We start from the raw sequence: 57,671 nt of genomic DNA, 5'->3' as shown, positions 1-57,671 counted from the left end.
TCTTTTTGTGCGAGGGCGGACTGTATACGAAATCCGCAAGCTGCGTACGGCGCGGCATCCCGGCCAGGTCCCCCGAACATGCTCCTGCGGTGCAGCTTGCGGCCGTAGCGGTAACCGGGGCGAGATCCCCGTCATGCGTGCCGGGATGGGTGCGGTCGTGATGAAGGCGATAGTCGTCCTCGTCCATGTCATTGCCGACCCTGATCCTGCTCCAGCCGTGCTTGACGGCGTCCATGAAATTTTCCCAGGCCGTGGGTTGGCCCGGATGCCTGCATCCCGGCGCGCTCCCCGGTGCGGGACAGGCCAGGTCCGAACCGGGACCGCGCGATGCGCCGGCGTCCTGTGCGTTGTTGGCGTAACGCGTCCTCCAGTGACTCCGGCGATAGCTGTCGTCGTCGATCTCCGGATGCGTGCTGTCCCAGCCGAGGCGGACCGCCGGCGCGGCCAGGTCCCATCCGTGGCTATCCGGATCGCGCGCTTCCCACAGCACCTTCAGGTCGGCGTGCGCCTCATGCCATGAACGGTTGCGGTAGCGCGCGTTCTCGTGCAGGTCATGGCCGAAACGGTAGGCCGCACGCGCCGCTTGGTCGATGTCCGTCCGCCCACCGAATGGGCGCGTGCCGACCTCCTCGCCGCCAGTGCGCATGAAACCGGCAATCAGGCCGGCGGCACGCGTGGCATCGTGCGTCGAATCGGTCCACAGGGTAAGGACATGGCTGTCCACCTTGCCCGTCGCAGGCGCCGTCGCCGGGCGGCTGCCTGCATGGCCGAGCAAGCGGGAAAGCAGGCGCGCGCTCGAGGCGCCGGGGCGCTCGCGCCACTTCGGGGGAGGTGCGTCGCCCGTGGGCGCGGAACGCGCGCCGGCGATGCTTGCCAGGCCGGTATCGGCGCGCGCGTATCCGGAGGCCAGCAAAACGTCCAGCGCCTGCTGGGCCTGGGTGCGGTCGTCGAAGACCGCCTTGAGCTTGTGTCGCATGATGCCCTCCTGCTGCCATGAATGAAAAAAGCATGCTTGCCGGCGGTATGGGAATGCCCGGGATGCGCGCATGGACGATGCCGGTGGAATCGCGGTGCGTGGTACGGCCCGCAGCGTGCGGGCTGATGTGGGTTGCCTGCGGCAGTGCTCGCGGCTTGCAGCGAATGGTCGGCGACCGGAAGGGCAGCGCCGCCACAAAGCTGCGGCGGCGATGTCACAGTGTACTCCCATCCGGAGGCGCGTGCGGGAGATCCGCGCATGCCCGGGGCGCGAACCAGGCGATGCGCGCGACGGCGCTCGCGCGCCATGCTAGCATGTCTTGTATTGACGGCTTGGGCCGGCGGATCTGGAAGGTATTCACTCAAGCAGTATGGCAAACCGCATCCTGATCATTTCCCCCGATCCCGGCGACGTCGCTAGCTTGCGCCGCGCGCTGGGCGATGCATCCGACGGCCCCTTCGTCGTGGAAGACGCCGCGACCCTGGCAGGCGGCCTGCACCGCATTGCGCAGGGCGGGATCGATGCGATCCTGCTGGACATGTACCTGCCGGACAGTAGCGGCCTGGAAAGTTTCGGCCGGGTCTACGCGGCGGCGCGCCATACGCCGATCATGGCGTTGTGCGCGCTCGCGCAAGAGCATGAGGCCAGGGAGGCGGTCCAGCGCGGCGCGCAGGGCTGGTTGTCGAAGGGCTACTTTGACAATTACCTGGTGCCGCAATCCTTGCGCAATGTAATCGAGCGCATGCGGGTCGAGCAGAAGCTGGACGCAGTCCAGGCGCGCGCGCAGATCACGCTGAACTCGATCGGCGACGCCGTCGTCTCGGTCGACATGCACGGGCGGGTCGACTACCTGAACATCGCGGCCGAACTGATGACCGGGTGGAAACGCGATGAAGCCAGGGGGCGGCCCATCGCGGAAGTCCTTGTCATGGTCGAAGGCGATGCCGGCGATGCGGTCATCAATCCCGTGGAAGCCGTGCTGCAGGCCGGCCGGGCCGAGAGCTTGAGTGGGGAAGTCGTCCTCGTGGATCGACATGGCCAGCGCAGGAGGATCGAGGATTCGGCCGCGCCCATCTTCGATTGGAACGGACAGCTTGTGGGTGCTGTCATGATCTTCAGGGACATTTCCGAGGCTGTCGCACTGAGCGCGAAGATGAAGCACCTCGCCCAGCACGATTTCCTGACCAAGCTGCCCAACCGTGTCCTCCTGAACGACCGCATCACCCAGGCCATCGCATTGGCCAGGCGCAGCAATACCTGTCCGGCCCTGCTTTTCCTCGACCTCGACAAGTTCAAGCACATCAACGACTCCCTCGGCCACGCCGTCGGCGACCACTTGCTGCAAGCCGTCGCCGCGCGCCTGCTCGAGTGCGTGCGCACGTCCGATACGGTCAGCCGCCACGGCGGCGACGAGTTCGTGGTCCTGCTGGCGGCCGAGCGGCGCCCGGAGGATGCGGCGCTGGCGGCCGAGAAGATCCTGCTCGCGATGTCGAGCCCTTTCGCGGTCGATGGACATCAACTGCATACCTCCACGAGCATCGGCATCAGCGTCTTTCCGTTCGACGGCCTGGATGCCGCCGCCCTGATCAAGAATGCCGATACCGCGATGTACCACGCCAAGGAGCGCGGCCGTAACGGCTACCAGTTCTTTCGCCACGACATGAATGCGCGCGCCGTCGAGCGCCAGCTCGTTGAAAGCAACCTGCGCCGGGCGCTCGAACGCGCGGAATTCGCACTGTATTACCAGCCCAAGCTGGACCTGGAAAACCGGACGATCACCGGCGTCGAGGCCCTGCTGCGCTGGGAGCATCCCGAATGGGGACTGGTCCTGCCGGAGCGTTTCATTCACATTGCCGAGGAGTGCGGCCTGGTGATTCCCCTCGGGCGGTGGGTCTTGCGCGAAGCCTGCGCGCAGGCGGTGCGCTGGCGCGACAGCGGAGTGGCGCCGGTATCGATCGCGGTCAATGTGTCCGCCATGGAGTTTCGTCACCGCGACTTTTTCGACCACGCGCTTGCCATCTTCGAGGCCACCGGCGTCGACCCGGCCTGGCTGCAACTGGAACTGACCGAGAGCGTGCTGATGCGCGATGTCGCGGCCAGTGCCCGCCTGCTTGCGAAATTCAAGGGGATGGGCGTGCAGATTGCCGTGGATGACTTCGGCACCGGCTACTCCAGCCTGAGCTACCTGAACGAATTCCCGATCGACGTGCTCAAGATCGACCAGTCCTTCGTGCGGGCGATCGACGGCAACCCGGAGGGCAACGGCGCGATCGTGAGCGCCGTGATCGGCATGGGGAAGAGCTTGCGCCAGCGCGTCATCGCGGAAGGCATCGAGAACGCGGTGCAACTCGATTTCCTCAAGCTGCATGGCTGTGGCGAGGGACAGGGCTATTTTTTCAGCCAGCCCGTCGATGCCGACCGAATGGAGGCAATGCTGCGTAGCAATGCATGAGGCCGTCCCCGTTCATGCGAGCAAACGCAATGTCCACATCGAACGAATACTTACACTTTTTTCTTCCGTACGGGGCGCGGTGGGGCGCATAGTGGTGCTGGGTTCGTCCTGTCGCCGCCGTCAATCCGCGCTGGAACAGCCGGCCCCGTTTCTGCGGCGATCCGGGCCTGCTGCGTCATTCGCACGGATCGCGCGTGATTGCCAGCCCATGTCGACTACGCGGAGCAAGCGATGCATACAGTCCTGGAGTTCCCAACCAAGGTATTTGTCCAGTGGGGAGCGATTGCGCAGGAGATCGTTCCCTATCTGGCCCAGCGCGGCGTCAAACGGGACGAGATCTGCGCCGTCCTCGACCGCCTCAGGACAAGGTGGGAGCAGCTGGATCCGGCTCCACCCGGTAATACGGGCGCTGCCTTGCTCGATGGGGACGATGCTGCGGTAGTATCCAGCCGACTGGAGGAGGGCGAATTGTACGTTTCCCGGCACTGGAAATCGCAGTCTGCCAGGATGCTGATCGAATCCGCCATGACCGATTACCAGCGACATGCCAGCCGCTGACGGGCCATATGGATCACGGCGAACGCTTCAACAGCATCTCCCATGCGGTGGGAACGGTTCTCGCAGCCCTCAGCGGTGTGCTCCTGGTGGCCGTGACTGCGCTCGGCGGCGACCCATGGAAGATCGTCGCCTGCGGCGTGTATGCGCTCACCCTGCTGATCCTGTACCTGACGTCCACCCTCTACCACAGCGTGCACGGCGCCGCCAAGGACGTATTGCGCAAGATGGACCATTGCGCCATCTACCTCCTGATCGCAGGCACGTATACGCCGTTCACGCTCGTCACGCTGCGCGGGACCCTGGGCTGGACGATGTTCGGCGTGGTGTGGGCGCTGGCCCTGTTCGGGGTTGTCCAGGAGCTCTGCCATGCAAGCCGGGCACGTGTCCTGTCGCTCGTCGTCTATCTGGTGATGGGCTGGCTTGCCCTGCTCGCCATTGGTCCCCTGGTCGATGCGCTCGGCCGTGCCGGCTTTGCCTGGCTGGCGGCCGGCGGGCTGCTCTATACGGGCGGCATCGCGTTCTACGCCACCGACCACAAGCTGCGCCATGGCCACGGCATCTGGCATCTGTTCGTCCTCGCCGGCAGTGCCTGCCACTACATCGCCGTTCTGCTCCACGTCGCCTGAAACCAGGGCGCATTCTCCAGGCAATCTCTTGCCGCTTGTTATTCCCCGAAAATAGATTGGCAAACCGTCCGCACAGGCGCGAAAAAGAGCGCATAGTGTGAAGGTCAAACGCGATCCTTGGTGATCGTCCTCTCCCAGACGGCTTCGGCCGTGCTGCCATTTCCGCCTGACATGTCAACGCGCCGCGTCCGGCGCGCGCATGCCCATATCATTCCATTCCCCGAAAGGTACTCCATGTATCCATACCCCCAATCCGTCACTCCCGCCCTGCGTTCGCACATCGAGGCACAGACCGCGTTCCTGAACGAGCTGTCGCAAACCATCTCTCGCTCCTTGCAGCAGGTCTTCCAGCTGAACATGCAGCTGGGCCAGACCCTGCTCGAGGAAACCACCAGCACCGCCCAGCGCATGCTCGCCACCGAGCGCCCCACCGACGCGTTGTCGGCGGCGGCCTCGCGTGCCCAGCCCGCCACCGACAAGCTGCGTTCCTACCAGCAGCAGCTGTCGCAGCTCGCCGCGAGCACCCAGGTCGACCTGACCCGGGTGGCCGAGCAGCATGGCCAGGAAACCTCCCGTACCGCCCGTGCGCTGGCCGACGAGGTGACGCGCGTCTCGGTCGAGGAAACCGAAAAGAGCTTGCGCCAGCAGGAGGAAACCATGAAGACATCGCGCGATGCCTTCAAGCAGGAGGCCGAGCGCGGCGCCAGGATCGGCGCCCAGTTCCTCGGCAACCTGCAAAGCGGCGCCGATGGCGCGGGCGTGAAGCCTGGCGGCCAGGCCGCCCCGCCCAGTGGCACCCGCAACGTGCAAGGCGGCGGCAACAGCCAGGCCGAGAACAAAGTCCCGTCCCCGGCGCGCTGATTTTCACGACTCACCCTGGCCCTCCGGGGCCATCCCTCGCGGCGGCGCTGACCATGCGGTCTCGCCGCCGCTTCCGTCTCGGGAGACCATCCATTACATCAACAAGGAACCCGCACATGTTCAACACCGTTTTCCACGCGTGGTCGTCATTGGTCTTCCCCTGGAACGACATGCCCGTCCAACCCGCGCCCCGCAGCCGGTTCACGTACGGATTTCACGAGGAAGGAGGGCAGGCGCTCCGCTACCGCCTGTTCATTCCCCACGGCGAGCGTGACCAGCCGATGCCGCTGGTCGTCATGCTGCACGGTTGCGGCCAGGACGCCGCCGATTTTGCCGTCGGCACCGGCATGAACGCCCTGGCCGAGGAGCATGCCTGCATGGTCCTGTACCCCGAGCAGCCTTGCAGCGCACACTGGAACAGGTGCTGGAACTGGTACGACCGTACCCATCATCGGCGCGGCGCGGGCGAGCCGGCGCTGCTCGCGGGACTCACCCGGCGCATCATGGCCGAGCATGCGGTGGATCCCGCACGCGTCGCGGTCGCGGGCCTGTCCGCGGGCGGCGCCATGGCGGTCATCCTGGGACGCACGTATCCCGACCTGTTCAGCGCGGTCGGCTGTCATTCCGGACTGGCCCACGGCAGCGCGAGCTGCGACGCCAGCGCGATGCTGGCGATGCGCAATGGTCCCGATCCGTCCGCGCCCGCGCCGCCCCGGACGCATGCCGTCGTGCCGGTGATCGTCTTCCATGGCGATGCCGACGCCACGGTCCATCGAGCGAACGGCAGCGGTGTGGTACGCCAGTCGCTCGACAACCATGCGCTGCACAGGCAGCCTGCGGATGCCGGCGTCGCCACGGTGGCCGAAACCGGTCGTGCCGGCGGGCGTGCGTTCACCCGCCATGTGCATCGCGAAGCCAGGGGTGGCGTGCTGGCCGAGCAATGGACCGTGCACGGCGCCGGCCACGCCTGGTCCGGTGGCGACCTGCGCGGCAGCCATGTCGATGCCCTGGGGCCCAAGGCCAGCGAAGAAATGCTGCGCTTCTTCTTCGGCCTTCCAGCTGCCTGAGCGGCGCCAGGCGGCGGGGACGACACGCACACCGGTGTGCGGTGCGCCCGTCAAGCGGCAATGCGCGTAGGCTCGGGATGCTGGTCGCCACTTCCTAGGAGGGATCATGATCATGCTCGACCCTGCGAACACGTTTCGCGGCCTGCCCCTGAGCCCGGAGCAGGACAGCGAGATCAGGCATTACATTCACACCAGGGAGCGCAATGGCCTGCCCTGGGATACCCCGGAGCTCCAGGCGATGCTCGCCGATATGCTCGACCCACCGGAAGCCGACGAGGAAGATCGCCATTCGCTGTCGGACAGCATGGTCATGGAGCGGGCCGCGGTGGTCCTGGATGGCGGAAAAGACCTGGACAGCGCCGACCCCCGCCCCGATTCCTGACGTCGGAGGAGGAGTTCCAAGCGAAAGTGATGGGTTCTGGCGAGGTAGCAGGGAACTCAGCCAGCGGCCCTTGCCAGCCCTCGATCCGATCACCTCAGGGCAGGTGCGCTCGTATCGTTCGCATCGCCAGCAATGACCTCTTCGAGCATGCGTCCTGCAGCGTCGTCGGCGCCTGGCTCCGCATCCCGTCCCCATTCACGGTACTCGACCAGCGACGGGATGCGCGCCATCGCCCCGAGAGGCTCGATCCCCATGCTGGCCAGTTGCGCGAGCAGCTCGGCCAGCACCGCGTCGCGCTGCAGCGACCAGGTCGAGGCGAAGCAGCGCCAGAAAATCCATCCGGCCCGTTCCAGCACGCGCTGGCGCCCCATGTCGGCCGCCCACCGGTCCGGCCCGTGGAACTCGTCGCCATCGAGTTCGATCGCCAGGCGCCGGTCGTCCGCGCCCTCGACCACCATGTCGATGCGGTAGCCGGCAGCCGGCACCTGCGGAATGACGCGGTAGCCACGCTCGAACAGCTCGGTGTAGACGTCGCGCTCGAAACCCGATTCGCACAGGGCAATCAGGCTGCCGGCTTCGTCATTGCTCTCGACAGGCTTGGCGAAATGTTCGACCAGGGTGCGGCGCAGGTCGGCCGTGGACAGTTCTTCCAGGCGCACCGAGCGCACCAGATACATGCGGTCGCGCGCCCGGGATGCGGCCACGTTGAAGCGCTGGTCGTACTGCAGGCCCGACAGGGCGTGGTGGTTCCTGCTGTCGGCCACCATGCTCAGGAAGACGATATCGCGCTCGCTGCCCTGGAAGATGCGCGCGTCGCCACAGGCGAAGTTGCGGCGCGCCAGCTCCGCCGCCTCGACGCGGGAGCGCACCAGCTTGTCGATCCACTGGGCCTGTTCGGGGCCGAGCAGGGATACCACGCCGAGCGTGCGCTCGCGCATCGCCGGGTCGCGGATGATCGCTTCGATCTCGGCCGCGATGAACTCGGCTTCGGGCGGATTCTGGGACTTGGCGGTGCGGTAGCCGTTGGCGACAAAGACGTCGACCAGCGGCGGGTCGAGGCGCTCGGACGCCTTCGGGATCCGCAGCGGCTGGATGAAGTCCTTGTAGAACACCCGGTTGCTGTAGGCGATGATCGGCTGCACGCAGCGGAAGTGCTCGCGCAGCATGACCCGCGACGCGGCGAATACCGAGGAGGCGATGTCGTACAGCGACATGTCGGCGGTAAGCACCGCTTCGAAGGGCTGGCCGGCCAGGAAGCGCCGGCGCAGGTCGACGATCTTGGCGCTTGATACGAAGCCGGCCTCGGGCGAGACCTGCTTGTCGTCGCCGACCACGAGGATCTGCTTGCCGCGCAGGACCGCCGGCAAGGCCCACAGGTCGGACTGGCTCGCTTCGTCCACGATGACCAGGTCGAAGGCGCCGAGCGTGGCCGGGAGCGACTCCGACACGCGGGCGTGGCTCATGATCCAGCAGGGAACGGCCGCCTGCGCGTCCACCATCGCCTGCTGGGCGTCGCGGCGGTAGCGCCCGGCGTTGACGCCGGTGCCCTTGCCGATCTTGCGCATGGCGATGCGGTAGGTTTCGAGTGCCGTCAGGACGTTCTGGCCGGCCTGGCGCCGGGTTGCCAGCCAGGCCGATTTCGAGACCAGGGTTTCATACAGGCGGGCCAGACCCTTTTCGAGCTCGCGCCGGCGCGCCGCCAGCGTCCGCATCTCGTCGCGGTCGTCGATCGCGTCGAGGTGGGCCTTCAGGCGCGCCCAGGTCCAGGCGTCGCGCCAGCGCACCGGGAACACCGGATCGTCACCGACCGCGTCGACCGGCCTTGACAGCACGCGCGCGGCCAGCCGGGCGGCGCCATGGCGCGCGATCTCGCCGGCCAGTTGGCGCACGGTGGCGAGGACCGGCGCCAGCGCTTCGATCCGCCGAATCTCGGCAAGGATGTCGGCATAGTCGGCCACGACGCCCTCGACGGGCAGGTCTGCGCTGCCCAATGCCTGGTCGACCAGGCCGCGCAGCCGTTCCGAGACGGGACCGGTGCTGCCCGCCAGCTTCTCGCGGAGCGCGGCCATGTCCGTCATTGCCTCTGTCAGTTCGGCGCGCGTGAGGTGGCGGCGCAGCTGTTCGCGGACACGGGCCAGGTCGGCGTGCCGCCCCAGCAGCTCGTCCTGCGGCGCCCGCACGAATACCTGTTCGGCGAGGCCAGGCAGCATGCGGTCGTGCGTCGTCGACAGGGTGTGGGCCCGGCGTGCGGTGAGCGTGACCTGTTCGACCGCGCGCAGCTGGCCGACCTCCGGCTGCAGCAACGGCAGGGAAAGCAGTTCGGCGAAGGCGTTCCAGCGCACCACGAAGGACAGCAGCCGCGTGTGCAGCGCCGCGAAGCGCTGTACGTGCGCCCAGTCCGCGCTCGAGGCGGGCGCAAGGCCGGCAACGCGGACGGCGTTGACGTGCGGCTTGATGTCGCCGACGCCGAAGGCGAGCAAGCCAAAGGGTTTGCCGGATTCCGCGCCGCGCGCGATGGCGTCGAGCGCCTTCGGATGTTCCAGCGCTTCGCGCGGCGCGCTGACCGGCCGTTGCATGAACTCGGCCCTGGCCTGCAGCAGCGCGTCCATCTCCGAGAACAGCGCCTCGAGGGAGCTGCGTTCGGTGGCGAAATCGGCACGCCGGCATTTTTCGCGCAGGGCGAAGACCCAGTCATGTCCGGACTCCTCGAGTTCGCGCACCAGCGCGCCTGCCACATCGATCGATGCGAGCAGCTGGCGGGCATGTCCGAGCACCTCTGGCGTGGCGGCGCGCAGCGGGAGCAGCACGCCGGCCGCCTCGTCGTGCTCGATCTCGCGCAGCGTCTGGAGCAGCTCGTGCAGGCGCCCGAGCTCGGCAGGCGGGGGCAGGATGCTGGAAGGCGGGACCTCGGCATGGCAGTAGACCAGGTCGGCGCCGAGCCGGCGCCTCGCCTCGCGCAGCTCCATGCCGGCCTCTTCGCCGAATGGCGGCGCATGTTCCGTCGCCAGCGACAAGGGATCGTCGAACCAGCCGAACTGTCCCTGGCCGTGGATCACCAGCTCGGCCATCTTCTGGGCCCGCATCGGCACGCCGTCGACCTCGATCTCACCCAGGTGGGCGCGCGCGATCTCGTCGATGCGGGTGTCGATCCGCGCCATCTCTTCATGCGCGCGGTCGAGTGCGGCGCGGCAGGTGGCGATGGCATCGATCTCGGTATGCGGGTTCAGATGGGTGAGAGTGTGGATGATCGCCTCGATCGACGCCTGGAACTGGCGCATGCCCTCCTTGTCGCCGGACAGCAGCGCTACGGTGAGCGGGCGGATCGATGCCGGAATCTTCTCCTGCAATACCTTCAATGCCGGTTCGCCCTTGGAGGTGACCAGGATCCGCTTTCCCGATGCCAGGTAGTGGCTGATGATGTTGGCGATCGTATGGGTCTTGCCGGTCCCGGGCGGGCCCTGGACCGCGACGCCCGGGGAGCGCGCGAGCTGCTGGACGATCGTCTCCTGTTCCCGGTTGTAGGGCAAGGGGAAATACAGCTCGCGCGCTTCCCCGTGAGCAGCCGCGCGGCCGGACAAGCCGCGGAAGGCGATCGTTTCATGCTCGACCACGGCCTGGCCAGGGGGCGTGACGATGCCGAGCGGGCCCTCCGGAATCGCATCGCCGGCGCTGACGCGCTCCTTCAGGCGCGCGATGTCGTCGATCAGGAAATGGCTGGCGCGCGGGCGGGTGAACACGACCCACCCGTTCGTCACCACCAGCTCTTCGCCCGCGCTTGGGGCGCCGGCGGCTTCACGGTCGTAACGGGCCGATGCCGCGAGCTTGCCGGCGACCAGGCTCAGGATCGGTTCGACGGTCGTCGGGTCGAAGGGCGAGACAGCGATGTCCGGGCGGTCGCGCAACAGGGCGCGGGCGGCGCGTTCGACATCGCCGATGCCGGGCACGGCGCAGGCGGCAAAGGCGTCGAACTCCAGGCGCGGCTCGACCTGGCGTGGACGCACGGCGATGGCGTGGCTGGCGTTGTCGATCTCGAGTTCCACCGCCTGGGTGATCAAGGGGTAATGGAAGTCGACAGCCGGCGCGGAAGCAGATTCCTCGGCGCCCGGAATACGCCACGACGACACCCCCATGCCCCAGACCAGCTCCGTCGGGCGCACCGCCTCTTCGGATTCCAGGCGCGTCTTCAGCGCAAACAGGTCGGCGTAAAGGCTCATCACCCGGCGCCGCGGCCGCTCCCGCATGGCCCAGTCGTTCCAGTGCTGCGTGTAGACCTCCAGCAGGCGGCCCACTCGCGCGCGACGCTGCCGGTCGCGCTGCTCGGCCGCTTCTTCACTGAGGACGCCGGCGTCCTCGTTGCGGGCGCTCGCCAGCATCGCTTCCTTCAAGGCCGGCGGACGGGCCGCTGGGTCGTCGCTGATCGTCAGGAAGGGGGCAAGCTCGGGCTCCGGTAGGCTTGGGGCGCGCACCGCTTCGAGGCGGTGCACCCGCAGCCAGACGGGCTCGCCATCGGTGTCGACGTTGAAGTCGATCCAGGGCAGCGCCTCCAGGTCGGCATAGGTCGTCTTGAACTCGGTAGCCTTCGACAATGTAAAAGCTGCTGGATCGATGTCTTTGGCTTGCTCGACCAGGTAGTCGAGCAGCCCGCTCATGAGCTGGGCAGGGGATTGCATGTTTGTTTCGCGGATGGGCGGTGGGTAGGTGGTGGTTTTGCGGTATATTAAACCCTTCTCGACGCATCAGCGGTTCCACTGCAATGCGGATCCGATTGTCTTCGACAGTGGCAAGGCCAGGACCCAGAAACTCAGGCCTCATCCCCGCTCAGCACGACGCAATTACGTCCCGCGTCCTTGGCGCGGTACAAGGCGAAGTCGGCCCGCCGCATCAGCGAGTCCGGGGCGCCGGGGGCCTGTGGTGCCTGGATCGCGACGCCGACGCTGATCGTCACATGTCCCGTGGTGGCGCCGGCATGGGCGATGGCGAGTGCTTCGATTGCGCCGCGCAGCGATTCGCCAATAAGATACGCTTGACCGGCGCCGGTATTGGGCAGCACGATCGAGAACTCCTCGCCGCCGTAACGCGCCGCCAGGTCGCCGCTGCGGCGGGTGCCGGCCGCCAGCGCCTGCGCAACGCGGCTCAGGCATGCGTCGCCGGCCTGGTGCCCATAGCGATCGTTGAACTTCTTGAAGTAATCGACATCGAGCATGATGACGGCAAGCGGCTGGCCGGCGCGGGCGGCACGAGCGGATTCGCTGCGTAGATAGTCGTCGAAACGACGTCGGTTGGCAAGGCCCGTCAGGCCGTCCGTGATTGACAAGGTTGCCAGTTTCCGGTTTGCCTCTTCCAGTTGCGCAGTGCGTTCGGCCACGCGCTGCTCCAGGCAGTCGTGGAGCTTCGCGCTGGCGATCGAGATCATTGCCTGTGCGCCGAGTATGCGCAGGAACTCGACACGCTCGTCGGTGAACGATGCTTCGGCGAGCCGGTTCTCGAAATAGAGAATGCCGTCGATATTGCCCCCATGCCGCACCGGCAGGCACATGACGGAACGCGGCTGCTGTCGCCGCAGGTAGGGATCGGCGGCGAAGCGCGAGCGCTCCGCAATATCGTCTTCGATGACCGCGACGCCGGTACGGATGACGTAGCGCAGCAGCGACAGCGGGAATTGCGGATCGCTTGTGGCGTCCATATCCAGCTGGCGCGACTGCAATACCGTGAGCGCATCGCCGTCGATATCGGCTTCCAGCCGGTAAGCGCCGTCGGTCAGCAGCAGCAGGCGCGCCACCTGGGCCCCGGCGTTTTCTCGCGCGACGGCAACCAGGCGTTGCAGTACCTTGCGCAGGCCTACTTCGTTCGCCACGGCCTGCGTCGCCTTGAGCAGCGATACCAGGTCGAGCGCTGCGCCGCCGCGCGTCAGCGTGCCGGCATGCGACTGCATGCCGCCTTCGTCCACCCTTGCCAGCAAGGCGCTGTAGCGGTCGCGCATTTGCGTCACCTTTCCCTCCGCCCCCCACTGGGCGTAGCAAGCGATGGCGTCCCTGATGAACACTGCCGCCACCCGTGGCATGCCCTGGTCGATCCAGCATTCGCCGCACAGCTCATTTGCCAGCGCCTGGACATTGACGTAAGCAGCCTGGCCTGCGGCGTCGATGGCCCGCTGATACGCCCGCGTCGCCGATGCAAGGTCCTCGCGGTAGCGTGCCATCTCCGCCTGCAGCAACGCGTATCTGGCACCGATATTGTCTGGCCCGAGTTCGGCCCACCTGGCGAGGCTGGATTGCACGGCGTCGATCCGGTCCAGCACCTCTGCCGCGTCGGCGCGCGTGCGATCGCGCCGCAAGGCGCGGATCCATATCATGGCCGCGTAAAAACTCGTCTCGGGCACCTTGGCCTGGCCACGCATCATCCGGGTCACGATGTCGACCTGGTCGGCCAGCGCTTCCGCATTGGCGCTGTCGAACAGATAAGCGTTGCGGATCTTCCCCTGCAGGTAGTACGCGCGAAACAAGTTCGAGCCGCCATACTGCGCAAGAAAGCCGGCCTCGCTGAAGTTCGCGTCGTCGTAGCTGTCGCTGCGAGGGACCAGGCCCATCAGGCACCTGATCGGCTGGGTCGCCGCGCCCATGCAGCAATCGGCCATTGCCTGCTGCCCGTTGGCGCGCATCAGCGCCACGTCGCGGTCGATGGCGTGCATCAGGTCAGGCAGGTAGTCGCCCAGGATGATTCGCTCGGTCGCGCGCACGGCCGCCACCACGCCGACCTGCACGAAGTCGCCGATTTCCAGCGCCCAGCCGAACGCTTCCTCGTACAGCGCGTCGGACATGCGCAGCGGCTGCGTCCAGTGGTTGACCAGCGCCGCGAACATCAAGGCCGTCTGGGTGCGCGCCTGCAGGTTGGCGCGGCTTCTGGCCAGCGCCAGCGCCATCGCGCCGAAGCGGTGGCTGCGCGCGTGGTCGCCGTCCTGGAGCGCCAGGATCGTGGCGTAGGCCACGTACGCTACGGCGCTGAAATCGCTGCTGCCCTGCTGCATGGACAGGCGCGTCATCAACAGCACGATCAGCTGGCACAGCTCCTGTTGGCCGGCGTAGTAAGCGGCCATCCACAGCGCATGCAACATCGGCAGCGCCGCCGCCGCGGCCGGATCATCCATCTCGCTGGCCGTCAGTAGCTCCCCGGCGACCAGCTCAGGCGGACGCGCCCCGTGCAGGCGCGCGATCTCGATCAGGAGCTCGTCGAAGCGCGCCTTCTGTTGCGCGACATCGTGCGGAATCTCGAAGCCCAGCAGCGCCAGTCCGTCACGCAGCACGCCGATGGCTTCCTGCAGGCGGCCCTGCAACTGGTACTGGTGCGCCTGGACGGCGATGCATCGCACCTGCAGCAGCGGAGCCGGGACGCGTGCCCGCAGCAGGGGATAGATCGCCTCGGCGGCATCGAACCGGCCGCACAGGTAGGCCGCCTCGGCCATGCCGAGCTGCAGCTCGTGCCAGAGTCCGGCGTGACTGTGCCACGCATCCGCCGGCAACAGGTCGAGACCGATGCGCATGTGCTCCAGGGTGGCCATGAAGGCGGCCGAACGACGCGCTTTGGCGCCGGCGCGCCGGTTCATCTCTGCCAGCCGAACGCGTTCTCCAGCGTCGACGATGGAGGCGCGGCCGGCGTTGAGCTGCTCGACGATCTCGAACAGCCGCTCGTCCTGCCGTTCCTGCGGCGTGTGCCGGACCAGGAGCCGGCCGATGCGCAGGTGATTCCTTGTACGCGTATCGGCATCCACGATCAGGTACGCGGCTTGCTGCACGCGGTCGTGCAGGAAGCGGTAGCCGACGGCGCTGTCGGGCGCGTCGACGTCGACGTACTTGTAGCTGCCGTCGAGGGGCTGGACCAGTCCCGCGTCGAGCGCCGGCCACAGGACATGCTGCGTGTCCCAGGGGTTGCGTTCGACGGCAAGCGCCAGTATCTCGAGGGAAAACCGGCTGCCGACCGCCGCAGCCAGTTGCAGCAGGCGCTGCGTCGCGGCGGGCAGGCGCTGGATCTTGTCGACCAGCAGCTCGACGACATTTTCGGTGTGATCGGCCTGCTGGATCGCGGCGAGATCCCAATCCCAGCAATCCTCGTCGGCGCGGTAGCGCAGGTGGCCGGCCTCCTGGATCGAGTCCAGGAACTGGTTGAGGAAAAACGGGTTGCCGCCGGTCTTGGCGAAGCATAGCCGGGTCAGCGCGACGCAGTCGGCCGGCGCCACGCGCATGGCGGCCGATACGATCCGCCCGACCTGCGCTTCGGTCAGCGGCCCCAGAGCCAGCGTGGGCAGGCGCAGGCCGCCCGCGAGCAACCTGTCGCGCAGCGCGATCAAGGGATGGAGAGCGTCGACCTCGTTGTCGCGGTAGGCGCCGATGAGCAGCATGTGGCCCTTGTCGCGCGAGGTCATGAACAGCTCGATCATCCGCAGGCTGGCCATATCGGCCCATTGCAGGTCGTCGAGGAACAGCACCAGCGGGCGGCCAGCGGCCGCGAAGACGTCGACGAAACGGGGAAACACACGGTCCAGGCGGAGCTGGGCCTGCGCCGGTGTCATCGCGGGCGCTGCCTCGGTCGGGCCGACGATGAGCGCCAGCTCGGGAATCAGGTCGACCATCGCGCCCAGTCCGCTCCCCAGGGCGGTGCGCAGTTGCGCCGCCCATTGCCGCACCGAGGTCTCGGGCTCGCAAAGAAGCTGGCGCACCAGTTCCTGGAACGCCTGGATCAGCGACGCATAGGGCACGTCGCGCCGGAACTGGTCGGCTTTGCCGGCCAGGAAGCAGCCGCGCCGGGCGACGATCGGTTTCTGCACCTCGTTGACCACCGCCGACTTGCCGATGCCGGGAGAACCGGCCACCCACAGCATTGTGCGGTGCCCGCCGGCGCTACGTTCGAATGCCTCCAGCAGTGCGGCGATCGCATCCTCGCGCCCGTGCAGCGTTTGCGGAACCATGAAACGGGCGTTGTGATCGGAAAGACCGAACCTCCGTATCGGTGACGAGGCACGACAGGAGCCGAGGTCGCTGCGCAGCCCGTGCAAGCTCTGGTAGCGCAGCTCGGCATTTTTCTCGAGCAGCCGCTGAACGATCGCCAGCAGCCGGCGGGGCACGGCGCGCAATGCCGGATGCGACCAATCGGGCTCGCGCGCGATGTGGCAATGAACCAGCTCCATCTCGTCGTCTGCTGCGAATGGCGGCTGGCCGGCGAGGAGTTCGTAAAAGGTCGCGCCGAGCGCATAAAAGTCGGCACGGTAGTCGACGCGGCGGTTCATCCGTCCGGTCTGCTCCGGCGCCATGTAGCGTAGCGTGCCTTCCAGTGCCGCCGGATTGACGATGCCCTGGTTTTCGTGCGGCAGCTCGCTGGCAATGCCGAAATCGATCAGCTGGAGCAGGCGCCGCTCGCCATTCCAGACCAGGTTGGACGGGTTGATATCCTTGTGGATTACCCCTTGTCCGTGCACTTCTTCGAGCGCTGCACACAGTTGCAGGGCGATGTCCAGGAAATCATCCAGCTCCAAACCGGCCGGTACGGGCGTATGCCCGGTTGACATGCGGGCACGCAGCACCTTGTCGAGCGACAGGCCGCCGATATCCTCTTGCACCATGGCCCAGCGGCCACGGTGTAACTGCAGCGCGAGTGGGCGCACCACGCACCGATGACGGCAGCGCCGCGCGATCGCATACTCGCGCTTGAACTGCGCCAGCTGTGAAAAGCTGGGAGCCGCCTGCTTTGGCAGCTTGACGATGAGCATGGCGCCATTGGCGGCGCGGGCACGGTAGACCAGCGAGCGGGCACTTTCGTGCAAATGTTCCGTGATCTTGTGGTCGAAGAGGGCGCTCATGGGCTGGGATTGCAGTGTGCCTAGGGCAGGCAGGTGGGACAGCAGGATTCGCGCATATTACATATATGCAATTGTTAAGGCAAACGTGGCTGCTCGCTGTCCTGCTACATCATTGCCAGCTGCCGCGCCAGGGCATCGTCCTGCCGGTAGATATCCGGGGCGAACAGGGCCGAGCCATTGCGGTCGACGAGGGCTGTCGCATAGAACAGCACTACCGGCACCGGCTTGGGGAGCCGCACGATACGCATGTCCCCGGGCGCCATCGCGGCCGCCACGGCGGCGGCATCCCAGCGCCGCGGGTCGGCGAGCACGAATTGCGCCAGCTCGGCCGGCCGCTCGACCCGGATGCAGCCATGGCTCAGGTCGCGACGAGTCCGGTTGAACAGCTCTTTCGATGAGGTCGAGTGAAGATAAATGTTCATTGGATTAGGCATGGCAAATTTCACTTCGCCAAGCACGTTGCGCTCCCCGGGGCGCTGCCTGACCCTCGCCTCGCCCCGTCGCAGGATGCCAAGCGTAGCGTCCGGGGATAGCCGGAGCACCTGGCCGTCCGCCGCGACCACCTCCATATCGTTTTGCTGCAGGTAGCGGGGATGGCGGGCCAGCTTGGGCAGGATCTCGTTCGACAGAATACTTGGCGGAACATTCCAGTAGGGATTGAACTCGAGGTAAAGCATCTGGCCGATGAACAGAGGCGTTGGCGTTCGTACGGCGGTGCCGACGATCACCCGCATTTCCAGCACCGGCGCGGCATTGCCGTCGGTGGCGTCGAATGCCCACAAGCGGTAGGTGGGCACATTGACGGCGAGGATGCGGCCCCTCGGCTGCGGCGGCAGCCAACGCAGGCGTTCAAGGGTCAGCGCCAGCTGGATCGCGCGCCGGCCAGGCGGGACTGCCAGCGCCGCCAGCGTGCCAGGGCCGAGCACACCGTCCTGCGCCAGTCCGTGACGCGCCTGGAAGCGCCGAATCGCGGCGTCCAAGGCAGTGCCGTACCGGTCGCCGCAGGCAGAGGCCGCGCCGGCGTCGAGATCCCCCAGCCAACGGAGGCGTTCGCACAACAGCGCGGTGCCCGAGTAGGGCATGCCGGAAGCGGCGCCGGGCGGCCTTGCCGGCGGCAAGGCCGGCCAGTGCGGGACTGCACGCGCCAGTTCCCGGTAGTGGGCCAGGGTGGACTTGACCCTGCCGTACAGGGGAATCGGAGGGGCCGCGGATTCCACCGCCTGCTCGAGTCCTCCCTCGCGCAGTGCCTGGCGCAAGTGCTCGACCGGATCGAAATCCGCAACGGCGCCATTGTCTGGCCGGTAGCCCGAGGCTACACGGCCGAAACGCAGCTCGGCCAGGTAGTGCAGCATGGCGGTGCTGATGTCGCGGTCGAGCGCGGCAGTGGCGGCCGGGTGGCGTACGCTGTCGAGCCGGCGCGCGAGTTCCTCGACGCCGTAGCTTGCGACGTCAAGGCCATGCTCGCCCGCCTTGCGCAGCAGGCGCAGCGCCAGCCGCGCCCGTTCCGGGCCGTCGGACAGCCACAGCAGGCCCGGTTCGGCGGCGTGCAGGCGCAGGCTCAGCTCGCGCGCGTTGACAGGAGCCTGGACGTTCGGCGCCGCCAAGGCGGTTCCGGCGCAGGCAAGCAGCAAGAACAACATGATGGCGCGGCAGGCGCCCGGTATCGGGTTCATCGATGGGAAGCGGGCGTGCAACCCGCATGCGAAGCTGGGTAGGCCATGCCTGAACGATATGTGTTGGCCATCCTGAACGTCATTGATCTGGATCAAAAATAGCGTCGAGCCTGATGCAGTCGCGGCCGGCTTGCTTGGCCGTATACAGCGCGGCATCGGCGCGTTCCACCAGGCTGCCGCCCTCTGCGCCGTCCGCTTCCCCCAGGCTGCAGGCGAGGCCAATGCTGACCGTCATGATGCCGGACGGGGCCGCGCTGTGTGCGATGCGACGCAGGCGCAGCCCGGCGCGGATCGCCTCGGCCACCCGCATGGCGCCGGCCGCGTCGGCGCCGGGTATGAGTACGACGAATTCCTCGCCCCCGAATCGGGCGGCCACATGGCCCGGGCCGGAAGCGCTGTCCCGGATCGCGCGGGCGGCTTCGGACAGCGCGACATCGCCGGCAAGATGGCCGTGCGTGTCGTTGTATTGTTTGAAGTAGTCGACGTCGATCATCAAGGCCGCGAGCGGGCTGCCGTCGGCGCGTGCGCGAGCGGTTTCCTGTTCCATTGCCTGCTCAAGATAACGGCGGTTGAACAGGCCGGTCAGCGGATCGATCCGCGACTGCTGCAATAGCGAGGCATTCGACGTTTCAAGCGCCGTCTTCGCCTGGAGCAGCCCGCGTTCGAGCCGGTCGCGCTGGCGTATCTGCCTGGCGAGGTTGGCGCCCAGCGCCGCCATTCCCGCCGACAGCGCCAGGAAGGCCGCGCCGGCCGCCAGCATCGAATCTCGCCAAGGTTCCAGGACCTGGTCGCGCGAGCGCACGATGGCGAGCAGCAACGGATAGCTCCCGACCTGCCGCACTCCGTAGAACAGGGTCCGGCCACGCTCCACGAACGTGTGCAAGGCGCCGGTCGGCAAGCTGGCGGCCAGGACGGGGAAGAACGAGGTCCGTTTGAGATCGGCTCCGATGTCAGTATGCGTGAAGGGATGGCCCAGAAGCTGGGTGCCGTTTTCCAGCGCCAGCAGAATCTTCCCGTCCCGGTGGAGCTCGATACGCTCGTAGATCCTGCGGAAGAAATCGACCTTGATGGTCGCCAGCACGACGCCGGCGAAGCTGCCGTCCGCATGCTCGAGGCGGCGTGAGACAGGAATCACCCAGGCGCCGCTGGTGCGACCGATGATGGGCGCGCCGATGTGCACGCCCCGGTCCCGCGAGCGCTGGTGATGGATGAAATAGGCACGGTCGGCATTGTTGCGTCCATTGAAGGAGCGGCCCGCTGAATTCACGATCCAGTTGCCGGACGCGTCATAGACGAACAGCCCCTGCAATGCCGGCAGCTGCGCCATGTGCGCCATCATCATGGGATGCAGGGCGGCCTTGCTGGAAGCGTGCAGGCCATCGTGCTCGATACGGTCGACCATGCCGACCAGCACCGTGTCGGCCGTCTTGAACACCGAGCTGGCCTGATCGGCCAGGGCTTGTGCCAGGTTGGTGGTCGAGACCTCGACATTGGCCAGCTGGAGGCGGCGCAGCTGCCAGCTACTCCAGCCGAATGCGCTGGCCAGCGCGATGCCCGCCACCAGCAGGATGCCGCAGGACAGCAGCTTGATGTTGCGGCGCCTGGCAGCCAGCTGCAAGGTGATCATGACGTCCCGCACTGGCCGAGCAATGTTGCCAGCACCGCGGCAAAGGCGAGACTGGCTTCTTCGCAGGAGGCGGACGCGTCCGCGTGCGGTGCTGTCGCCCTGTGCATGGGGTCGGTATGCGCCGCGAAGGCGTCGCGGCAGGCGACGGCGCGGCGCACCGATTCTTCGCTGTGCGCCTGCTTGCGGCCGCGCAGCCCCAGCCACTCGTCGAATGCCTGGATCGCCGGCGAGGGCGTCCGGCATGGATGCCCATGGTCGCCGTCGCGGTACGCGGCCTGCCAGGCGCGCTGCTCCACCAGGGCCTTCAGCAGCAGCGTGTCGTCGCGCTCGAGCGGGGCCGACGCCGCCACCGCGGCCGGCAGGCGCCATCCGCCGAGCCAGGCGGGCAGCGCATCGGGCGGCATCGGGCGCGCGATGCCGTAGCCCTGCGCCAGCAGGCATCCGAGCTGCAGCAGCATGGCGGCGTGAGCGTCGCTTTCCACGCCTTCGGCAACCACTTCGCGCTTGAAGGCCGCGGCCATGCCGATGATCCCTTCGAGGATCGCCAGGTCGTCGGGATCATGCAGCATGTCGCGCACGAAGCCCTGGTCGATCTTGATGCGGCGGGCAGGCAGCTGCTTCAGGTAGCGCAGGGAGGAGTAGCCGGTCCCGAAGTCGTCCAGCGCGAAGCCGACCCCGATCCGCGCGCAGTACGCGATCAGGTCCGAAACGTGGTCCAGGTCCTCCAGTGCGCTGCTTTCGAGCACCTCCAGCTTGATGCGGCGCGGATCGACACGCGGATGCGCGGCCAGCAGGGTGCGCAAGTCATCGGCGAAGTCCTTGCGATGCAGCTGGGCGCTGCTCATGTTCACGCTCACCGCGACATCCAGGCCGGCGTCAAGCCAGCGCTGGTGCTGGCGCAAGGCCTCGGCCAGTATCCAGTTCTCGAGGGCCAGCATGAGCGGGTGACCCTCGAGCGCCGGCAGGAACTCGCCCGGCGGCAGGCAGCCACGTGTCGGGTGGTTCCAGCGCACCAGGGCTTCGACCGAATTCAGCTCGCCCGTCCGCAGGTGCACGATAGGCTGGTAGTGGAGGGCGAATTCCCCCCTGGCCAGGGCGACTTCGAGCGCCTCGATCTCTTCGGCGCGCGCGACCATAACGTGGTATCCCTGGCTGTCGAACAGGCAGAAACGGTGCTTGCCGGCCATCTTCGCGTCGTACATGGCCTGGTCCGCTTGCCGGATCAACTGGTCGGCATCGATGTCTTCGCCTTGGGGATAGAAGGCCAGGCCCGCGCTGGCGCTCACGCATACCCGGGCCTCGCCCAGCGCGACCGGTTCGGCGATCGCCTGCAGGAGCCGCGTCATCAGGGGCTGGCACGTCAGGAGCGATTCGACGCCGTCGAACACGACCACGAACTCGTCGCCGCCGAGCCGGCAGATGGTATCGCTCTCGCGCACGGCGTCCTGCATCTTGCGCCCAAGCGCGACCAGCAGCTCGTCGCCGGCTTCGTGACCGTGCACCTCGTTGACGAGCCTGAAGTCATCCAGGTCCAGGCAGGCCACGGCGACGCCGGCGCCGTGGCGGCGTGCACGCCCAATGGCTTGCTGCAGGCGGTCGGCAAGCAGGCTGCGGTTGGCCAGACCGGTCAGCGGATCGTAATGAGCGATGTGTTCGAGATGCTGGGCCTGCTGCTTTTGCCGGGTGATGTCAGCGAATACACCAACGTGGTGGGACAGCGCGCCGTCTTCGTCGCGGATGCCGGCGATGGTCAGGCGCTCAACGTAGAACTCGCCGCATTTGCGGCGGTTCCATACTTCACCGCTCCAGCTGCCGGTCCGCTCGATGCTGAGCCACATGTCCCGGTAAAAGGCCTTGTCCTGGCGACCCGAGCTGAGCAGGCGCGGGTTGCGGCCCAGGACTTCGGCGCGGGCATAGCCGGTGATTTCCTCGAATGCCGCGTTGACGTCGACGATCAATCCGTCCGCCGACGTGATGATGATGCCTTCGCCGGCGCTGCTGAAGACGCCGGCCGTAAGCCGGCGCTGATGGCGGGCCGCCCTGCGGTCGCTCACGTCGAACAAGGTGCCGACTGTACCCGTCACGGCCCCGCTGGCGTCCACGCAGGCGCGTGCGACCACCTCGACCCAGCGGATCGCGCCGTCGGCGTCCAGGAAGCGCAGCTCCAGGCGACAGCGGTCGCGCCGGCCCGATAGCAGTTGGTCGAGCGTGGTCCTTGCCCGCTCACGGTCGTCGGCATGGACCAGGGCAAGGCAAGACGTCTCCAGTGTCGCATTGACCGGGCGCCCGCTCAGTGCTTCCCAGGCGCGGTTCAGGAAGCGCCACTGGCCGCGGGAATCGGTCTCGAAAATGACCTGCCTGAGTTCGTCCAGTATGGAGATTTGGATGTCGTCCGCCTGGGCAGGGCGGGCGCCGATGTTCGAATAGGAAGAACAGGATGGCCGGTCTGGAAAAGAAGTGTTGCTGAGCATTGTGTGGGCGTGACGCGGATGGACTTAGGGTCGCGCGGCAGCGCGTTCGCATCCGCCGGAGCTGATGAAGACCGGCAGTCTACGGTATTGCCGTGTGTAAATATTATGATCTAGATCAAAAAATACCCGATTAGCATGAGCGGCAGCCGGCGCGACCGGTGTAACCCGCAAGAAACAGCTGGTCCGCATTGCTGCCAACGCGAAACTTGGCCATAATCCTCCTTTCGCCGACCCGATCTCCCTAACTCGACACTGCCCGTCGCAGCGGCGACCGGCATCCCCATGATGAAAATACTTACCCCGATCGTTTGCTCGACCCGTATGGCCGTGCTGGTCTCCTTGTTGGCTTTGGTCCCCGCGCACGCCGCCGATTCCGCTCCATCGCCGACCCAGATCGGCGTCGCCTCCTTCAACATGGGCTGGGCCGGCTCGCAGCAGGATTTCGATCGCCAGAACGCGGTCTGCTCGACCGTGTCGTGGTGCGACACGCGCCCGCGCCGCCAGCCGGGACAAACGTCGATCACCGAGGAAGCCGTGAAAGTGGCGCGCCAGTGCGTCGCCGACACGGAGCGCCTGGCGGGCGGTCGCGACGGGGCGGCCATGATGGCGCCGTGTAATGCCTACCAGGGACGCGGTGCGCCGGTGGCGCTCACGAGCGCCGACTACGCGGCCAAGCTGGCCGGCTTGCAGGCGACCATCGCCGGGCTGATCGAGAAGGATGGCGTGCGCGTGATCGCCTTCCAGGAGGTGCGCTCGAGCGAGGTGATCAAGCAGCTGCTCGGACGCCATGCCGGCCGCTTCGGCGTCTGCGACGCGCCGCACGAGGGTTTCCAGACCCTGGCCTTCGCCTGGGACCGCAGCCTGGGCAACGAGGCCCGCTGCAGCGTGGACAAGGGCCTGGCCATCGTCGACAATCCCGCCGACCCCGAGTCGCGCAAGGTCCGTCCGGGCCTGGCGCTCGAAATGAAGGTGGCGGGACGCCCCATCGCTTTTCTGAACGTGCACCTGAAGTCCGGCTGCGCCAACATCGTGCCGACCCCGATCTACCAGGCGCGCCTGCTGGACGATCCGGCCGGCGCCTGCAAGACCCTGAACCGCCAGGTCGTGCCGCTCGAGCGCTGGATCGACAGCGTGGCCAGGCAGAGCCCGGACTTCGTCCTGCTGGGCGACTTCAACCGCCGCATCGACGAGGAAGCCGCGGCCAACATCCCGGCCGACAAGGTGCGTACCGACGGCAGCGACCCCGCCGGTGTCCCGGCAACGGACAAGGATGGCCGCGTGGCCACGCGCTACATGTGGCAGGAGCTGAACGCGGGCAGGGACCTGCGCCAGGTGCCGCTGGCCAGCGTGGATGCGAACTGCAAGGGCTTTACCGGCCTCGACCACATCGTGCTCAGCGGCGCCCTGGCGGCGCGCCAGCCGGCCAACCTCGGCTCGCGCAAGACCGCCGTGGTGCAGGCGCCCGACCAGCGCATCGAGACCAGCGACCATTGCCCGCGTAGCGTCACGCTGGCGTTCTAAGCGAGTCCGCGGCGCATGGACCGGTTCGCCGAACTGAAGGCGTTCTGCCTGGTCGTTGCCAGCGGCGGCTTTTCGCCCGCCGCACGCCAGATGGGCGTGGCGACGTCTTCCGTGACGCGGCTGGTCGATGCACTCGAAGCAAGGCTCGGCGCCGTCCTGCTGAACCGCTCCACCCGCAGCGTCACGCTCACCGATACCGGGCGCAGCTATTACGAGGAAGCGCGGCGCGTGCTGGAGCAGCTCGATGCGGCCGACGATGCCGTCGCGGGGCAGGGCGGTGACGTCAAGGGCGTGCTGCGCGTCGCCGCGCCGGTGAGCTTCGCCACCCTGCACATCGCGCCCATCCTGCCGGAACTGCGCGCCAGGTACCCACGCCTGGCGCTGGACCTGCGCCTCAGCGACGAAGCCGCACGCCTGGTCGACGAATCGATCGACGTCGCCATCCGGATCGGCAGGATCGACCCGGATTCGACCTTGGTGGCGCGTCGCCTCGGCTCCCACCGGCGCCTGTTGTGCGCAAGCCCGGCCTACCTGGCCACGCGCGGCACGCCGATCCTGCCGGCCGACCTGGCCCACCACGACTGCCTGCAGCTCGCCGACCGGCGGCTGTGGCGCATGCGGCGCCTGGAGGGGGAAGGCGAGGATGAGGAGATCACGATCGACGCCGTCCTGCAGGCCAACAGCGCCGAACTGCTGCGCCAGGCCGCGCTCGCCGGCGTCGGCATCGCGATGCTGGCGCACTGGCTGGTACGCGACGATGTCGCCGCCGGCCGCCTGGTGCCGGTGCTGCCGGCCTGGGAGGCCAACCCCGGCCCGATGGACGTCACGCTGCATGCGCTCTACCAAGCGAACCGGCGCGGCTCGCACAAGATCGGCGCCTTTGTCGACCTGCTCGCCGCGCACCTCGCGCGCTCAGGACTGGCCTAGGTAGCCTTTCCGAATACCGAACCGCGGCCCGGCAATTCGCCCAGCCAGTAGAGCAGGGCGGCGGCCGGGAAGGCCATGCCGGCCAGCAGGGCGGCATTCCAGCCATATTGCGCGAACACCCAGGCGCCCAGCGCCGATCCCAGCGCGCCGCCGCCGAAGAACAGGGCGAAGTAGATGCCGTTCAGGCGGCTGCGCACGTCCGCGCCCAGGCTGAAGATGGCGCGCTGTCCCAGCACCAGGTTGGCCGCGACCGCCATGTCGAGCACGATCGAGGCCACGGCCAGCACCCCGATCGCCAGTTCGCGCGAGGCCGGCTGGTAGAGCGGCAGCGCGAATCCCGCTACGCCCAGCACCAGGGCCGCGGCGGTCGCGGGCAAGGTGTGGCCGGCGTCCGCCAGCCGTCCGGCCACCGGCGAGGCGATGGTTCCAGCCATGCCGACCAGCGCGAAGATGGCGATGCCGGTCTGTGACAGGTGAAAGCGCGGACCTTCCAGCATCAAGGGCGTCACGGTCCAGAACAGGCTGAAGGCCCCGAACAGGCCCGCGTGGTAGGCGGCGCGGCGGCGCAGCAGCGGCGTGCTCGCCAGCAGGGTCCACAGCGATGCGATCAGCTTGCGGTAGGAGAGGTCCTGCGTTGGTGCGCGCTGCGGCAGCCGGCTGCGCAGCACGAAGGCCAGCACCAGGATGGCGACGGCGGCCCCGCCGAACACCGCGTGCCAGCCGGCGGCATCGGCCACCAGGCTGGCCACGGGCCGGGCCAGCATGATCCCCAGCAGTAAACCGCTGACCACCTTGCCGACAGTCTGGCCGCGGGTCTCCTCGCGCGACAGGTGGGCGGCGAAGGGCACCAGCACCTGGGCCGCCACCGAGCCGAGCCCGATGCCCAGCGCGGCGGCCAGGAACAGCCAGGCATTGCTGCTGAAGGCGGCCACAAGCAGCGCCGCGGCGGTCCCCAGGAGGGCGCAGAACACCAGCCGGCGGTTTTCCAGCAGGTCGCCGAGCGGCACGATGAACAGCAGGCCCAGGGCATAGCCGGCCTGGGTCAGGGTGACGACAAGGCCGGCCGCATGCAGCGACAGGCCGGTGGCAAGGCTGCTCGGACCGACCAGGGTCTGGGCGTAGTATAGGTTGGCGACGATCAGGCCGGCCGAGACGGCGAGCAGGCGCGTCAAGCCTGGAGAAATGTCGGCGGCGGGTGTGGCGGCGGGCGTGGTGGTGGGGCGCATGGTGTGGTCCTTGTCGAAAATGGATGTCGGGACCGATTCTATGGGGGCCGCCGGCCCCTATTGATGCGCGCTACGCAATAGTCCTTTTCACTCTGCGTGGAACTCGTCGGCGCGCGCGAACAGGCTCCAGGCCGCGATGAACAGCGCCGCGATCACCGGCCCGATCACGAAGCCGTTCAGGCCGAACAGCGCCATGCCGCCGAGCGTGGACAGCAGCACCAGGTAGTCCGGCAGCTTGGTGTCCTTGCCCACCAGGATGGGGCGCAGCAGGTTGTCGACCAATCCGATCACCAGCACGCCGTACAGGGCCAGCACCACCCCTTGGGTGACCGAGCCCGTGAACAGGAAATAGGCCGCCACCGGCCCCCAGATGATGGCGGCGCCGACCGCCGGCAGCAGCGACAGGAAGCTCATCACCACGCCCCACAGCACCGGCCCGGGGACGTCCAGGAACCAGAAGATCAGGCCGCCGAGCGTGCCTTGGGCGACCGCCACCAGCACGTTGCCCTTCACGGTGGCGCGGATCACGGTCACGAACTTGTCGAACAGGGGCTTCTTGTAGTGCGAGTCGAGCGGCACCGCGCGCTTGATGCGCGCCGCGATGGTGCGGCCGTCGCGGAACAGGAAGAACAGCAGGTACAGCATCACCGTCATGCCGACCAGGAAGTCAAGCGCATTGCGCCCGAAGCCAACCGCATAGCGCGCCGCCAGCTGGCTGGCCTGGGCGACCCCGGCGCTGAGCTTGTCCTGCACCGTCGACATGATGGTCGACTGGTAGCGCTCGAACAGGGAGGCGGCCCAGTCGGGCAGGCCCGCCACGACCCGGCGCAGCATGGCGTCGAAGTCGAGGCTGCCGGCGCTGACCATGTTGTACAGCGCGAGCGCCTGGTCGGCCAGTGCGGCGGCGATCAGGGTCAGGGGCAGGATCACCATCAGGACGATCAGTATCAGGGTGGCGAGGGCCGCGATGTTGGCGCGCCCCTTCAAGCGCGCCAGCAGGCGCTCGTACACGGGCGCGAACACGATCGCCAGCACGATGCCCCAGAAGACGGCGCCCGAAAACGGCAGCAGGATCCAGAAAAAGGCGAGGGTCACCGCGCCCAGCAGGAGCAGGAAGGAGTTTTGCGGCAGCGTGAATTGCGTCATCAGGAGCGCCCGAAGTTCAAGGATGTGTCGATGATACTCTATCAACATTGGAAAACATGATTCATATTGATAGTAGTCTATCAATACCGGATAATGCGCAGCTTTCCGACTTGCGCATTGCCTCATGCTGAAGATCCTGAGCTCGACCGTCCTGCTGGCCCTGGCCGCGGCGCCCACCTGGGCACAGACCACCCCTCCCGCCGCCGGCCAGCCCGCCGAGCCGGCGACGCCCGGTACCCAGCAGCTGCATGGGCGGGCCGACGAAAACGTGATGCGCCAGGCCGAGGATGCCTTCGGCACCAGCGTCGGCCGCGAGACCATCGGCCTGTACAACTCGTCCAGCGTGCGCGGCTTCTCGCCGGTCGCGGCGGGCAATGCGCGCATCGAGGGCCTGTACTTCGACCAGGTCTGGGGCCTCACGCCGCGCATCCGGCGCTCCACCAACATCCGGGTCGGCATCTCGGCCCAGGGCTATCCCTTCCCGGCGCCGACCGGCATCGTCGACTACAGCTTCCGCAAGCCGGGCGACCGGGCCAGGCTGGCGCTGGTCACGGGTGGCGACAGCTACGGTGGCGCCTATGTCGAGGCCGACGGCGAACTGCCGCTGGCGCGCAGCCTGAACCTGGGCATCGGCGCCGCCGTCGGCAGCAACGAATACCCCAACGGCACCGACTCGCGCTACCGCAATGCCGCGCTGAGCCTGCGCTGGCAGCCGGCCGCAAGCCTCGAGATCGTGCCCTTCTGGCACCGTGCGGAGACCTACGACGACGAAAAGGCGCCGAGCTTCCTGCCGGCCGGCAGCCACCTGCCGCCGCGCGTCGAGCGCCGCCGTTTCAACGGCCCGGAGTGGGCCGACTTTCGCACCACCGCGATGAACTACGGCGGCCTGGCCACGCTGCGCGCTAACGAGGACTGGACCGTCCGTGCCGGCGTGTTCCGCTCGCTGTACAACGACCACCGCGCCTTCACCCACCTGCTCACCGGCGTGACGCTTGGCGGCAGCGCGAACCGGCGCCTGATCGTCGATCCGCCGGCGGAGAATGCCTCCACCAGCGGCGAACTGCGCCTCACGCGCGTCGTCGTCGAAGGCCCGCGCCTGCACAATCTGCACTTCAGCGTGCGCGGGCGCGACCGCCAGCGCCGCTACGACGGCTCGCAGGCCTTCGACCTGGGGCGCACCACGATCGATGCGCCTTACACCGCGCCCGAGCCGGCCTTCGTGTTCGGCGAGCAGACCCGCGACCGCACCCGCCAGTGGACTGGCGGCTTCGCCTACGACGGACGCTGGCGCAACCTGGGCGAGATCGGCTTCAGCCTGCAGAAGACCGACTACCGCAAGCGCCTGCAAAAGCCGGGCCTGCCGCTCGCCGCCGCCGAGGACAAGCCCTGGCTGTACAACCTGACGGCCGCCGGCCATATCAGCCCCAGGCTGGTGGCCTTCGGCAGCTTTACCCGCGGACTGGAAGAGAGCGGAGTGGCGCCCAGCAATGCGCTCAACCGCAACGAGCTGCTGCCGGCGATCCGCACCACCCAGGGCGACCTCGGCCTGCGCTATGCCTTGAGCCCGGAAATGAAGCTGGTCGCCACCCTGTTCGACCTGCGCAAGCCCTACTTCAACTTCGACGCCGGCAACCGCTACGCCCAGCTGGGCGACGTGCAGAATCGGGGACTAGAACTGTCGCTGGCGGGCGCCTTGAGCCCACGCCTGAACGTCGTCGCCGGCGCGGTCCTGTCGCGCCCGCGCGCGACCGGCGAGGGTGTGCGCCTGGGGCGGGTCGGCGAGCGTCCGGTCGGCATGAGCCGGCGCAGCGCCGAATTCAACCTGGACTGGCGCACTCCGTGGCTGGAAGGGCTGTCGCTGGACATGACGGCCTCGCACAGCGGCGCCATCACCGCCACCGTCGACAACCGGGTCGCCATCCCCGAGCGCACCCTGGTGGCGCTGAGCGGCCGCTACCGCTTCAAGCTGGGCGAGCAGCCGGCTTCGCTGCGGGTGGCGGTGAACAACGTGTTCGATACCTATGGCTGGGAACTGCGCGGCGCCGGCGCGTATGACGTCATCAACGGGCGCCTGGTGTCGGCCTACCTGTCGGTGGATCTGTAAACGTAGGGTGGACGGCTATGCTGTCCACCTTAGGTTTCTTACTCTGGCAAGGGTCTGATCAGGGAATCTTGATCCGGATCGGCATCGGCACCGGCGCCCGGCGATCCGGCATCGGCGCGCGGTCCGGCGGCGTGAGGCCGGTGACCAGGTCGGCCACGCGCACCGTCTGTCCGGTCTCGAAGCACTTGTTGGCCGCGATGCCGACCAGGGCCGACCAGGCGCCGGCGCGCTCGTCCGAGGCGCGCTTGTACTTGTCCGGCGGTCCTTCGCCGAAGATCTCGGTGAGCATGACGTCGTCGCCGCCGCCATGGCTGCCCTTGCCGATGATCGGCTCGATGTCGCGCGGCTGGCCGCGCATCGGGATCACGCGGATCGACACGTTCTCGCTGCCGCTCTGCACCTTGGCGGCGCCGGCCGCGCCGCCCGATTCGACGATGCGATGTTCGATACGGCCCTTGGTGCCGTTGAAGGCGATGTGGTAGCCCTCCCAGGCGTCATAGGCCGACAGCGCGTAGTTCAGGTGCGCGCCGTTGTCGTAGCGGACCATCACGTTCATGGTGTCTTCGATGTCGATGCTCGGGCGCCACACGCACCCGTCGCGGTAGTAGCCGTCGTAGCGTTCGTTGTCGAGGTAGAGGGCTTTCAGCCCGGGATCTGACGCCAGGTCGAAGTAGAAGTTGCACTTCTGCTTTTCCGGGCAGGTGAGGCAGCGCTCGTGCGGACCAGACAGCCCCATGCGGCGCGCGGTTTCCGGGGTGTAGAACTGGCGCGAACCGAAGGCGTGCACGGTCTCCGGCTGGGCGCCCAGCCACCAGTTGACCAGGTCGAAGTGGTGGGTCGACTTGTGCACCATCAATCCGCCCGAATTGGCCTTGTTGGCGTGCCAGCGGCGGAAGTAATCGGCGCCGTGGACGGTGTTGAGCAGCCAGGTGAAGTCGACCGAGATGACGTCGCCGATCTCGCCCGACATCAAGAGCTCCTTGATCTGGGTGCGCGGCGGGGAATAGCGGTAGTTGAAGGTGACACGGACCTGGCGGCCGGTGCGCTTGACGGCATCGATGATGCGCTGTGCCTTTTCGGCGGTGGTCGTCATCGGCTTTTCGGTGATGACGTCGCAGCCGGCTTCGAGGGCGCGCACGATGTAGTCGTCGTGGGTGGCGTCGGGCGTGGTGACGATGACGAACTGCGGTTTGGTTTCGCGGATCATGCGGTCGAAGTCCGCCGCGGCGTAGCCGCGCGGCTGGCTGGCGCCGGTCTCGGTGACGAGCTTCACGGCGCGCGCCAGGCGGCCGGCATTCTTGTCGCAGATGGCCACGACTTCGGAGGCAGCGCGGAACTTGCCCGTCATCGCATTGGTGAACATGCGCGCACGCGAACCCACGCCCACGACCGCATAGCGCTTGCGCGCGGTCGCCGCGAAGGCGCCGCCGCTAGCCAGCACCAGGCCAGCCGCCCCGGCGCCCTTCAGTACGGTGCGGCGATCGATTCCCCCGACATTCTTTTCATTCATGTTTCGTCTCCAGTCTTGTTGTGGCGCCACCGGCGTTCACAGCCGCAGGCTCGGCATATGGTGGCCTGAAGTAGGGGAATTGGCAAGACCACTTTCATAGGTGGTTGGACTAAATCACGCATCTGGTCGAACAATTTGAGCGGGAAAACCGACGTTCCAATGGAAATTCGTTAGATAATTGCAACAAATTATTGTCAACTCAACATTATTTGCAAGCTGATCAGTATACGCCGTAAATATTTGTTGCAACAAAGTGGCCTGACCAATTTATAATCCGGTCATATCACTTCTTGTAAAACCTGCAAAGACAGCGTCAGGATTTGACGGCAGCCCTGTGGACTTCGCTCCAAGTGGCCTGGCCAATCAGTAGTGTGGTCATATCAATCTTAAGAAAAAAGATAGGAGACGTGAATGAACCCGACCTTTGTTCCCACCCCACGCCGAGCCCAACTGGCAAGCGCAGTTAGCCTGGCGCTGTTCCAGCTGGCGGCCCACGCGCAGGCTCAGAACACCGAAGCCCCGTCGTCAACGCCAGCCGTGCAGGCGGTGGTGGTGACCGGCTCGCTGATCCGCCGTGTCGACGACGAGGGCACGAATCCCGTCACCACCGTCAAGGCCCAGGAACTGGAAGCCCGCGGCCATACCGAACTCAAGGACTTCGTGCTGGAGCAGCCGCAATCGCTGTCGCTCGGCACCAACTCCGGCGCGGCCGGTCCGGTGACCAACCTGCGCGGCCTTGGCCCGATGCGCACCCTGACCCTGCTGAACGGCCGCCGCCTGGCGAACGAGCCGTTGCAGGACCAGTACGTTTCCGTCAACGTGATCCCGCGCATGGCGCTGGAGCGCGTCGAGACCCTGAACGGCGGTGGCGCCTCGATCTACGGCGCCGACGCCATCGGCGGCGTCCAGAACTACTGGACCAAGCGCGGCTACCAGGGCGGCGCGGTCAAGGCCGAATACGCCCGTCCCGAACTGAGCGGCGGCGGCCGTACCAAGAGCATCAGCGGCATCTTCGGCTGGGGCGACCTGGGCGAGGAAGGCTGGAACGCCTACATCGCCATCGACCACCAGAAGAAGGATGCGCTGTTCCAGGGCGACCGTCCGGAACAGCATGACCCGGCCGTGCTGCGCAGCCTGGGCCTGGGCATCACGCCGGACGCGCGCAACCCGAACCCGCTGGCCAACTTCGGCTTCGCCCGCAACGCCAACTCGAACTACAACCCGAATTTCGCCACCGGCTGCGATTCGCCATGGTCGCTGCAGACCCTCGGCAACAACAGCCTGGCGACCCCGCCGGTCTACGCGCCGGGCTGTATCCGCAATCCGCTGTTCTGGAACGCCGTGACCGACGGCAGCGAAATCACCACCGTCGCTGGCCGCGTCAGCTGGAACCTGGCGGGCGGCCACAAGCTCGACCTCGACGTGCTGCATTCCGCGTTCACCGTGCAGAAGTTCCGCGGCATGCAGGTGCCGAACGCGACCCAGCCGTTCACCACTTACTCGATGCCGGCCACCAGCCGCTTCTACCCGGGCAAGGGCATCACGCCGCTGCCGCAGGTGGTGGGCAGCAACACCGGCGCCAACACCCCGGCCATGTTCATCGACCCGGCCAAGACCCCGGGCACGGCAACGCCGCTGAACATGAACAACCGCACCATCTACTTCCAGTGGGGCCCGGGCGAACTCGGACCGGCCTACCGCAACGACGAGCAGGGCAACGACCGCGTCGTGCTGTCGCTCGAAGGCGACGTGATGGGCTGGGACTACCGTCTCGGCGCGAACTATGGCCGTTCCAAGCGCGACACCCGCGTGGGCGAAGGCTACATCCTGTACAGCAAGGCGCAGGCCGGCTTCGACCAGGGCATCCTGAATCCGTTCGGCCCGCAGGACGCCGCCGGACTGGCCTACCTGCGCAGCATCCAGGCCGAGGACTACACCTATCGCCTGAACAAGGCCTTCAACAAGAGCATCGACGCCACCGTCACCCGTCCGGTCTGGACGCTCGGCGGCGGCGACATGGTGCTGGCGGTGTCGGGTGAACTGCGCGAAGACTCGGCGCGCACCCACAACGCGCCGCTCGACTTCGTGTACAAGCGTGCCGACGGCAGCTACAACATCGACGCTTCCGGCAACGTGGTGCAATCCGATCTGGTGGGTGAGACCCCGCAGGGCGTGGCCAAGAAGCTCAAGCGCAAGATCTCTTCGCTGATGTTCGAGGTCGATGCACCGATCACCAAGACCTGGCTGGTCAACGGTTCGGTCCGCGCCGACCGCTACGACGACCTGGACCAGACCACGGTGAACCCGGCGCTGGCGACCCGCTGGGCGCCGATGCAGGAAATGGTGCTGCGCGCCTCGGTCTCGAGCGGCTTCCGCGCGCCGTCGATCATGGACATCCAGAACCCGACCCCGGAAGTGCGCAGCCAGCTGATGGACGATCCGGTCCTGTGCCGCAGCACCCGTCCGCTGGAGCCGGGCACCGGCACCCCGTCGGCAGGTTATACCGCCGACCAGGTCTGCAACGTCCTGACCAACTACTGGACCAAGTCGCCCAACAACAGCCACCTGAAGCCGGAGAAGTCGCGCGGCTTCAACATCGGCATCGGCCTGGAGCCGATCAAGAACCTGTCGCTGACGGTCGACTACTGGGGCCTGAAGCTGCGTGACGTGCTGGGCGCGGTCTCGATCGCCGAGATCCAGCAGAACCCGGCCAAGTACGAGAGCGTCATCAACCGCCGCGCCGATGGCACCATCGACTACATCATCGCCAGCCAGGCCAACCGTGGCCAGACCCGCATCCGCGGCGCCGACTTCTCGGGCAGCTACCGCTTCCCGAAGACCAGCTTCGGCACCTTCGATGCGAAACTCGATGCGACCTGGTACCACAAGTACGAGTTCCAGAGCGAGGCGGGCGGCGCATGGAACAGCAACGTCGGCATCATCACCAACGACGGCCGCTTCGGCAGCGCCGGTCCGAACTCGGGCCTGGCCGGCATGCCGCAGGTGAACCCGCGCTGGAAGTACACCGCGGCGGTAACCTACAGCACCGGCCCGTGGCGCGCCACCCTGTCGCAGCGTTTCAACACCGCGCTGACCGACCTGACTCCGCGTGCGGGATCGAACCTGACCGAAGTGGAATCGTATAGCCAGTTCAACCTGAACGTGCGCTATACCGGCATCAAGAACACCACCGTGTCGCTGGGCGTGAACAACATCACGGAAGAGTGGCCACCGCTGACCGCCAACACGATCTACAGCGGCGGTTACCTGACCAGCCTGGCGGACATGATGGGCCGTGTCTACCGCATGTCGGTCGAGTACAAGTTCTAAGCCGACAGCTTGGAGTCGCGCAGGCGCCATGCCTGCGCATCGGCGGCACGGGCGGGAAGATCCACGCCCGTGCCGCCTTGTTTTTGTGGACAACACCATCATGCGACGATCTGCAACCACGCTGGGCGCCCTGTGCCTGGCGCTTCCCGCGATCTGCCAGCCGGCGATCCTTTCGCACATGACGCCGGCCCAGCCCCTGAGCGAGGCGCGCATCGGCGCGCTGCCCGAGGCGCAGCGCGCCGAATGGACGGCCTACCTCACGCGCTCGCGTGCGCTGATGGAGGCGGACAAGGCTGCGCTGCGCGCGGAACGCGCCGGATTGTCGGCCACGCCGGAACGCCCGCACGCCGATGCGCCGGAAGGCGGCATGTTACTGCGCAGACCGGCTGCGTGGTATGGCGGGCCTGAAGCCTTGCGGGTGGCGGACAACATCCTCAGTTTCCAGACGCCTGCCGGCGGATGGGGCAAGAACGTCGACCGTGGCGGGGCGCCGCGCCGCCCAGGCGAGCACTGGGTGCCTGGAGAAGAGCGGCAAGGCAGGACGAACTGGACCTACGTCGGCACCATCGACAACGGCGCCACCACCAACGAGTTGCGCTTCCTGGCGCGGGTCCAGGCGCAGCTGCCGGGAACGAGGGGCGGGCCCTATCGCGCCGGCTTCCTCAAGGGCCTGCGTTATCTCCTGAGTTCCCAGTATCCCAATGGCGGCTTCCCGCAGATCTATCCGCTGCAGGGCGGCTACCACGATGCGGTCACCCTGAACGACGACGCCATGGCGCGGGTCGTGAACCTGTTGATGGACGTCGGAGAAGGGCGGAGCGACTTTGCGTTCGTGCCGGCCACGCAGGTCGAAGAAGCAAAGTCTGCAGTCCAGCGCGCCGTCAGGATGTTTGTCGCGACCCAGCAGACGCAAGGCGGAAGGAAGACCGGCTGGGGTCAGCAGTTCGATGCCCTGACGCTGGAGCTTGCCGGAGCGCGTAATTTCGAACCGGCCGCCCTGGCCACGCCCGAAACCACGAGCGTGCTCCTGCTGATGATGCGCCTTTCTGACCCGCCGGGCGAAGTGCAGGAAGCGGTACATGGTGGCGTAGCCTGGCTGCGCTCGGTGGCGCTGCGCGATGTCGCCTGGAAGTCGACCACGCCCGAGCGTGGAAGAATGCTGCTGCCTGCGCCGGGAGCGGGGGAGATCTGGGCGCGCTACTACGATGCGCGTAGCATGAAGCCCGTGTTCGGCGACCGCGACCGCAGCGTCCACGACGACGTCAACGAACTGCACATCGAGCGCCGCAACGGTTATGCATGGTTCGGGACGGTTCCATCCCGGGCGATCGAGCGTTACGCCGCCTGGTCCGTGCAGTATCCGGGAGGTGCCGAATGAAGACGAACCGACGCCGCCTGCTTGCCTTGCTCGCCATGTCCCTGCCGCTGTCCGCCTGCGCGCTGCCGCCTTCGAGGAGCGCCGCCCCTGCACCGAAACCCCGTGTCATCGTCTCCACCGACATCGGCGGCACCGACTACGACGACTTCCAGTCGCTGGTCCACCTGCTGCTGTACGCCGACATGATCGAGCTGGAAGGCATGCTGGCTTCGCCATGGGGCGAGGGACGCGACCGCAAGCGCCATCTGCTCGCCATCATCGATGCCTACGAGAAGGACTATCCGAACCTGAAGACCTGGTCGGCGGATTATCCGAGCCCGGCCACCCTGCGCAGCATCTCGAAGCAGGGCGGCCTGGACCTGGCGCCGCCGCCCGGCTGGGGCCAGCCGACCGAAGGGTCGAACTGGATCGTCGAGCGCGCTCGCCTGCCGGACCCGCGCCCGCTCTGGGTCCTGCTGTGGGGCGGCTTCGAAGACCTGGCCCAGGCACTGCACGATGCGCCGGACATCAAGCCCAGGCTGCGCGTGTACATGACCGGCGGTCCGAACAAGAAGTGGTCGAACGCGTCCTACGACTACCTGGCGCGCGAACACCCCGATCTCTGGATCATCGAGAACAATTCGACCTACCGCGGCTGGTTCAGCGGCGGCGACCAGCAGGGCGACCTGGATAACCGCGCCTTCGTGGAACGCCACGTCAAGGGCGTGGGCGCGCTGGGCGACTACTTCGCCGGCATCGCGCCGCTGGTCAAGATGGGCGACACGCCCTCGCTGACCTATGTGATGGGCGCGAATCCGGAGGATCCGACCGCCGGGGGCTGGGGCGGCAGCTTCGTGCGGGCCTGGGAGCGCCCGCGCGTCGTCTTCGATGCGCCGCCGAGCACGCGGGACGTGGTCGAGACCTTCGCCATCATGGAGCTGAACTACCGTCCCGCGGGCAAGGCACCGGCCGGCGCCCGGGCCAGCCTTCAGGTGGACAAGCAGGAATTCCCGGGCTTCCCGCAGCCGGACGGTTCCTGGCGCTTCCTGTTCTCGCCCAAGGAAGACAAGACCTGGAGCTACCGGATCGCCAGCAAGCATCCGGGACTGGACGGGCAGGCGGGCGGCTTCACCTCGCGCATGGCGGCGCCGGAACTGGCGCGCCGGCCGTCCAGCAGGTATCCGAAATGGTGGACCGACGACCCCGATCCGCGGCTGGCGGAAGGCATGCACCAGGGTGCGAAGACGGTCAGCCGCTGGCGCGCAGCTTTCTTGCGCGATTTCGCTGCACGCCTGCGCCGAGCGCAGGCGCCTAGACAGTCACCCTGAAGCCGGAGTAGGGTGCCTCACAAGGGCAAGGCCGTCTCGTACTTCACCTCGCGCAGCGCGACGCTCGTGTTCAGCTGCGACACGCCCGGCAGCTTGAGCAGCACGTTGTGCAGCAGGTCGTGGTAGGCATCCATGTTGGCGACCATGAGCTTGACGATGTAGTCCGAGGTCCCCGTCATTTCGTAGCACTCCATCACTTCGCGGCAGGCCCGCATCTGCGCCTCGAAGGCCTCGACCACGCCGGCCTCGTGCCGCGTCAGGGACACGTGCAGCATGCACACCAGGCCGAGGTCGAGCTTGCGGCGGTCGAGGAGCGCGGCGTAGCGGCGGATGTAGCCGTGCTCTTCGAGTTCCTTCTGGCGCCGCCAGCAGGGCGAGGCCGACATGCCGACCCGTTCGGCCAGTTCGTTGACGGACAGGCGGCCGTCCTGCTGCAGCTCGCGCAGGATGCGCATTGACGCTGCGTCAAGGTAGGATTTTTCCATTGGATGTCAATTATAGAAATAATTTACCTATTCTGCACCAAAGCCCGGTAAGTTAGAAAACTTAATTCCCCGGCATTGACTATCATCTTTCACTATGAACAAGCCCTGCAGGGCTGGCACAGTGGAGACAATAGATGGGATCGATGCACGAGGAAGTCGGCGGGGCGGCGCTGGCCGACCCTGCCTACCGGCTGGACGACAACCTGAAGCGTGAGCAGGGCCGCGTGTTCCTGACCGGCACCCAGGCCCTGATCCGGCTGCCGCTCATGCAAAAGGCCCTGGACGAGCGCGCCGGCCTGAACACCGGCGGCTTCATCTCGGGCTACCGCGGCTCGCCGCTGGGCGCGGTCGACCAGGAAGCCTGGCGCGCCTCCAGGATCCTGCAGCAGAACGCCATCGAATTCCTCGCCGCCATCAACGAGGAACTCGGCGCCACCGCCGTATTGGGCTCGCAGCAGGTCGGGGGCGACCCGAACCGCACCGTGGATGGCGTGTTCGCCATGTGGTACGGCAAGGGCCCGGGCGTGGACCGCGCCGGCGACGCGCTCAAGCACGGCAATGCGTATGGCTCCTCGCCCCTGGGCGGCGTGCTGGTGATCGCCGGCGACGATCACGGCTGCGTGTCCTCGTCGATGCCGCACCAGAGCGACCATGCCTTCATGGCCTGGGGCATGCCGGTCCTGAATCCGGCGAATATCGAGGAATACCTGGAGTTCGGCCTGTACGGCTGGGCGCTGTCGCGCTTTTCCGGCGCCTGGGTCGGCTTCAAGGCGATCTCCGAGACCGTGGAAGGCGGCGCGGTCGTCGAACTGCCCGCGCCCCCCGGTTTCAGGACGCCGGAAAACTACGTGCCGCCCGCGGATGGCCTGCACTACCGCTGGCCCGACCTGCCCAGCCTGGCGATCGAACAGCGCGTGGCCGACAAGCTGCAGGCCGTGCACGCCTTCGCGGCCGTGAACTCGATCGACAAGCTGGTGGTCGCCGCACCAGAAGCGAAGCTGGGTATCATCGCGGCCGGCAAGGCCTACCTCGACCTGCTGGAAGCCTTTGCCCGCCTGGGCCTCGGCCTCGACCAGCTCGAAGGACTCGGCCTGCGCCTGTACAAGCCGGGCCTGACCTTCCCGCTGGAGCGCACCCGCCTGCATGCGTTTGCCCATGGCCTGCAGGAAGTGCTTGTGGTGGAAGAGAAGGGCGACGTCATCGAAGGCCAGCTCAAGAGCCTGCTGTACAACCTGGCGCCGGAGCAGCGTCCGCAGGTGCTCGGCAAGACAGATACTGCCGGCCAGCCGCTGCTCTCGCAGCTGGGCGAGCTGCGCCCTTCGCGCATCGCGCCGACCCTGGTGCGCTGGCTGGGGCCGAAGCTGCCCGCCTTGCGCCTCGAAGAGTTCCTGCCGCAGTTCTGCCGCGCCGAGGTGCTGTCCAACGGCGCCGACGCGATCAAGCGCACCCCTTACTTCTGCTCGGGCTGCCCGCACAATACCTCGACCCGGGTGCCCGAAGGCAGCCGCGCGCTGGCCGGCATCGGCTGCCACTTCATGGCCAGCTGGATGAAGCGCGATACCTTCACGCTGACCCAGATGGGCGGCGAGGGCGTGCCCTGGGTCGCGGCCTCGCGCTTCTCGCGCGAGAAGCACGTGTTCCAGAACCTGGGCGACGGCACCTATTACCATTCGGGCTCGCTGGCGATCCGCCAGGCGGTGGCGGCGCGCGCCAACATCACCTACAAGATCCTGTACAACGACGCGGTGGCCATGACCGGCGGCCAGCCGGTTGACGGCAAGCTCTCCGTCCCGCAGATCCTGCAGCAGGTGCTCAGCGAAGGCGCGGTGGAGGCGGTGGTCGTCACCGACCAGCCGGAGAACTACGGGGGCGTCACCCTGCCGGCCGGGGTGGCGGTGCACCACCGCGACGAACTGGACGCCATCCAGCGCCGGCTGCGCGACACGCCCGGGGTCACGGTGCTGGTCTACGACCAGACCTGCGCCGCCGAGAAGCGCCGCCGCCGCAAGAAGAACAAGCCGGACAACATCGTCTTCCCCGACCCGCCGCGCCGCATGGTGATCAACCCGGCGGTGTGCGAAGGCTGCGGCGACTGCGGCGTGCAGTCGAACTGCCTGTCGATCCTGCCGCTCGAGACCCCGCTGGGCCGCAAGCGGAGAATCGACCAGGCTTCCTGCAACAAGGACTATTCGTGCGCGGAAGGCTTCTGCCCGAGCTTCGTGTCCGTCATCGGCGGCCAGCTCAAGAAGCCGGCCACCGCCGCGCTCGAACTGCGCCAGCTGGAAAGCATGCTGGCCGCCTATCCGCTGCCCGCCAGCTACTCCTTCGACAAGCCCTTCGAGATGCTGGTGGCGGGCGTCGGCGGCACCGGCGTGGTCACGGTCGGCGCCCTGATCACGATGGCCGCCCACCTGGAAGGCAAGGGCGCCTCGACCCTGGACTTCATGGGCTTCGCGCAGAAGGGCGGGGCGGTGATGTCGCACGTGCGGCTGGCCCCGTCGCCGCGCTTGCTGCACCAGGTCCGCATCGACCTGCAGCAGGCCGACGCCCTGCTGGCCTGCGACCTGGTGGTGGCGGCGATGCCGGACGCGCTGGCCGTGATGCGGCGCGGGCATACCCGCGTGGTCGCCAACGAGAACGAGACCCCGACCGCCGAGTTCACGCGCGATCCCGACGCCGACATCCGCAAGGACGAGCTGCTGGCCAAGATCCAGGACGCCGGCGGCCCGACGCTACGCCTGAACGCCCAGCAGCTCGCCAGCAGCGTGCTGGGCGACCCGATCGGCGCCAACATCCTCATGATGGGCGTGGCCTGGCAGCTGGGACTGGTGCCGGTCGGCCTGGAGGCATTGAACCGCGCGATCGAACTGAACGGCGTGGCCGTCGAGATGAACAAGAAGGCCTTCATGCTGGGCCGCCTGGTGGCCGCCGACGAAAAGGCCGCCGCACGCCTGGCGCAGCCGGCCAAGGTGGTGCAGTTCACGCCGCCAAGCTCGCTCGAGGAACTGGTGGCGTTGCGCGCCGACTGGCTGACGCAGTACCAGAACGCTGCCTACGCCCAGCAGTACCGCGCCGCCGTGGCGAAGGTTGAAGCGCGCGAAGTCGAGATCGAGGGTCCGGCGTCGAAGCGTGCAGTGGCCAAGGCGGTCGCCCGATCGCTGTTCAAGGTGATGGCTTACAAGGACGAATACGAAGTGGCGCGCCTGCACACGCAGACCGGCTTCCTGGAAGGCTTGAAGGAGCAGTTCGAGGGCGACTTCCGGGTCGAGTACCACCTGGCGCCGCCGCTGCTGGCCAGGAAGAAGCCGGGCACGGACATCCCTGCCAAGATGCGCTTCGGCCCGTGGATGCGCTCGGCCTTCCGCATGCTGGCGCCGCTGAAGGTCTTGCGCGGCACCGCCTTCGACGTCTTCGGCTATACCCACGAGCGCCGCGCCGAGCGCCGGCTGCGCAGCGACTATTTTGCGCTGGTCGACATGCTGGCCACGGAGCTGACGCTGGAAAACCGTGCGGCGGCGCTCAAGCTGGCCCAGGTGGCGGAGTCGATCCGCGGCTATGGACACGTCAAGGCGGCTAACCTGGAGGGCGCCAGGGCGGAGACGGCCCGCCTGCTGCAGGCCTTCAAGAAGCACATGAAGGAGCAGATGAAGGAAGTTGCGCTGGTGCGCATGGATCGTTGAAATCGCGCAAGTTCGCGCGCGCATGCCTGGTGGAGGATGATGCTGTCAGGCAAAACTCGCGAACTCGGTTATAATGCACCGCAACATAACCCCAAATCGCCGGCACCTGCCGGCGATTTGCATTTACGGCAGCGTTTTTTCATTTTTATCATTGCCATCTTGCGAATACGATCATGGGCCACGACATCAAGACCTTCAAGGAAGCCCTCGCGCTACTAGTGCGCGTCTGGCGCGAAGCCGCCAGCTTTTTTCTCAGCATCGAACTCTGGCTGATGGTGCTGGTCGCCGCCGCCACCGTCGGCGGCGCCTGGCTGGCGGTGCTGGGGGACGCCTGGAGCCTGCTGGCATTCGCTTTCGCCTTCGGCTACATTGCCACCCGCACGGTCCTGCACCTGAAGCGCATCCTGAACTGGCCGTTCATCTGAGTCCGGGAGTCGGCTGAAGCTGAGCCCCTTCGGTGAAAATGCATTCGTACAAATGCATTTATAATGGGCGCTCGATCCTATCGTGCCCGCCATGTCACCCGACCCTTCTTCTCACGACGTCCGCTCCGCATTCCAGCGTGAGTTCGTTTCTCCTAATCTCTGGCGCACGCGTATCGTCGTGGTCAGCATGGCGGCCCTGGCGGGACTGGTCGTCGTGGCCTTCACCTGGCTGGCAGAAGGGGCATTCGGATTGTTCCGTGACCTGGCAGCAAACGGGTGGTGGGCACCGCTGCTGTGGACACCGCTGTGCTGTGCTGCGATCGTCTGGGTCACGCGGCGCTACGCACGCGGCGCGGCCGGCTCCGGCATCCCGCAAGTCATGGCGGCGCTGGACCCCGCGCTGTCGGGCGGGCGCCGCCCCCTGCTGGTCTCCTTGCGGCTGAGCATTGCGAAAATCGCACTGACCTCGGCCGGCCTGCTGGGCGGCATGTCGCTCGGGCGCGAGGGACCATCGGTCCAGATTGCTGCCGGCGTGATGCTGGGGGCGCGCCGCTGGCTGCCGCGCGGCAGTGGCGTCAGCGCCCACTCCCTGCTGGTGGCGGGGGGCGCCGCCGGGATCGCGGCCGCCTTCAACACCCCGCTGGCGGGGATCATGTTCGCCATCGAGGAATTGTCGCGTGCGCCGGAACAGCGCAACAGCGGCCTGATCGTGGCCGGCATTGTGCTGGCCGGCCTGATCGCGGTATCCGTGTACGGCAACGGCACCCATTTCGGGGTCATCCACCCCGGCCCGATCGGCCTGTCCCTGCTGGGGCCGGGCCTGCTCGCGGCCCTGGCCAGCGGTTGCGCGGGCGGACTGTTTGCGCGCCTGCTGCTGACTTCCTTGCGCGGCGCGTCGCCCGACTGGCCGACGCGTCTGCGGGCGCGCCATCCGGTCTGGTTCGCAGCCGGCTGCGGCTTGCTGGTGGCGGCCATCGGCGCCATCAGCGGCGGGGCCACCTATGGTAGCGGCAACGAGACCACCCGCGCCTTGCTCGAGAATGAAGCCAGCCTGCCGCCGGTATTCGTGCTGCTCAAGTTCATCGCGACCTGGCTGACGGCATGGTCCGGCGTGCCGGCCGGGATATTCGCGCCTTCCCTGTCGATCGGCGCCGCGCTCGGGCACGACATCGCGCTGCTGACAGGCTACCCGCATGGGGCGGCCCTGATCGCGCTTGGCATGGTCGGCTTCCTGGCCGCTGCCACCCAGGCGCCCCTGACTGCCTTCATCATCGTCATGGAAATGGTCGACGGCCATAGCATGGTGCTGAGCCTGATGGCTTGCGCGGTGGTGGCCAGCACCGTGTCGCGGGTCTGGAGCCCGCCCTTGTACGGAGCGCTGGCCGCGATCCAGTTGCCGCCGCGGCCGCCGCGCTGACAGTCCGGCGCCGCGCAGATCCGCTTCAGTCCTGTCCTTCGTAGCCGTCGAGCGGGCTGCGCGTGGCTTGCTCAGTGCGCACAGCCGGCCGATCAGGTGGGCGACTGCACCCAGCGCTCGGGCTCATCCAGGCTACGCTGGTCGACCCGGACCGGCCAGCGGTCCTCGCCCTCGTTGGGGCTGCGTTGGCCCCAAATGTCGGCAATGCAGTCCCTCGATTGCATGCGGCTTCTCTTGGTATGCAGGTTGGAAACGAGCGCCCCGTGATTGAGAGGCATTAGCAATGAACGCCGGTAACGTGTGCCGGCTGCGACGCCAGGCGCGTAATCTGTTTGTGCAAATGTATCGAATCACGGCGCAGGCCGGCACACTGCTGCCGAGGTCTCGCGTTGCCAGCTTTTCTCATGGAGGACATATGGCTCACGAACGATTTCAAGAGTGCATCGATGCCTGCGACGCCTGCGCGACCGCATGCGACCAATGCGCAAGCGCCTGCCTGGGCGAGGACGATGTCAAGATGATGGCGCGTTGCATTGCACTGGACATGGACTGCGCCCAGATCTGCCGGCTCGCTTCCGGCTTCATGGCGCGCGGCAGCGAATTCGCCGCAGCCCTGTGCCGCCAGTGCGCTGACGTGTGCGCTGCCTGCGCCGACGAGTGCGCAAAGCACCAGATGGAGCATTGCCAGCAATGCGCCGCTGCGTGCCGCCGCTGCGCGGACGCCTGCCATGCGATGGCTTCCGCGTGAACGGGCGCGCAAGCTGCTGCGCTACGGCGGCCGCTCTACGGGAAAACCGCGCTTCTCATAGCCGCGCCTGGCGCCGGTGCCTGCCGAAGAAGTCGAGCATCATGCGGCTTGCATCCGGTCCTGCCTCTGCATTGAACTTCAGGGCCGGATCGCCGCCGCTCCAGGCGTGACCCAGGCCGGCGATGCGGACCACGCGCAGCAGCAGCTTGGAACCGGCCAGGTGGTCGTGGATTTCATGGGCATTGCGGCGGCCGCCCCGTCCCGCAGGTTTCTGCGCGATCCGTGTCGCCGGACCTGCCGGCAAACCGTTCAACTGGAGCCACTGGCGCGCCAGCTCGAACTGGTTGATCGGTCGCACCACCCGGTCTTCCTCGCCCTGGATCATCAGCGCCGGCATCGGCGGCATCGGCGCCTCCATGCCATCCGCGATACGGCGCTCCAGTACGGCGCGGATGGCCGCATCGGCCTGCAAGGGAGCGCCGTGGCGCATGACGTGCATGGCGCCGATCGGGCTGTGCCCGGCGCCGAAGACGGGACCGGAATGCAGGCCGACGGCGGCGAACAGCTCGGGATGGTTCAGGGCCAGCACGGCCGCCATGCCGGCGCCGGCGGACAGGCCGCAGGCATAGATGCGGCGGCGGTCGATCGGGTGCCGCGTGCACACCGCGTCGACCAGTGCGGCCAGCGCCATGGTGTCGCCGCCGCCCTGCTGGGTGTCGCGGTCATACCAGCGCCAGCAGCGCTGCCGCTGCGCCTGCCGTTCTTGCTGCGGGTAGAGCACGGCGAAGCCTTTTTCTTCCGCGAGGCGGTTCATGCGCGTGCCTTCTGCAAACTGGACGGCGCTCTGGTGGCAGCCGTGCAGCATCACGACCAATGGCCAGCCGTGCCGCGTCACGCTCTCGGGCACGTGGCGCGGCAGGTAGAGCCAGTAAGACATGGTTTGTGCGGACGCCTGTCCCGGCTGCGGCGGCAGGGGGAACTGTGCCTCCAGCCATCGGCCGGGCGCGCCGGCTTCAAGCGCACGATTCTCCCGCGGCGCGGGTCGGGAAGTGCTGCGTCTGGAAGCCGGCTTTTGCGGCGCCGGCGCGAACGCGCCCAGCAGCGTCGCGGCCAGCGATTGTTGCGCCTTGGCGGCGCGGCTCAGGCTGCGGAGCAGGCGCACCCCGGGGGCAAGTTTGACCATATTGCATCTGTAAGCTATGTTGCAGTGCAATATAACCGTCTCGGGGCGCGCGCTCCGTGCGCTGGCGTACGCGCAGGCTGGATCAGGGCGCGGCGAGGAAAGCCTTTACCTCGCCCTGGAAACGCTGCGGCTGGTCCCACATGATGAAGTGGGCGCTGTCCGGAATGCGTTTCAGGGTCAGGTTCTTCACCGGCGCATAGGCGCTCTTGTAGGCGAAGTCGAACTGCTCGGCCGGGATCGGCACGGTCTTCGGCTGCACGTAGAGCACGGTGACCGGCTTGGTAATCTTGTCCAGCTCCGGGATCAGGTTGGTCACGATCAGCTCGCGGTAGGCGCGGCTGCTGACGTCCAGGTCGCTGGCGGCCGAGTCGGAGATGGCGCCGGCGCGCATGGACTCGGTGTTGACCATGCCGACGATGGTGTCGCTGGTGTTCCTGGCGCGCTGCTCGGGGCTGGCGTTGCGGATGCTCGCCATCACCGCGTTCGCGACCGCCTCGACCTGCTCGGGCGGCGCGCCTGGACCGGCGAAGAAGTTGCCCAGGTAAGGGTACATGTCCACCACCATCAGGCGCGACAGCGCTTCCGGATGGCGCGCCGCCAGCATCATGCCCATGGTGCCGCCCATCGAATGCCCGATCACGGCCGGCTGCTTCAGGCCGGCCTCCTTGATGTAGCGCGCGATCTCGTCGGCCACCGGCGCCGCCACCTTGCCTTCGGTGTTGCCGCCCGCCGGCTGGCCGGCGAAGCCCGACACCTGCACCAGGTGGTAGCGGTAGCCCTTTACCGCGGCCACGGTCGAGGCCCAGGCGCGCGGCGAGGAGTTCAGACCGGGGATCAGGACCACGTCGGGGCCCGAACCCTCGGTGCGCACCGTGATGCGCGTCGATTCGAAGGGCGCGGCCAGGGCGCTGGCGAGCGGCAGGAAGGCGGCGAAGGCTGCCGCGGCCAGCAGGCTGCGGCGTGAAAGCGAGGTGCGACGCATGAGGATCCCCTTGTTGTTTTTAAATATTGGGAATCATCATAGCAGTACCCGCCAGGCATGGCGGGCCCCTGCGGCACATTATCTGAGTCGCATGAATCAGCCGTACTTCACCGAGCAGCCGTAGGGCTTGGTGACGGCCTGGCTCAGGGGCTTGCCGGCCAGGGATTCGTCGATCGCCTGCACCATGTAGTTGGTCGAGCTCTTGATGTCGGCCGGATTGGCGCTCGGCTTGCTGTCGATCGCGCCGGCGTACACCAGCTTGCCGCTCGGGTCGATCAGGTACATGTGCGGGGTGGTGCGCGCCCCGTAGGCCTTGCCGATGGCGCCGCCCGTGTCCATGATGGTGGCCGCGGGCATGGCCTTCTTCGCCTTGACCCAGTCGTTGATGGCGGCCGACTTCTTGGTGTGGTCGCCGTCGGCGCTGGTGCTGACCGACAGCCAGACCACGCCCTTGTCGGCGGCGTACTTCTGGACGGTGGGCATGTTGCCGCTGTCGTAGTGCTTCTTGACGAAGGGGCACTCCGGGTTGACCCATTCGAGCACCACGTACTTGCCCTTGTACTGGTCGAGCGAGACCGGCTTGCCGGCGGCGTCGACGCCCTTGAAGGCGGGCGCGGGCTGGCCGACCACGGCTTCGGCGAGGGCGCTGCCATTGAGAAGCAGGCCGGCGGCGAACAGCGAGAATGCGATGGTGCGCTTCATGAAATCCTCCTGGTGGTTGGTCTGGTTGGACTGCTTGAACTTCCGGTTACGGCGCGGCGAGGGCCTGCCTGACTTCCTCCACACTCGGCAGTTCCGACAACAGCGTCGGCTGCGGCGCGCCCTTGCGATAGAGCGCGTACACCGGCACGCCGCTGCGTCCGAGTTCCTTCAGCGCCTGCGTGATCGTTTCGTCGCGCCGGGTCCAGTCGGCGCGCAGGAGCAGCACCTCCTTCGCCTGGAAGTCCCGCATCAGTCCCGGGTCGGCGAGGGTGGTGCGCTTGTTGTACTGGCAGGTCACGCACCATGCCGCGGTGAAGTCGATGAAGACCGGCCGGCCCTGCTGGCGCGCCCGGGCCACCGCCTGCGGCGACCAGGCCTGCCAGCCGGCCGACGCTTCGGCCGTGGCCGCATTCGCCTGGCCATGCTGGAACGCCGGCCAGGCCCAGGCAGCCGCGCCCAGGAATGCCAGGGCGGCGGCACCGATGCCGGCAAAGCGCCCGGCATGGCTGCGCGCCGGGATGCCCAGCACCCACACGCCGAAGGCGGCGGCCACGATCAGGCCGAGGATGGCCACGACCGCGTCGACGCCGGCCTGCTGCCCGAGCACCCACAGCAGCCACACCACGGTGGCGAACATCGGGAAGGCCATGAAGGTCTTGAAGCGCAGCATCCACGGACCCGGGCGCGGCAGCACACGGGCCAGGCCGGGGAACAGGCTGGCGGCGAGATAGGGCGCGGCCATGCCGGCGCCCAGCGCGGCAAACACCGACAGCGCCTGCGGCGCGGGCTGGGCCAGGGCGGCGCCCAGGGCCGCCCCCATGAAGGGCGCGGTGCAGGGAGAAGCCACAGCCACCGCCAGCACGCCGGTGAGGAAGTCGTCCAGCACCGGGTTGCGCGCGCGCGCATTCAGGATGCGGCTCGGGAGCATGTGGCGGAACTCGAACAGGCCGGCCAGGTTGAAGCCGATCAGCGTGAACAGGATGGCCAGCGCCGCCACGAACAGCGGCGACTGCAGCTGGAAGCCCCAGCCCAGGCCCTCGCCGCTGGCGCGCAAGACCAGCAGCAGCGCGGCCAGCAGCAGGAAGGAAGCGACGACGCCCAGGGTGTAGGCGAAGCCGCCCGCCACGATGCGCTTGCGCTCGCCGCCATGCTGGGCGAAGCCGAGCACCTTCAGCGACAGCACCGGGAACACGCAGGGCATCAGGTTCAGGATGGCGCCGCCAAGGAAGGCGAAGGCGAGCACCACCAGCCAGGGACGCTCGGCGCCGCTGTCGACCGGCACGGATGCCGGTGGCGCGGCTGGCGCCGCCGCCGCCTCGGCCGCACCCGGTGTCGGCCAGGGTCCCGCGATCGCGAAGCTGATGGGGATGCCGGGCGCCTGGTGGCCCGCGGTGATCACCGCATCCATGGATGCCGGACTGTCGCTGCGCTGGCTCGACAAGGGCGCGCGCAGCACCAGTTCCCCGTCCTTCCACTCCTGCGCCAGCGGCGCCGGGTGGTCGATCACGCCGCCGTTGGCAGGAAACAGCTGCAAGGCTTGGCCGCGGTAGGCGGGCGGCAGCCCCCGGGCCTCGATCACCAGCGCATTGTTTTCGATCCTGGCAGCGGCTTGCAGGCCGGGCACCTCGCGCGGCGCGCTGTCGAAGGCGCGCTGGAACAGCGCGGCATGGGTGGACACAGGGCCGGGCGCGAGTACGGTGTCCAGTTCCGCGAATTCCGGGATGCATACCTCTTCGCAGATGAGGAAGTCGGCGCGCAGCTTCACCGGAACCGGGCCGCCCGCATAGCCGGGCGGCACCGTCAGGCGCACCGGCAGCAGCAGGTCGCCGTCGTAGCCGTAGTTCATCAGGGGACCGAGCGGCAGCTGCTTCGGTGTCGGCCAGGCGATGTCGCCGGCCGCGAATCCGGGCGGCAGGGTCCAGGCCGTGGTGGTGGGCAGGCCCGAGTCGCCCGGGTTGAGCCAGTAGGTATGCCAGCGCGGCTGGTGCTCGATGCGCAGGCCCAGCCAGACGTCAAGCCCCGGCTTGATGCCGCCTGGTGCGTGCACCAGCAGGCTGGCGCGCGCATGGCCGGTCTCGGCCGTGGAGGCGGCCTGCGCCCAGCCCCCATGGAAGGCGAGCACGGCGGCCACCAGGAAGGCAAGGAAAGCGGGCAGGAAAGCTGGACGCCGCATCTCAGCGTCCATGGGCGCTGGCGGGCAGGGCTGTGCAGGCAAGCAAGGCTGGCGTTCTGGCGTCCATCTTCTTATTCCCCGTTGGAAGAGCGCTGCATTTGGCGCCCGCGGCCGGACAGCAAGGCCAGCGGGACGACCAATATTAGCAGGAACCCAAGCCGAAGAATCAGCCGCAGGATGGCGACTTTGTTGCGAGTTTGTTTCCGGAATATGTATATCTAAGGCGCCAGCCGGTAGCGCTGCTCGCGGTACAGGAGGGACGGCAGCATCACGTGCGCCATCGCCCGGTCGACCTGGGCCCGGCTCGGCTTGCCCGCGTAGGGATCGAGCACGCCGCTGGCGGCATCGTAGCGGCCCAGCAGGGGCGCCTTGCCGGGGCGCAGGATGGTGGCCGAGGAGCCTTCCAGCCAGGTAAACAGGTTGTTGAACTGGATCAGGGCCCGTCCCGGCGAGCTGCTGTCGCGCACGAAGTCGCGGCCGATCATCGGGTGGGTGCTCGACACGCCCAGCAGCGACAGCAGGGTCGGCGCCAGGTCGACCTGGCTGGCAATGGTGGCGATCCGTTTCGGCTGGATGTCGGCGCCGAGGATCAGGCCCGGGATGTGGAATTTCTTGATCGGCACCAGGGCATTGCCGTAGACCCGGTTGTCGTGGTCGGCCACGATCAGGAATACGGTGTCCTTCCAGTAGTCCTGCTTCTTCGCTTCGCGGATGAACTTGCCGAGCGCATGGTCAGCGTATTTCACGGCATTGTTGACCGTCTGCTTGGTGGGTTCGTGCAGCGCGATCTTGCCGTCCGGGAATTCGAAGGGCTCGTGGTTGGACGAGGTGAAGATCAGGCTGAAGAAGGGTTTTCTCGAGGCATGCAGGCTGTTCAAGCGCTCCAGCGACTTGTCGAACAGGTCTTCGTCGGAGGCGCCCCAGCTGCCCACGAAGGACGGGCGCATTTCGCCGATGTCGACGATCTTCTGGAAACCGTTGCCGGTGAAGAAGCTGCGCATATTGTCGAAGTGCGCTTCGCCGCCGTAGACGAATTCGGTGTGGTAGCCCTGCTGGCCCAGGCCTGCCGCCAGCGTGTAGAAGTTCTGCTGGGCCAGCGACAGCTTGACCACGCTGCGCGCCGGCGTCGGCGCGTAGCCGGCCACCACCGCTTCGATGCCGCGCACCGAACGGGTGCCGGTGGCGTAGAGCTGCTCGAACCACCAGCCTTCGTGCTTGAGCTTTTCCAGCTCCGGCGTCACCGGAAGGCCGCCGAGCGACTGCACGAAGGTGGCGCCCAGGCTTTCTTCCAGCACGATGACCAGGTTCAGCGGGCGCTCGCGCTGGATTGCGGCCGGCTGGTGGTGCAGGGTGGGCAGCTGCGGGTTGTCGAAGCGCGCCCCGGCCAGCCAGGGCGCCGCGCGCACCTGCTCGAGCACCTTGGCGCGCGGCATGTCGCCGTAGATTTCCGAGGATACCGATTCCTTGCGCATCGAGCCGATGGCGTCGAACACCGACCAGGCCGAGTTGATGATCAGGGAATTGACCATCGAATCGCCGGTGAGGGCGAACAGGGCGGGATTGGCCGGGCGGTGCCCGGTGGTCGAGCGCACCTGCATGAAGACCGCGATGCAGAGCACGGGCCAGAGCAGCAGCAGCTTGCGCGAGGGCCACATGTTCATGCCCTTGGACGCGCGCTGCAGCAGCCGGTACAGGAGCACGGCCAGCACGACGGTCAGTCCGACGCCCAGCAGCAGGGCGGTGCGAAAGCCGTTCCACAAGGTGGCGAACACTTCGTGCGGATAGGCCAGGTATTCGATGAACAGGCGGTTCGGGCGGACGTCATACTGCATGATGAACTGCGGCGAGGACAGTTCCATGAAGACGATGAAGACCAGCGCGAAGGTGGCCCAGGCCACCGTGGCCGTGCGCCACAGGCGGGCCGAGAAGCGGTGCGCGAACAGGGGCGCCAGCAGCAGCGGGACCGCCAGGAAATAGCCGAGCAGGATAAGGTCGGCCCGGGCACCCTGCAGGAACAGCACGGCCGAGATGCCGGTCGCCTCCACCCGTTCCCACTGCCAGGCGGCCAGGGCCACGCGCGACAGGCTCAGGATGAGCAGTCCCAGCAGGAGCATCTGCAGCAGGCTGGCGTAGGGGCCGGCCCAGCGGGTGATTCGGGCCAGGCGCGCCGAGGGGGTCTTGTCCTGGGAGGTGCTGCTGGATGCTTTTGGAAACATGAAAACGCGTTGCGACGCCTGGTTGACGTGGAACACACATCGCCAGGCGATGCCCCCGTGGCGCGCCGCCTGGTGGGCAGCGCGACCGTGTATGTATATTATGCTCAGATCATAGTCGATGCTACGCGGCAACGGCTCAGTCCGGCGTTACTGGGGCGTTAAGAATGCGTTAAATGACGCGTACATACGACAGTGGGGGATGCCCGCCCTCGGGAGGGCGGGCAGGGGGGATGGCAGCGGGGAAGCTGCCGAAGCTCAGATGTGGCGTTCGCGCGCGTGCTTGTCGCACTCGGCGGCGCAACGCTCGCATGCGGCCTGGCAGTCGGCGCAGTGCTGGTGCATGGATGCGTGCTTGGCGCACTCCGCCGCGCAGGCGCGGCAAATGTGGGCGCACAGCGCGCAGAAGTCGCCGTGGTGGGGCGAGCCGCGCGACAGCACGTTCAGGGTGGCTGCGCAGATGTCGGCGCAGTCGAGGTTGATCAGCGCACAATTGTTCTGGCCTTCGCGGATGTCGGCCGCGGCGCATACCTGGCAGGCCCGCATGGCTTCTTCGCAGGCCTGGATGCACGACTGTACGTTTGCCATTTCGCTCATGATCGTCTCCTTTGCTGTGGTGGCTGGCCATCCTAGCGCAATGCGGCGCCGGCAAGCGCTTGATTCCGCCCGGCACTGATTAGCTCGATACCGGCGGCCTGCGTTGCGCCAGCGCCGGCAGGATGTCGTAGCAGGCGCCCATGGTGTGGTAGTCGACCTTGCCGGCCGGGCTCTTTTCGTCGGAGTATTTGCGGTTGTCGGCCGTGAGGATGCGGTACCAGGCGCCATGCTCGTGGTCGACGAAGTGCGCCCAGCAGTAGCGCCACAGGCGCTCGTAATCCACCCAGTAGCGTTCCGCGCCGGTGCGCGCGCCCAGCAGCGCCGCCGCGGCCAGGGTTTCGGCCTGCACCCAGAAATACTTGTCGGCGTCGCAGACGCTGCCATCCGGTGCGAAACCGTAGTGCAGGCCGCCGTGCCTGTTGTCCCAGGCGTAGTGAAGCGCCTTGGCGTACAGATCCTGGGCGGCGGGCAGCAGCCAGTCGCGCCCGCCCGCCAGCCGGGCGCCGAAGGCCTCGAGCTGCAGCAGCAGCTTGCTCCACTCTGTGAAGTGGCCGGGCTGGTAGCCCCAGGGCCGGAACAGGTTGGCCTTGTCGTGCAAGTTGAACTCCCAGTCCGGCTGCCAGTCGCGCGTGTAGTGTTCCCAGATCATGCCATTGGCGCGTCCGGCCTGGCGTTGCGTGATGTTGCGCGCCAGGAGTTCGGCGCGGTGCAGATAGGGCAGGTGATCGGTGGCGCGGAAGGCCGCCAGCAGGGCTTCGCAGGCATGCATGTTGGCGTTCTGGCCGCGGTAGGGATCGAGGCGCGCCCAGTCGGCGCTGGCCTGGTCGGCGTACAGGCCGTGTTCTTGCTCCCAGAAGCGCTCCTCCATCAGCGCGAAGGTCTCAAGGATCCAGCCGCGCGCCTCTTCGACGCCTGCCATCAGGGCGTGCGAATAGGCCAGCAGCACGAAGGCCAGGCCGTAGCAGTGGATATCGGCGTCCAGCACGCGCGCGCTGCCGTCCTCCCATTCCAGCTGCCAGGCATAGCCGCCAGTATCCGGATTGCGGTGTACGCGGCGCAGGAAGTCGACGCCGTGGCGCACCATCTGCCGGTAGTCCGGGTCCCGGAACTGGCGCCAGGCTTGCGCGAACACGAACACGAAGCGGGTGCTCGACACCAGGTGGCGCGAACGGCGGTCGTAGATGCTGCCGTCGTCGCGGAAGTAGTGGTAGAAGCCGCCGCCCGAGTCGACGCAGCGCGGGTAGTAGAACGACATCGTGTGGGCGACGTGCCGTTCGAGCACGGCGGGCGAGAAGAAGTCGGGCAGTTGTTCCATGGCGTCCTCGGTCTTTCCTAGTTGTCGTCGCTGCTCTCGCGCACGACCAGCTGGACGGGCAGGGTCCGGTCGGCATCGGGCGCAGGGTGTTTTTCCAGCAGCAGCTCGACGCCCAGCGCGCCGAGCGCTTCCTTGTCGATGGCGATGCTGCTGAGCGGCGGAATGGCGCTCGCCGCCGCCTGGATGTCGTCGAAGCCGACGATTGCCAGGTCGTGCGGGATCTTCAGGCCGCGCTCGAGGCAGTGCTGCATCGCCGCCAGCGCGGTGCTGTCGTTGTAGCAGAACAGGGCGTCGGGGCGCTTGGGCAGGGCCAGCAGCGCGTCCATCGCGCGCCGCACGTTGTCGCTTGGGTCGCCGACGCGCGGCAGCTGCACCTCCAGCTCCGGATCGGCCAGCATGCGCGCCTCGAACAGGGCCTTGCGAAAGCCGCGGCTGCGCTCGTGGATGCTGTGGTGGGCCAGCGAGCCGCACAGCATGGCGATGCGCCTGCGCCCGAGGGACAGCAGGTGGCGCGTGGCCAGGTAGCCGCCCAGCTGGTGGTCCGGGTTGACGCTGCGGTAGCCGGGCAGGCGCATGTCGAGCAGCACCAGCGGCTTGCCGGTCTCGCGCAGGGCGTCCAGCAGTTCGGCCTCGAAGAAGCCGGCGCACAAGAGGGCGTCCGGCTGGTGCACCCGCACCAGTTCCAGCACCGGTTCGGCCGGGCCGACCACCACGAAGGACAGGGCGATGCCGCGCCGGCGGCAGGCTTCCTCGGCGCCCTGCAGCACCGGCAGGTAGAAGGGGCTGCTGGACTGGGTGTCGTGCTGGCGGTGCAGCAGGAAGGCGACGCGGCGAAGTTCTCCCTGGCGCAGCTTGCCGAAGTCGTAGCCCAGCTCGCGCGCCACGGCGCGGATGCGGGCACGCGTCTTTTCCGTCAGGCCGTCCTGGTTCTTCAGGGCGCGCGAGACGGTGCCGATCGAGTAATTGGTCGCCTTCGCGATGTCGCGGATGGTGGCCGGCATGGTGCTAGTCTTCCTCCCGCAGCACGGCCGGTCGCGCCGGATCGCGCGAGAAGGAATAGGGCGCATCCTGTTCGCGGGTGCCGCGCGTGGTGTTCGGCCGGCTTGCCATGCTGAAGTCGAGCCTTGCGCCTTGCGTCAGTTCGGCGTGTCCGAGCCAGTTGCGGCCCACCGGCTTGCCGTTGACGCGCAGCGCGTCGACGTAGCGGCCGTCGCCGCGCGCGCGCACCGCCAGGGTCCGGCCGTTCTCCAGTTTCACCGTCGCCTTCGGGAACAGCGGCGTGCCGAGCACGTACTGGTTTACGCCAGGGGTCACCGGGTAGAAGCCGAGCGCCGAGAACACGTACCAGGCCGAGGTCTGGCCATTGTCCTCGTCGCCGCAGTAGCCGTCGGGTGTGGGCGCATACATGCGGTCCATGGTCTCGCGGATCCAGTGCTGGGCGCGCCAAGGCGCGCCGGCATGGTTGTACAGGTAGATCATGTGCTGGATCGGCTGGTTGCCGTGGGCGTACTGGCCCATGTTCGCGATCTGCATCTCGCGGATCTCGTGGATCACCGCCTTGTAGTAGCTCTCATCAAAGACCGGCGGCAGCGTGAACACGGTGTCGAGCTTGTCCACGAAGGCCCGGCGCCCGCCCATCAGCCGGATCAGGCCGTCGACGTCGTGGAACACGGACCAGGAATAATGCCAGCTGTTCCCCTCGGTGAAGGCGTCGCCCCACTTGAAAGGGTTGAAGGGCGACTGGAAGCTGCCATCCAGGTTCTTCCCGCGCATCAGGCCGGACTCGGGGTCGAACAGCTTCTTGTAGTTCATGCTGCGCCGGGCGTAGATGTCGATTTCCGAGGCCGGCTTGCCCAGCGCCTTGCCGAGCTGGTAGATGGTGAAGTCGTCGTAGGCGTATTCGAGCGTGCGCGCGGCGTTCTCGTCGATGCCGACGTCGTAGGGCACGTAACCCAGCTCGTTATAGTACTTGACGCCCTTGCGTCCGACCGCCGACATCGGCCCTTCGTTGTTGGCGCCGTGCTCCAGTGCTTGCCACAGGGTCTCGATGTCCTGGCCGCGCACACCCTTGATGTACGCGTCCGCCACCACCGAGGCCGAGTTATTGCCGATCATGATGTCGGCGTAGCCGGGACTGGACCACTCGGGCAGCCAGCCGCCTTCCTTGAAGGCGTTGGCCAGGCCCTCCTGCATCTCGCGGTTGATCGACGGGTAGACCAGGTTCAGGAAAGGGTAGAGGGCGCGGAAGGTGTCCCAGAAGCCGGTGCCGGCGAACAGGCGGCCGGGCAGCACCTCGCCGTTGTAGGGGCTCCAGTGCACCGGCTTGCCGGCGGCGTCGAGCTCGTACATCTTGTTCGGGAACAGCACGGTACGGTACAGGCTCGAATAGAAGGTACGGGTCTGGTCGACCGTGCCGCCTTCCACCGACAGCCTGCCCAGCACCTCGTTCCAGCGGGCCCTGGCCCTGGCTCGCGTGGTGTCGAAGTCGTCCTTGCCGAGTTCGCGCCGCAGATTCAGTTCGGCCTGTTCGACGCTGATGAAGGAGGACGCGACCCGCATGTGGACCTTCTGGCCCCTGGTGGTGGCGAAGCCGAGCAGGGCGCCGCTGTGCAGGCCCTCGTTTTCCAGCTTGCCTTCCTCGAGTTTCTCGCCCTGCCAGGTATCGGTGCTGGTGAAAGCCTGGTCGAACTCGATCACGAAGTAGTTGCGGAAGTTCTTAGGCAGCGGGCCGCGCCGGTGCAGGGTGCTGTAGCCGATCACGCGGCGCTGCTCCGGCAGGATCTTGACCCAGGAGCCCTTCTCGAAGGCGTCGACCACCACGTAGCTGGCGCTGGACGCGGGGAAGGTGAAGCGGAACTGGGCGGCGCGCTCGGTCGGCGTGATCTCGGTGGTGACGTCGGCGTCGGCCAGGTAGACGCTGTAGTAATAGGGCTTCGCGACCTCCGCCTTGTGCGAGAACCAGCTGGCGCGGGCGTCCTGGTCGAAGCGCTTGGACCCGGTCACCGGCATGATGGCGAACTGGCCGTAGTCGTTCATCCAGGGCGAGGGCTGGTGGGTCTGCTTGAAGCCGCGGATCTTGTCGGCGTCGTAGGTGTAGGCCCAGCCATTGCCCATCTTGCCGGTCTGCGGGGTCCAGAGATTCATGCCCCAGGGGACCGCGATCGCCGGGTAGGTATTCCCGTTCGAGAGTTCCGGCTTGCTCAGGGTGCCCATCAGCGGGTTGACCCATTCGACCGGGTCGCTCACCTTGCCGACGGTCTGGGCGTGGGCGGCGCCCGCCGCCGCCAGGAGCAGTGCTGCCGCAATGCGTATCATGGCTGGTAGGCGGTCTGGGTGTAGGGACGGGCAGCGCGTTCCTTGCCCCACTCCTTGTTCGGCGTTGCCTGCATCGTGAATACCAGCTCTCCGCCGGCGCCGATGTCTTCGTGTTTTAGGTAACTGCGGGCCAGCGGCTTGCCGTTCAGGGTGACGCGGCCGACGTAGCGGTTCGCTTCGCTCAGGCCTTCGGCGCGTACCGTGAAGCGCTTCCCGTTCGGCAGGTTCAACTGCGCCCGTTCCAGGAACGGCCGGCCGATCACGTACTCGTTGCTTCCCGGCGCCACCGGATAGAAGCCGAGCGCCGTGAAGGCGAACCAGGCCGACATCTGGCCCAGGTCGTCGTTGCCCGACAGGCCGTCCGGGCGCTTGTGGTACTGGGTCGCCATGATGTGGCCCAGGCGTTCCTGGGTGCGCCAGGGCGCGCCGGCGAAGTTGTACAGGTAGGCCACGTGGTGCGAGGGCTCGTTGCCGTGAGCGTAGTGGCCGATCAAGCCAGCGATGTCCTCCATGTGGGCGTAGACGTTGTCTTCCACCTTGGCGTCGAAGACCTGGTCGATCTTCGCCACCATGGCGGCGTCGCCGCCCAGCATGGCGATCAGGCCGGCATTATCGTGCGGCATGTACCAGGAATACTGCCAGGCGCTGCCCTCGGTGTAGTCGCTGCCGTAGTTCGACTGCACCGGGTTGAAGGGCGTGCGGAATTCGCCGGTCGACTTGCGGGCGCGGATGAAACCGGTCTCGCGGTCGAACACATTGCGGTAGTTCTGGGCACGCTTGTAGTAACTGGCCGCGATGTCCTTCTTGCCCATCTTCTCGGCCATGCGCGCGATGGTCCAGTCGTCGAACGCGTATTCAACGGTCTTGGAGGCCGCTTCCGGCTCGCGGTCGATCGGCACGTAGCCCAGCTTCATGTAGTGTTCCAGTCCGCCGTAGGGACCGTATTCGGCGCTGGCCGTCATCGCGGCCAGCGCCTTGTCCGCATCGAAGCCGCGGATGCCCTTCATGTAGGCGTCGGCGATCACCGGCACCGCGTGGTAGCCGATCATGCACCAGGTCTCCAGGCCGTGGAAGGACCACACCGGCAGGATGCCGTAGGGGCTGTGCTCGCGGGCGGCGATCAGGGAATTCACGAAGTCGGCGTTGCGCTTTTCCGGCGCCACCAGGGTGAGCAGGGGATGCAGGGCGCGGTAGGTGTCCCACAGCGAGAAGGTCGAGTGGAAGTTGAAGCCCTTGGCCTGGTGCACTGCGTTGTCCGGCCCGCGGTAGCGGCCGTCGCGGTCCATGAACAGCGAGGGCGCCAGCATGCTATGGTACAGGGCCGTGTAGAACATGGTGCGCATCGGCTCCGGCGCCTCGGCCTTCACGGAAGACAGCGCCTCGTTCCAGGCGTTGGAGGCCGCAAGGCCCTGGGCGTCGAAGTCCCAGCCAGGCATCTCGTCCAGGT

At 67.3% G+C, this 57,671-nt stretch carries 37 protein-coding genes (2 of these 37 only partly in view); 16 read left to right on the top strand and 21 right to left on the bottom strand.

Translation table 11 applies throughout. From position 1 onward, the window contains the following. A protein-coding gene (locus B2R83_RS22335) for a hypothetical protein (RefSeq protein WP_292045132.1) crosses the window boundary here: on the bottom strand, positions 1-976 show its 5' portion. The gene continues 197 nt to the left of window position 1, outside the view; 976 of the gene's 1,173 nt are visible here — the first part of the coding sequence; its start codon is at positions 974-976; the stop codon falls past the left edge of the window. 370 nt (positions 977-1,346) lie between these two features. On the opposite strand from B2R83_RS22335, the gene B2R83_RS22330 reads away from it, so the two are divergent. The 6 genes from B2R83_RS22330 to B2R83_RS22305 all read left to right on the top strand — a co-directional run bounded on the left by B2R83_RS22330 (position 1,347) and on the right by B2R83_RS22305 (position 6,922). Beyond that, on the top strand, positions 1,347-3,428 hold the full coding sequence (locus B2R83_RS22330; RefSeq protein WP_292045130.1) for a putative bifunctional diguanylate cyclase/phosphodiesterase: 2,082 nt from the start codon (positions 1,347-1,349) through the stop codon (positions 3,426-3,428). A 231-nt stretch (positions 3,429-3,659) separates the two neighbouring features. Beyond that, positions 3,660-3,986 carry a hypothetical protein gene (locus B2R83_RS22325; protein WP_209586148.1) on the top strand — a complete coding sequence of 109 codons (327 nt, stop codon included), beginning with the start codon at positions 3,660-3,662 and terminating at the stop codon, positions 3,984-3,986. An 8-nt stretch (positions 3,987-3,994) separates the two neighbouring features. Beyond that, a complete protein-coding gene (gene trhA, locus B2R83_RS22320) occupies positions 3,995-4,612 on the top strand; it encodes a PAQR family membrane homeostasis protein TrhA (protein WP_209586149.1) in 618 nt (205 codons plus the stop codon). Between the two features lie 234 nt (positions 4,613-4,846). Continuing rightward, the gene (locus B2R83_RS22315) at positions 4,847-5,473 is read left to right on the top strand and encodes a phasin family protein (protein ID WP_292045125.1); all 627 of its coding nucleotides are present in this window, start codon (positions 4,847-4,849) and stop codon (positions 5,471-5,473) included. A gap of 116 nt (positions 5,474-5,589) precedes the next feature. Further along, a complete protein-coding gene (locus tag B2R83_RS22310; RefSeq protein ID WP_292045123.1) occupies positions 5,590-6,540 on the top strand; it encodes an alpha/beta hydrolase family esterase in 951 nt (316 codons plus the stop codon). 106 nt (positions 6,541-6,646) lie between these two features. After that, positions 6,647-6,922 (top strand): hypothetical protein, encoded by a 276-nt coding sequence (locus B2R83_RS22305; RefSeq protein WP_292045121.1) that lies wholly within the window; start codon positions 6,647-6,649, stop codon positions 6,920-6,922. A gap of 89 nt (positions 6,923-7,011) precedes the next feature. Here the strand turns inward: B2R83_RS22305 and B2R83_RS22300 are convergent, their stop codons facing one another. The 5 genes from B2R83_RS22300 to B2R83_RS22280 all read right to left on the bottom strand — a co-directional run bounded on the left by B2R83_RS22300 (position 7,012) and on the right by B2R83_RS22280 (position 22,540). Further along, complete coding sequence (locus B2R83_RS22300) at positions 7,012-11,592, bottom strand: AAA domain-containing protein (protein WP_292045119.1); 4,581 nt, start codon at positions 11,590-11,592, stop codon at positions 7,012-7,014. A gap of 131 nt (positions 11,593-11,723) precedes the next feature. Further along, the gene (locus B2R83_RS22295) at positions 11,724-16,769 is read right to left on the bottom strand and encodes a diguanylate cyclase (RefSeq protein ID WP_292045117.1); all 5,046 of its coding nucleotides are present in this window, start codon (positions 16,767-16,769) and stop codon (positions 11,724-11,726) included. 104 nt (positions 16,770-16,873) lie between these two features. After that, positions 16,874-18,409 carry a L,D-transpeptidase family protein gene (locus tag B2R83_RS22290; RefSeq protein ID WP_292045115.1) on the bottom strand — a complete coding sequence of 512 codons (1,536 nt, stop codon included), beginning with the start codon at positions 18,407-18,409 and terminating at the stop codon, positions 16,874-16,876. Between the two features lie 112 nt (positions 18,410-18,521). After that, positions 18,522-20,069, bottom strand: a complete 1,548-nt coding sequence (locus B2R83_RS22285) for a GGDEF domain-containing protein (RefSeq protein ID WP_292045114.1) — start codon at positions 20,067-20,069, stop codon at positions 18,522-18,524. After that, complete coding sequence (locus B2R83_RS22280; protein WP_292045111.1) at positions 20,066-22,540, bottom strand: putative bifunctional diguanylate cyclase/phosphodiesterase; 2,475 nt, start codon at positions 22,538-22,540, stop codon at positions 20,066-20,068. Before B2R83_RS22280 ends, B2R83_RS22285 begins: the two co-directional genes overlap by 4 nt. A 282-nt stretch (positions 22,541-22,822) precedes the next feature. On the opposite strand from B2R83_RS22280, the gene B2R83_RS22275 reads away from it, so the two are divergent. Continuing rightward, positions 22,823-24,061, top strand: coding sequence for a hypothetical protein (locus B2R83_RS22275; RefSeq protein WP_292045110.1), 1,239 nt, complete (start codon positions 22,823-22,825; stop codon positions 24,059-24,061). 15 nt (positions 24,062-24,076) lie between these two features. Further along, positions 24,077-24,988 (top strand): LysR family transcriptional regulator, encoded by a 912-nt coding sequence (locus tag B2R83_RS22270; protein WP_292045107.1) that lies wholly within the window; start codon positions 24,077-24,079, stop codon positions 24,986-24,988. Here B2R83_RS22270 and B2R83_RS22265 read toward each other — a convergent pair. Beyond that, positions 24,985-26,214, bottom strand: coding sequence for an MFS transporter (locus B2R83_RS22265; RefSeq protein ID WP_292045106.1), 1,230 nt, complete (start codon positions 26,212-26,214; stop codon positions 24,985-24,987). The two genes, B2R83_RS22270 and B2R83_RS22265, sit on opposite strands and share 4 nt — an antisense overlap. A gap of 87 nt (positions 26,215-26,301) precedes the next feature. Next, positions 26,302-27,360 (bottom strand): AI-2E family transporter, encoded by a 1,059-nt coding sequence (locus B2R83_RS22260; RefSeq protein ID WP_292045103.1) that lies wholly within the window; start codon positions 27,358-27,360, stop codon positions 26,302-26,304. 124 nt (positions 27,361-27,484) lie between these two features. Between B2R83_RS22260 and B2R83_RS22255 the strand changes: the two genes are divergently transcribed. Continuing rightward, on the top strand, positions 27,485-29,464 hold the full coding sequence (locus B2R83_RS22255) for a TonB-dependent receptor (RefSeq protein ID WP_292045102.1): 1,980 nt from the start codon (positions 27,485-27,487) through the stop codon (positions 29,462-29,464). A gap of 58 nt (positions 29,465-29,522) precedes the next feature. Here the strand turns inward: B2R83_RS22255 and B2R83_RS22250 are convergent, their stop codons facing one another. Further along, positions 29,523-30,974, bottom strand: coding sequence for a Gfo/Idh/MocA family protein (locus B2R83_RS22250; protein ID WP_292045100.1), 1,452 nt, complete (start codon positions 30,972-30,974; stop codon positions 29,523-29,525). 411 nt (positions 30,975-31,385) lie between these two features. On the opposite strand from B2R83_RS22250, the gene B2R83_RS22245 reads away from it, so the two are divergent. The 3 genes from B2R83_RS22245 (at position 31,386) to B2R83_RS22235 (ending at position 36,989) form a co-directional block, all read left to right on the top strand. Continuing rightward, positions 31,386-34,304: a TonB-dependent receptor domain-containing protein gene (locus B2R83_RS22245; protein WP_292045098.1), complete on the top strand. Its 2,919-nt coding sequence runs from the start codon at positions 31,386-31,388 to the stop codon at positions 34,302-34,304. A 100-nt stretch (positions 34,305-34,404) separates the two neighbouring features. Then, positions 34,405-35,682, top strand: coding sequence for a pectate lyase (gene pelA, locus B2R83_RS22240; RefSeq protein ID WP_292045096.1), 1,278 nt, complete (start codon positions 34,405-34,407; stop codon positions 35,680-35,682). Beyond that, entirely contained in the window at positions 35,679-36,989 is a 1,311-nt protein-coding gene (locus tag B2R83_RS22235; protein WP_292045093.1) for a DUF1593 domain-containing protein, read from the top strand. Before pelA ends, B2R83_RS22235 begins: the two co-directional genes overlap by 4 nt. A gap of 17 nt (positions 36,990-37,006) precedes the next feature. Here the strand turns inward: B2R83_RS22235 and B2R83_RS22230 are convergent, their stop codons facing one another. Further along, on the bottom strand, positions 37,007-37,474 hold the full coding sequence (locus B2R83_RS22230) for an Lrp/AsnC family transcriptional regulator (RefSeq protein ID WP_292045091.1): 468 nt from the start codon (positions 37,472-37,474) through the stop codon (positions 37,007-37,009). Positions 37,475-37,608: 134 nt separating this feature from the next. Here B2R83_RS22230 and B2R83_RS22225 point away from each other — a divergent pair, with 134 nt between their 5' ends. The 3 genes from B2R83_RS22225 (at position 37,609) to B2R83_RS22215 (ending at position 42,996) form a co-directional block, all read left to right on the top strand. After that, a complete protein-coding gene (locus tag B2R83_RS22225; RefSeq protein WP_292045089.1) occupies positions 37,609-41,154 on the top strand; it encodes an indolepyruvate ferredoxin oxidoreductase family protein in 3,546 nt (1,181 codons plus the stop codon). 173 nt (positions 41,155-41,327) lie between these two features. Next, entirely contained in the window at positions 41,328-41,579 is a 252-nt protein-coding gene (locus tag B2R83_RS22220) for a hypothetical protein (protein ID WP_292045087.1), read from the top strand. Positions 41,580-41,670: 91 nt separating this feature from the next. Next, a complete protein-coding gene (locus B2R83_RS22215) occupies positions 41,671-42,996 on the top strand; it encodes a chloride channel protein (protein ID WP_292045085.1) in 1,326 nt (441 codons plus the stop codon). Positions 42,997-43,088: 92 nt separating this feature from the next. Here B2R83_RS22215 and B2R83_RS22210 read toward each other — a convergent pair whose 3' ends face one another. Beyond that, on the bottom strand, positions 43,089-43,220 hold the full coding sequence (locus tag B2R83_RS22210; protein WP_292045083.1) for a hypothetical protein: 132 nt from the start codon (positions 43,218-43,220) through the stop codon (positions 43,089-43,091). A gap of 191 nt (positions 43,221-43,411) precedes the next feature. On the opposite strand from B2R83_RS22210, the gene B2R83_RS22205 reads away from it, so the two are divergent. Next, positions 43,412-43,744, top strand: coding sequence for a four-helix bundle copper-binding protein (locus tag B2R83_RS22205; RefSeq protein ID WP_292045237.1), 333 nt, complete (start codon positions 43,412-43,414; stop codon positions 43,742-43,744). A 55-nt stretch (positions 43,745-43,799) separates the two neighbouring features. Here B2R83_RS22205 and B2R83_RS22200 read toward each other — a convergent pair whose 3' ends face one another. From B2R83_RS22200 to B2R83_RS22155, 10 genes are all read right to left on the bottom strand, one after another. Continuing rightward, entirely contained in the window at positions 43,800-44,927 is a 1,128-nt protein-coding gene (locus B2R83_RS22200) for an alpha/beta hydrolase family esterase (protein ID WP_292045081.1), read from the bottom strand. Between the two features lie 82 nt (positions 44,928-45,009). After that, the gene (locus tag B2R83_RS22195; RefSeq protein WP_292045078.1) at positions 45,010-45,909 is read right to left on the bottom strand and encodes an alpha/beta fold hydrolase; all 900 of its coding nucleotides are present in this window, start codon (positions 45,907-45,909) and stop codon (positions 45,010-45,012) included. Between the two features lie 96 nt (positions 45,910-46,005). Beyond that, on the bottom strand, positions 46,006-46,611 hold the full coding sequence (locus B2R83_RS22190; RefSeq protein WP_292045076.1) for a redoxin domain-containing protein: 606 nt from the start codon (positions 46,609-46,611) through the stop codon (positions 46,006-46,008). A gap of 46 nt (positions 46,612-46,657) precedes the next feature. Further along, on the bottom strand, positions 46,658-48,784 hold the full coding sequence (locus B2R83_RS22185; RefSeq protein WP_292045074.1) for a protein-disulfide reductase DsbD family protein: 2,127 nt from the start codon (positions 48,782-48,784) through the stop codon (positions 46,658-46,660). A 218-nt stretch (positions 48,785-49,002) separates the two neighbouring features. After that, a complete protein-coding gene (locus B2R83_RS22180; protein WP_292045072.1) occupies positions 49,003-51,000 on the bottom strand; it encodes an LTA synthase family protein in 1,998 nt (665 codons plus the stop codon). A 255-nt stretch (positions 51,001-51,255) separates the two neighbouring features. Continuing rightward, complete coding sequence (locus B2R83_RS22175) at positions 51,256-51,594, bottom strand: four-helix bundle copper-binding protein (protein ID WP_292045070.1); 339 nt, start codon at positions 51,592-51,594, stop codon at positions 51,256-51,258. Between the two features lie 79 nt (positions 51,595-51,673). Continuing rightward, positions 51,674-52,909, bottom strand: a complete 1,236-nt coding sequence (locus B2R83_RS22170) for an AGE family epimerase/isomerase (protein ID WP_414674462.1) — start codon at positions 52,907-52,909, stop codon at positions 51,674-51,676. Positions 52,910-52,926: 17 nt separating this feature from the next. Continuing rightward, complete coding sequence (locus tag B2R83_RS22165; protein WP_292045068.1) at positions 52,927-53,910, bottom strand: LacI family DNA-binding transcriptional regulator; 984 nt, start codon at positions 53,908-53,910, stop codon at positions 52,927-52,929. A gap of 4 nt (positions 53,911-53,914) precedes the next feature. Next, positions 53,915-56,224, bottom strand: coding sequence for a GH92 family glycosyl hydrolase (locus tag B2R83_RS22160; RefSeq protein WP_292045067.1), 2,310 nt, complete (start codon positions 56,222-56,224; stop codon positions 53,915-53,917). Beyond that, positions 56,221-57,671, bottom strand: the 3' portion of a protein-coding gene (locus B2R83_RS22155) for a GH92 family glycosyl hydrolase (protein WP_292045065.1). It continues 904 nt past the right edge of the window; the window shows 1,451 of its 2,355 coding nt (coding positions 905-2,355); the start codon falls outside the window, past its right edge — the gene reads right to left on this strand; its stop codon occupies positions 56,221-56,223. Before B2R83_RS22155 ends, B2R83_RS22160 begins: the two co-directional genes overlap by 4 nt.

The sequence above is a fragment of the Massilia sp. UBA6681 genome (assembly GCF_002454935.1).
Classification (GTDB): domain Bacteria; phylum Pseudomonadota; class Gammaproteobacteria; order Burkholderiales; family Burkholderiaceae_D; genus Telluria; species Telluria varians.
Note: the sequence above shows the minus strand (reverse complement) of the source record. Positions and strands in the feature narration are given on the sequence as shown.

Bases quoted from the DNA above. Each gene is read 5' to 3' on its own strand.
- B2R83_RS22330 (WP_292045130.1), top strand. From the start codon at position 1,347: ATGGCAAACCGCATCCTGATCATTTCCCCCGATCCCGGCGACGTCGCT.
- B2R83_RS22280 (WP_292045111.1), bottom strand. From the start codon at position 22,540: ATGCTCAGCAACACTTCTTTTCCAGACCGGCCATCCTGTTCTTCCTAT.
- B2R83_RS22285 (WP_292045114.1), bottom strand. From the start codon at position 20,069: ATGATCACCTTGCAGCTGGCTGCCAGGCGCCGCAACATCAAGCTGCTG.
- B2R83_RS22180 (WP_292045072.1), bottom strand. From the start codon at position 51,000: ATGTTTCCAAAAGCATCCAGCAGCACCTCCCAGGACAAGACCCCCTCG.
- B2R83_RS22205 (WP_292045237.1), top strand. From the start codon at position 43,412: ATGGCTCACGAACGATTTCAAGAGTGCATCGATGCCTGCGACGCCTGC.
- B2R83_RS22165 (WP_292045068.1), bottom strand. From the start codon at position 53,910: ATGCCGGCCACCATCCGCGACATCGCGAAGGCGACCAATTACTCGATC.
- B2R83_RS22260 (WP_292045103.1), bottom strand. From the start codon at position 27,360: ATGACGCAATTCACGCTGCCGCAAAACTCCTTCCTGCTCCTGCTGGGC.
- B2R83_RS22295 (WP_292045117.1), bottom strand. From the start codon at position 16,769: ATGAGCGCCCTCTTCGACCACAAGATCACGGAACATTTGCACGAAAGT.
- B2R83_RS22275 (WP_292045110.1), top strand. From the start codon at position 22,823: ATGATGAAAATACTTACCCCGATCGTTTGCTCGACCCGTATGGCCGTG.
- B2R83_RS22325 (WP_209586148.1), top strand. From the start codon at position 3,660: ATGCATACAGTCCTGGAGTTCCCAACCAAGGTATTTGTCCAGTGGGGA.
- B2R83_RS22315 (WP_292045125.1), top strand. From the start codon at position 4,847: ATGTATCCATACCCCCAATCCGTCACTCCCGCCCTGCGTTCGCACATC.
- B2R83_RS22190 (WP_292045076.1), bottom strand. From the start codon at position 46,611: ATGAAGCGCACCATCGCATTCTCGCTGTTCGCCGCCGGCCTGCTTCTC.
- B2R83_RS22215 (WP_292045085.1), top strand. From the start codon at position 41,671: ATGTCACCCGACCCTTCTTCTCACGACGTCCGCTCCGCATTCCAGCGT.
- B2R83_RS22220 (WP_292045087.1), top strand. From the start codon at position 41,328: ATGGGCCACGACATCAAGACCTTCAAGGAAGCCCTCGCGCTACTAGTG.
- B2R83_RS22230 (WP_292045091.1), bottom strand. From the start codon at position 37,474: ATGGAAAAATCCTACCTTGACGCAGCGTCAATGCGCATCCTGCGCGAG.
- B2R83_RS22175 (WP_292045070.1), bottom strand. From the start codon at position 51,594: ATGAGCGAAATGGCAAACGTACAGTCGTGCATCCAGGCCTGCGAAGAA.
- B2R83_RS22170 (WP_414674462.1), bottom strand. From the start codon at position 52,909: ATGGAACAACTGCCCGACTTCTTCTCGCCCGCCGTGCTCGAACGGCAC.
- B2R83_RS22195 (WP_292045078.1), bottom strand. From the start codon at position 45,909: ATGCGTCGCACCTCGCTTTCACGCCGCAGCCTGCTGGCCGCGGCAGCC.
- B2R83_RS22290 (WP_292045115.1), bottom strand. From the start codon at position 18,409: ATGTTGTTCTTGCTGCTTGCCTGCGCCGGAACCGCCTTGGCGGCGCCG.
- B2R83_RS22305 (WP_292045121.1), top strand. From the start codon at position 6,647: ATGATCATGCTCGACCCTGCGAACACGTTTCGCGGCCTGCCCCTGAGC.
- B2R83_RS22160 (WP_292045067.1), bottom strand. From the start codon at position 56,224: ATGATACGCATTGCGGCAGCACTGCTCCTGGCGGCGGCGGGCGCCGCC.
- trhA (WP_209586149.1), top strand. From the start codon at position 3,995: ATGGATCACGGCGAACGCTTCAACAGCATCTCCCATGCGGTGGGAACG.
- B2R83_RS22270 (WP_292045107.1), top strand. From the start codon at position 24,077: ATGGACCGGTTCGCCGAACTGAAGGCGTTCTGCCTGGTCGTTGCCAGC.
- B2R83_RS22250 (WP_292045100.1), bottom strand. From the start codon at position 30,974: ATGAATGAAAAGAATGTCGGGGGAATCGATCGCCGCACCGTACTGAAG.
- B2R83_RS22235 (WP_292045093.1), top strand. From the start codon at position 35,679: ATGAAGACGAACCGACGCCGCCTGCTTGCCTTGCTCGCCATGTCCCTG.
- B2R83_RS22185 (WP_292045074.1), bottom strand. From the start codon at position 48,784: ATGCGGCGTCCAGCTTTCCTGCCCGCTTTCCTTGCCTTCCTGGTGGCC.
- B2R83_RS22265 (WP_292045106.1), bottom strand. From the start codon at position 26,214: ATGCGCCCCACCACCACGCCCGCCGCCACACCCGCCGCCGACATTTCT.
- B2R83_RS22245 (WP_292045098.1), top strand. From the start codon at position 31,386: ATGAACCCGACCTTTGTTCCCACCCCACGCCGAGCCCAACTGGCAAGC.
- B2R83_RS22310 (WP_292045123.1), top strand. From the start codon at position 5,590: ATGTTCAACACCGTTTTCCACGCGTGGTCGTCATTGGTCTTCCCCTGG.
- pelA (WP_292045096.1), top strand. From the start codon at position 34,405: ATGCGACGATCTGCAACCACGCTGGGCGCCCTGTGCCTGGCGCTTCCC.
- B2R83_RS22255 (WP_292045102.1), top strand. From the start codon at position 27,485: ATGCTGAAGATCCTGAGCTCGACCGTCCTGCTGGCCCTGGCCGCGGCG.
- B2R83_RS22200 (WP_292045081.1), bottom strand. From the start codon at position 44,927: ATGGTCAAACTTGCCCCCGGGGTGCGCCTGCTCCGCAGCCTGAGCCGC.
- B2R83_RS22210 (WP_292045083.1), bottom strand. From the start codon at position 43,220: ATGCAATCGAGGGACTGCATTGCCGACATTTGGGGCCAACGCAGCCCC.
- B2R83_RS22300 (WP_292045119.1), bottom strand. From the start codon at position 11,592: ATGCAATCCCCTGCCCAGCTCATGAGCGGGCTGCTCGACTACCTGGTC.
- B2R83_RS22225 (WP_292045089.1), top strand. From the start codon at position 37,609: ATGGGATCGATGCACGAGGAAGTCGGCGGGGCGGCGCTGGCCGACCCT.